General features: G+C 71.4%; 53 protein-coding genes, 7 tRNA genes and 1 pseudogene (1 of these 61 cut by a window edge). 45 read left to right on the plus strand and 16 right to left on the minus strand.

The genetic code is table 11. The annotated features are described in order from the left end of the window. The first annotated feature begins 131 nt into the window (after window positions 1-131). The 9 genes from ACFWYM_RS28415 to ACFWYM_RS28455 all read left to right on the plus strand — a co-directional run bounded on the left by ACFWYM_RS28415 (window position 132) and on the right by ACFWYM_RS28455 (window position 12512). Entirely contained in the window at window positions 132-1190 is a 1059-nt protein-coding gene (locus ACFWYM_RS28415; RefSeq protein ID WP_384843258.1) for a methionine ABC transporter ATP-binding protein, read from the plus strand. Next, window positions 1187-1921: a methionine ABC transporter permease gene (locus ACFWYM_RS28420; RefSeq protein ID WP_384843261.1), complete on the plus strand. Its 735-nt coding sequence runs from the start codon at window positions 1187-1189 to the stop codon at window positions 1919-1921. The genes ACFWYM_RS28415 and ACFWYM_RS28420 overlap by 4 nt, the downstream gene beginning before the upstream one ends. A 76-nt stretch (window positions 1922-1997) precedes the next feature. Further along, window positions 1998-2816 carry a MetQ/NlpA family ABC transporter substrate-binding protein gene (locus ACFWYM_RS28425; RefSeq protein WP_384843263.1) on the plus strand — a complete coding sequence of 273 codons (819 nt, stop codon included), beginning with the start codon at window positions 1998-2000 and terminating at the stop codon, window positions 2814-2816. Beyond that, on the plus strand, window positions 2816-3634 hold the full coding sequence (locus tag ACFWYM_RS28430) for a MetQ/NlpA family ABC transporter substrate-binding protein (RefSeq protein ID WP_384843265.1): 819 nt from the start codon (window positions 2816-2818) through the stop codon (window positions 3632-3634). Before ACFWYM_RS28425 ends, ACFWYM_RS28430 begins: the two co-directional genes overlap by 1 nt. A 153-nt stretch (window positions 3635-3787) precedes the next feature. Further along, window positions 3788-4441 carry a GNAT family N-acetyltransferase gene (locus ACFWYM_RS28435; protein ID WP_384843268.1) on the plus strand — a complete coding sequence of 218 codons (654 nt, stop codon included), beginning with the start codon at window positions 3788-3790 and terminating at the stop codon, window positions 4439-4441. A gap of 210 nt (window positions 4442-4651) precedes the next feature. Beyond that, the gene (cbiE, locus tag ACFWYM_RS28440) at window positions 4652-5863 is read left to right on the plus strand and encodes a precorrin-6y C5,15-methyltransferase (decarboxylating) subunit CbiE (protein ID WP_384843271.1); all 1212 of its coding nucleotides are present in this window, start codon (window positions 4652-4654) and stop codon (window positions 5861-5863) included. A gap of 360 nt (window positions 5864-6223) precedes the next feature. Continuing rightward, complete coding sequence (cobT, locus tag ACFWYM_RS28445) at window positions 6224-9952, plus strand: nicotinate-nucleotide--dimethylbenzimidazole phosphoribosyltransferase (RefSeq protein WP_384843274.1); 3729 nt, start codon at window positions 6224-6226, stop codon at window positions 9950-9952. A 375-nt stretch (window positions 9953-10327) separates the two neighbouring features. After that, window positions 10328-11572, plus strand: a complete 1245-nt coding sequence (cobA, locus tag ACFWYM_RS28450; RefSeq protein WP_384843277.1) for a uroporphyrinogen-III C-methyltransferase — start codon at window positions 10328-10330, stop codon at window positions 11570-11572. Window positions 11573-11684: 112 nt separating this feature from the next. Further along, window positions 11685-12512: a TrmH family RNA methyltransferase gene (locus tag ACFWYM_RS28455; RefSeq protein ID WP_384843280.1), complete on the plus strand. Its 828-nt coding sequence runs from the start codon at window positions 11685-11687 to the stop codon at window positions 12510-12512. Here the strand turns inward: ACFWYM_RS28455 and ACFWYM_RS28460 are convergent. After that, window positions 12503-13864 carry a serine/threonine-protein kinase gene (locus ACFWYM_RS28460; protein ID WP_384843453.1) on the minus strand — a complete coding sequence of 454 codons (1362 nt, stop codon included), beginning with the start codon at window positions 13862-13864 and terminating at the stop codon, window positions 12503-12505. The genes ACFWYM_RS28455 and ACFWYM_RS28460 overlap by 10 nt on opposite strands. A gap of 196 nt (window positions 13865-14060) precedes the next feature. Between ACFWYM_RS28460 and ACFWYM_RS28465 the strand changes: the two genes are divergently transcribed. From ACFWYM_RS28465 to ACFWYM_RS28480, 4 genes are all read left to right on the plus strand, one after another. Beyond that, complete coding sequence (locus tag ACFWYM_RS28465) at window positions 14061-14351, plus strand: hypothetical protein (RefSeq protein ID WP_384843283.1); 291 nt, start codon at window positions 14061-14063, stop codon at window positions 14349-14351. A 211-nt stretch (window positions 14352-14562) separates the two neighbouring features. Continuing rightward, window positions 14563-14766, plus strand: a complete 204-nt coding sequence (locus ACFWYM_RS28470; protein ID WP_384843286.1) for a hypothetical protein — start codon at window positions 14563-14565, stop codon at window positions 14764-14766. Window positions 14767-15065: 299 nt separating this feature from the next. Further along, window positions 15066-16034 carry a phosphotransferase family protein gene (locus ACFWYM_RS28475; RefSeq protein ID WP_384843290.1) on the plus strand — a complete coding sequence of 323 codons (969 nt, stop codon included), beginning with the start codon at window positions 15066-15068 and terminating at the stop codon, window positions 16032-16034. A 69-nt stretch (window positions 16035-16103) separates the two neighbouring features. Next, window positions 16104-16403: a zf-TFIIB domain-containing protein gene (locus ACFWYM_RS28480; protein WP_384843293.1), complete on the plus strand. Its 300-nt coding sequence runs from the start codon at window positions 16104-16106 to the stop codon at window positions 16401-16403. A gap of 56 nt (window positions 16404-16459) precedes the next feature. Here the strand turns inward: ACFWYM_RS28480 and ACFWYM_RS28485 are convergent. The 5 genes from ACFWYM_RS28485 to ACFWYM_RS28505 all read right to left on the minus strand — a co-directional run bounded on the left by ACFWYM_RS28485 (window position 16460) and on the right by ACFWYM_RS28505 (window position 16931). Then, a tRNA-Val gene (locus ACFWYM_RS28485) sits at window positions 16460-16531 on the minus strand. Between the two features lie 30 nt (window positions 16532-16561). Then, a tRNA-Val gene (locus ACFWYM_RS28490) sits at window positions 16562-16633 on the minus strand. Window positions 16634-16671: 38 nt separating this feature from the next. Continuing rightward, window positions 16672-16743: transfer RNA gene (locus tag ACFWYM_RS28495), tRNA-Val, on the minus strand. A gap of 1 nt (window position 16744) precedes the next feature. Then, window positions 16745-16818 (minus strand) — tRNA-Cys (locus tag ACFWYM_RS28500). A 40-nt stretch (window positions 16819-16858) separates the two neighbouring features. Then, window positions 16859-16931 (minus strand) — tRNA-Gly (locus ACFWYM_RS28505). Window positions 16932-17087: 156 nt separating this feature from the next. Here ACFWYM_RS28505 and ACFWYM_RS28510 point away from each other — a divergent pair. From ACFWYM_RS28510 to ACFWYM_RS28520, 3 genes are read left to right on the plus strand one after another with little or no spacing between them, the layout of a single operon-like run. Continuing rightward, window positions 17088-18125, plus strand: a complete 1038-nt coding sequence (locus tag ACFWYM_RS28510) for a chorismate-binding protein (RefSeq protein WP_384843296.1) — start codon at window positions 17088-17090, stop codon at window positions 18123-18125. A 19-nt stretch (window positions 18126-18144) separates the two neighbouring features. Next, a complete protein-coding gene (locus ACFWYM_RS28515; RefSeq protein ID WP_384843298.1) occupies window positions 18145-18966 on the plus strand; it encodes an aminotransferase class IV in 822 nt (273 codons plus the stop codon). Between the two features lie 41 nt (window positions 18967-19007). Next, a complete protein-coding gene (locus ACFWYM_RS28520; RefSeq protein ID WP_384843301.1) occupies window positions 19008-19832 on the plus strand; it encodes a GNAT family N-acetyltransferase in 825 nt (274 codons plus the stop codon). On the opposite strand, the gene ACFWYM_RS28525 is transcribed toward ACFWYM_RS28520, so the two are convergent. Further along, a complete protein-coding gene (locus ACFWYM_RS28525; protein WP_384843304.1) occupies window positions 19829-20362 on the minus strand; it encodes a DsbA family protein in 534 nt (177 codons plus the stop codon). The genes ACFWYM_RS28520 and ACFWYM_RS28525 overlap by 4 nt on opposite strands. Before the next feature lie 175 nt (window positions 20363-20537). Between ACFWYM_RS28525 and ACFWYM_RS28530 the strand changes: the two genes are divergently transcribed. Next, window positions 20538-20984: a hypothetical protein gene (locus ACFWYM_RS28530; RefSeq protein WP_384843307.1), complete on the plus strand. Its 447-nt coding sequence runs from the start codon at window positions 20538-20540 to the stop codon at window positions 20982-20984. A 237-nt stretch (window positions 20985-21221) separates the two neighbouring features. After that, on the plus strand, window positions 21222-21377 hold the full coding sequence (locus tag ACFWYM_RS28535; protein WP_384843309.1) for a hypothetical protein: 156 nt from the start codon (window positions 21222-21224) through the stop codon (window positions 21375-21377). Window positions 21378-21399: 22 nt separating this feature from the next. Here the strand turns inward: ACFWYM_RS28535 and ACFWYM_RS28540 are convergent, their stop codons facing one another. Continuing rightward, window positions 21400-21957, minus strand: a complete 558-nt coding sequence (locus ACFWYM_RS28540; RefSeq protein ID WP_384843312.1) for a CGNR zinc finger domain-containing protein — start codon at window positions 21955-21957, stop codon at window positions 21400-21402. Window positions 21958-22195: 238 nt separating this feature from the next. Beyond that, window positions 22196-22609 carry an SsgA family sporulation/cell division regulator gene (locus ACFWYM_RS28545; protein WP_003959770.1) on the minus strand — a complete coding sequence of 138 codons (414 nt, stop codon included), beginning with the start codon at window positions 22607-22609 and terminating at the stop codon, window positions 22196-22198. 191 nt (window positions 22610-22800) lie between these two features. Between ACFWYM_RS28545 and ACFWYM_RS28550 the strand changes: the two genes are divergently transcribed. The 4 genes from ACFWYM_RS28550 (at window position 22801) to ACFWYM_RS28565 (ending at window position 24077) form a co-directional block, all read left to right on the plus strand. Beyond that, entirely contained in the window at window positions 22801-23244 is a 444-nt protein-coding gene (locus ACFWYM_RS28550; protein ID WP_384843315.1) for a TIGR02611 family protein, read from the plus strand. Between the two features lie 63 nt (window positions 23245-23307). Next, window positions 23308-23379, plus strand: a tRNA-Val gene (locus tag ACFWYM_RS28555). Window positions 23380-23519: 140 nt separating this feature from the next. Further along, window positions 23520-23966 carry an SRPBCC family protein gene (locus ACFWYM_RS28560; RefSeq protein ID WP_384843317.1) on the plus strand — a complete coding sequence of 149 codons (447 nt, stop codon included), beginning with the start codon at window positions 23520-23522 and terminating at the stop codon, window positions 23964-23966. 39 nt (window positions 23967-24005) lie between these two features. Continuing rightward, a tRNA-Val gene (locus ACFWYM_RS28565) sits at window positions 24006-24077 on the plus strand. A 73-nt stretch (window positions 24078-24150) separates the two neighbouring features. Here ACFWYM_RS28565 and ACFWYM_RS28570 read toward each other — a convergent pair. Then, window positions 24151-24876, minus strand: a complete 726-nt coding sequence (locus ACFWYM_RS28570) for a 3'-5' exonuclease (RefSeq protein ID WP_384843320.1) — start codon at window positions 24874-24876, stop codon at window positions 24151-24153. A gap of 168 nt (window positions 24877-25044) precedes the next feature. Here ACFWYM_RS28570 and ACFWYM_RS28575 point away from each other — a divergent pair, with 168 nt between their 5' ends. The 4 genes and pseudogenes from ACFWYM_RS28575 (at window position 25045) to ACFWYM_RS28590 (ending at window position 29602) form a co-directional block, all read left to right on the plus strand. Further along, window positions 25045-25611 (plus strand): DUF4365 domain-containing protein, encoded by a 567-nt coding sequence (locus ACFWYM_RS28575; RefSeq protein WP_384843323.1) that lies wholly within the window; start codon window positions 25045-25047, stop codon window positions 25609-25611. Beyond that, a pseudogene (locus ACFWYM_RS28580) lies at window positions 25608-26830 on the plus strand (hypothetical protein). The gene ACFWYM_RS28575 and the pseudogene ACFWYM_RS28580 overlap by 4 nt, the downstream one beginning before the upstream one ends. Before the next feature lie 127 nt (window positions 26831-26957). Next, window positions 26958-28937 (plus strand): threonine--tRNA ligase, encoded by a 1980-nt coding sequence (gene thrS, locus ACFWYM_RS28585; protein WP_384843326.1) that lies wholly within the window; start codon window positions 26958-26960, stop codon window positions 28935-28937. A gap of 101 nt (window positions 28938-29038) precedes the next feature. Beyond that, a complete protein-coding gene (locus ACFWYM_RS28590) occupies window positions 29039-29602 on the plus strand; it encodes an HIT family protein (RefSeq protein WP_384843329.1) in 564 nt (187 codons plus the stop codon). 61 nt (window positions 29603-29663) lie between these two features. Here the strand turns inward: ACFWYM_RS28590 and ACFWYM_RS28595 are convergent, their stop codons facing one another. Further along, window positions 29664-31334: a hypothetical protein gene (locus ACFWYM_RS28595; protein ID WP_384843332.1), complete on the minus strand. Its 1671-nt coding sequence runs from the start codon at window positions 31332-31334 to the stop codon at window positions 29664-29666. A 185-nt stretch (window positions 31335-31519) separates the two neighbouring features. Beyond that, window positions 31520-33718: an elongation factor G-like protein EF-G2 gene (locus tag ACFWYM_RS28600; RefSeq protein ID WP_384843335.1), complete on the minus strand. Its 2199-nt coding sequence runs from the start codon at window positions 33716-33718 to the stop codon at window positions 31520-31522. A gap of 259 nt (window positions 33719-33977) precedes the next feature. Between ACFWYM_RS28600 and pgsA the strand changes: the two genes are divergently transcribed. The 16 genes from pgsA (at window position 33978) to ACFWYM_RS28680 (ending at window position 49716) form a co-directional block, all read left to right on the plus strand. Next, window positions 33978-34646: a phosphatidylinositol phosphate synthase gene (pgsA, locus tag ACFWYM_RS28605; protein WP_384843338.1), complete on the plus strand. Its 669-nt coding sequence runs from the start codon at window positions 33978-33980 to the stop codon at window positions 34644-34646. Further along, window positions 34643-35617: a phosphatidylinositol mannoside acyltransferase gene (locus ACFWYM_RS28610; protein ID WP_384843340.1), complete on the plus strand. Its 975-nt coding sequence runs from the start codon at window positions 34643-34645 to the stop codon at window positions 35615-35617. Before pgsA ends, ACFWYM_RS28610 begins: the two co-directional genes overlap by 4 nt. Further along, window positions 35614-36774 carry a glycosyltransferase family 4 protein gene (locus tag ACFWYM_RS28615; RefSeq protein WP_384843343.1) on the plus strand — a complete coding sequence of 387 codons (1161 nt, stop codon included), beginning with the start codon at window positions 35614-35616 and terminating at the stop codon, window positions 36772-36774. Before ACFWYM_RS28610 ends, ACFWYM_RS28615 begins: the two co-directional genes overlap by 4 nt. A 187-nt stretch (window positions 36775-36961) precedes the next feature. Continuing rightward, window positions 36962-37507, plus strand: a complete 546-nt coding sequence (locus ACFWYM_RS28620) for a hypothetical protein (RefSeq protein WP_384843346.1) — start codon at window positions 36962-36964, stop codon at window positions 37505-37507. 227 nt (window positions 37508-37734) lie between these two features. Continuing rightward, window positions 37735-38649, plus strand: coding sequence for a pyridoxal 5'-phosphate synthase lyase subunit PdxS (pdxS, locus tag ACFWYM_RS28625; protein ID WP_384843349.1), 915 nt, complete (start codon window positions 37735-37737; stop codon window positions 38647-38649). 12 nt (window positions 38650-38661) lie between these two features. Continuing rightward, window positions 38662-39270, plus strand: coding sequence for a pyridoxal 5'-phosphate synthase glutaminase subunit PdxT (gene pdxT / locus ACFWYM_RS28630; RefSeq protein WP_384843352.1), 609 nt, complete (start codon window positions 38662-38664; stop codon window positions 39268-39270). Between the two features lie 48 nt (window positions 39271-39318). Continuing rightward, window positions 39319-40071 (plus strand): YebC/PmpR family DNA-binding transcriptional regulator, encoded by a 753-nt coding sequence (locus tag ACFWYM_RS28635; RefSeq protein ID WP_384843355.1) that lies wholly within the window; start codon window positions 39319-39321, stop codon window positions 40069-40071. 104 nt (window positions 40072-40175) lie between these two features. Next, complete coding sequence (gene ruvC / locus ACFWYM_RS28640) at window positions 40176-40733, plus strand: crossover junction endodeoxyribonuclease RuvC (protein ID WP_384843357.1); 558 nt, start codon at window positions 40176-40178, stop codon at window positions 40731-40733. Then, window positions 40730-41341 (plus strand): Holliday junction branch migration protein RuvA, encoded by a 612-nt coding sequence (ruvA, locus tag ACFWYM_RS28645; protein WP_384843360.1) that lies wholly within the window; start codon window positions 40730-40732, stop codon window positions 41339-41341. The genes ruvC and ruvA overlap by 4 nt, the downstream gene beginning before the upstream one ends. 86 nt (window positions 41342-41427) lie before the next feature. After that, entirely contained in the window at window positions 41428-42513 is a 1086-nt protein-coding gene (gene ruvB / locus ACFWYM_RS28650) for a Holliday junction branch migration DNA helicase RuvB (RefSeq protein ID WP_384843363.1), read from the plus strand. Window positions 42514-42732: 219 nt separating this feature from the next. After that, the gene (yajC, locus tag ACFWYM_RS28655) at window positions 42733-43197 is read left to right on the plus strand and encodes a preprotein translocase subunit YajC (protein WP_384843366.1); all 465 of its coding nucleotides are present in this window, start codon (window positions 42733-42735) and stop codon (window positions 43195-43197) included. A gap of 162 nt (window positions 43198-43359) precedes the next feature. Then, window positions 43360-45123 (plus strand): protein translocase subunit SecD, encoded by a 1764-nt coding sequence (gene secD, locus ACFWYM_RS28660; protein WP_384843369.1) that lies wholly within the window; start codon window positions 43360-43362, stop codon window positions 45121-45123. Window position 45124: 1 nt separating this feature from the next. After that, on the plus strand, window positions 45125-46240 hold the full coding sequence (secF, locus tag ACFWYM_RS28665; RefSeq protein ID WP_384843371.1) for a protein translocase subunit SecF: 1116 nt from the start codon (window positions 45125-45127) through the stop codon (window positions 46238-46240). Then, complete coding sequence (locus tag ACFWYM_RS28670) at window positions 46237-46776, plus strand: adenine phosphoribosyltransferase (RefSeq protein WP_384843374.1); 540 nt, start codon at window positions 46237-46239, stop codon at window positions 46774-46776. Before secF ends, ACFWYM_RS28670 begins: the two co-directional genes overlap by 4 nt. A gap of 170 nt (window positions 46777-46946) precedes the next feature. Then, window positions 46947-49508 (plus strand): RelA/SpoT family protein, encoded by a 2562-nt coding sequence (locus ACFWYM_RS28675; RefSeq protein WP_384843377.1) that lies wholly within the window; start codon window positions 46947-46949, stop codon window positions 49506-49508. Window positions 49509-49557: 49 nt separating this feature from the next. Beyond that, window positions 49558-49716 carry a hypothetical protein gene (locus tag ACFWYM_RS28680; RefSeq protein ID WP_384843380.1) on the plus strand — a complete coding sequence of 53 codons (159 nt, stop codon included), beginning with the start codon at window positions 49558-49560 and terminating at the stop codon, window positions 49714-49716. A gap of 78 nt (window positions 49717-49794) precedes the next feature. Here ACFWYM_RS28680 and ACFWYM_RS28685 read toward each other — a convergent pair whose 3' ends face one another. Then, complete coding sequence (locus tag ACFWYM_RS28685) at window positions 49795-51027, minus strand: DUF349 domain-containing protein (protein ID WP_384843383.1); 1233 nt, start codon at window positions 51025-51027, stop codon at window positions 49795-49797. Window positions 51028-51160: 133 nt separating this feature from the next. Next, on the minus strand, window positions 51161-51970 hold the full coding sequence (locus ACFWYM_RS28690; RefSeq protein ID WP_384843386.1) for a peptidylprolyl isomerase: 810 nt from the start codon (window positions 51968-51970) through the stop codon (window positions 51161-51163). 181 nt (window positions 51971-52151) lie between these two features. Here ACFWYM_RS28690 and ACFWYM_RS28695 point away from each other — a divergent pair, with 181 nt between their 5' ends. Together ACFWYM_RS28695 and hisS are read left to right on the plus strand one after the other, a co-directional pair. Beyond that, the gene (locus ACFWYM_RS28695) at window positions 52152-52865 is read left to right on the plus strand and encodes an MBL fold metallo-hydrolase (protein WP_384843389.1); all 714 of its coding nucleotides are present in this window, start codon (window positions 52152-52154) and stop codon (window positions 52863-52865) included. 13 nt (window positions 52866-52878) lie between these two features. Further along, the gene (gene hisS, locus ACFWYM_RS28700) at window positions 52879-54141 is read left to right on the plus strand and encodes a histidine--tRNA ligase (protein WP_384843392.1); all 1263 of its coding nucleotides are present in this window, start codon (window positions 52879-52881) and stop codon (window positions 54139-54141) included. 114 nt (window positions 54142-54255) lie between these two features. Here hisS and ACFWYM_RS28705 read toward each other — a convergent pair whose 3' ends face one another. Both ACFWYM_RS28705 and ACFWYM_RS28710 read right to left on the minus strand, forming a co-directional pair. Then, window positions 54256-55119, minus strand: coding sequence for an ABC transporter permease (locus ACFWYM_RS28705; protein ID WP_384843395.1), 864 nt, complete (start codon window positions 55117-55119; stop codon window positions 54256-54258). Next, window positions 55116-56003 (minus strand): ABC transporter ATP-binding protein, encoded by an 888-nt coding sequence (locus tag ACFWYM_RS28710; protein WP_384843398.1) that lies wholly within the window; start codon window positions 56001-56003, stop codon window positions 55116-55118. The genes ACFWYM_RS28705 and ACFWYM_RS28710 overlap by 4 nt, the downstream gene beginning before the upstream one ends. A 154-nt stretch (window positions 56004-56157) precedes the next feature. On the opposite strand from ACFWYM_RS28710, the gene ACFWYM_RS28715 reads away from it, so the two are divergent. Further along, window positions 56158-56225: the 5' portion of a vitamin K epoxide reductase family protein gene (locus ACFWYM_RS28715; protein WP_384843401.1), read on the plus strand. 574 nt of this gene lie beyond the right edge of the window; only the first 68 of its 642 coding nucleotides appear in the window; it begins with the start codon at window positions 56158-56160; the stop codon falls past the right edge of the window.

Genomic DNA, 56225 nt, shown 5'->3' on the forward strand with positions numbered 1-56225 from the left:
AGCGAGCCCGCCCCGCGCACACGTTTTCCGGTTCCACCGCACCATCACCGCGAGAACCGTGCCGCGTTCCGAACGAATGCCCCGTGCCCGGCGCACACCGCGCCGCGCACTCGACAGTGACGGAAACCCCTGTGATCACCACTTCCGGCCTGACCAAGGTCTACCGCTCACGCGGTCGTGAAGTAACCGCGCTCGACGGCGTCGATCTGCACGTGCGCGAAGGGGAGGTGTACGGCGTCATCGGCCAGTCCGGCGCCGGCAAGTCCTCCCTGATCCGCTGCGTCAACCTCCTGGAGCGCCCCACCTCCGGCACCGTGACCGTCGCCGGCCAGGACCTCACCGCCCTCGCCGGGCGCGGCCCGCGCGCGGGCAAGGAGCTGCGCCGGGCCCGCAACCGCATCGGCATGGTCTTCCAGCACTTCAACCTGCTGTCCTCGCGCACCGTCCAGGACAACGTCGAGCTGCCCCTGGAGATCCTCGGCCTCAGCGGCCGCGAGCGCTCCCGCAAGGCCCTCGAACTCCTCGACCTGGTCGGCCTCGCCGACAAGGCCAAGTCCCACCCGGCCCAGCTCTCCGGCGGCCAGAAGCAGCGCGTCGGCATCGCCCGCGCCCTGGCCGGCGACCCGAAGGTGCTGCTCTCCGACGAGGCGACGTCCGCCCTCGACCCGGAGACCACCCGCTCCATCCTCCAGCTGCTGCGCGACCTGAACGAGCAGCTGGGCCTGACCGTCCTGCTCATCACGCACGAGATGGACGTCGTCAAGTCCGTCTGTGACTCCGCCGCCCTCATGGAGCGCGGCCGGATCGTCGAGTCGGGCACGGTCAGCGAGCTGCTCGCCACCCCCGGCTCCGAACTGGCCGCTGCGCTCTTCCCGGTGAGCGGCGACGCGACCGGCGCCGACCGCACCGTCGTGGACGTCACCTTCCACGGCGAGGCCGCGACCCAGCCCGTCATCTCGCAGCTGTCGCGCACGTACAACATCGACATCTCGATCCTGGGCGCCGCGATGGACACCGTCGCGGGCAAGCAGGTCGGCCGGATGCGCATCGAACTGCCCGGCCGCTTCGAGGAGAACGTCGTGCCGATCGGCTTCCTGCGCGAGCAGGGCCTGCAGGTCGACATCGCGGGCGACGCCGCCCCCGCCGCCCCCGCGGGTTCCCCGCTGCTGGTCAAGGAAGGTGCCAAGTGACCTGGTCGGAGATGCAGCCGCTGCTTGAGCAGGCGTGTTGGGACACGCTCTACATGGTCGGCTGGGCCACGTTCATCGCCGTCGTCGGCGGTCTGCCGCTCGGCATCCTGCTCGTCCTCACGGACAAGGGCGGAATGCTGCAGAACGCCTTTGTGAACAAGGTGATCGGGCAGATCGTGAACATCGCGCGGTCGATGCCCTTCATCATCCTGATGGTCGCCCTGATGGGCTTCACGCGCTCCATCGTCGGCACGTCCATCGGCCGTGACGCCGCGATCGTGCCGCTCGCCGTCGGCGCCATCCCGTTCTTCGCGCGGCTCGTCGAGACGGCGGTGCGCGAGGTGGACCACGGACTCGTGGAGGCCGTGCAGTCGATGGGCGGCAACACCTGGACCGTCGTACGCAAGGTCCTCGTGCCCGAGTCGCTGCCGTCACTGATCTCCAGCGTCACCACGACCATCGTCGTGATCATCGGCTACTCGGCCATCACCGGCGCCGTCGGCGCGGGCGGCCTCGGCGACATCGCCATCCGCTACGGCTACCAGCGCTTCGAGACCGACCTGATGTGGATCACCGTCGGCATCCTCGCCGTGGTGATCTCGATCATCCAGTTCGCCGGCGACTGGGCCGCGCGCTCCCTGCACCGCCGCGGCGGCCGCTCGGGCGCCGCACCGAAGCTGCGCTTCCTGCGCGCCGCCGCCCCCAAGAACGACCCGGTCAAGGTCTCGTAGAGCCCGTCCGACCGGTTCAGCACCGCTCCCCGCACACCGCTCGCGGGGATCGCGCCACCTAGGAAAGGCACTTTTCGTGCGTAACACCGCCAAGATCACCACCGCTGCCCTCGCCGTCGGCGCCCTCACCCTCGGCCTCACCGCCTGTGGCGGCTCCGACGACGACAAGGCGCTCACCGTCGCCGCGACCCCGACCCCGCAGGGCGAGATCCTCCAGTACGTGAAGGACAACCTCGCCAAGAAGGCCGGACTCGACCTCAAGGTCCAGGAGTACACGGACTACGTGACTCCCAACACCGCCGTCCAGCAGGGCGAGGTCGACGCCAACTACTTCCAGCACAAGCCGTACCTGGACGACTTCAACAAGAAGAAGGGCACGGACATCGTGCCGGTCCCGGGCTCCACCGTGCACCTGGAGCCGCTCGGCGTGTACTCGAAGAAGATCAAGAAGCTCGACGAGCTGAAGAACGGCAACACGGTCGCGCTCCCCAACGACACGACGAACGAGGCCCGCGCCCTCAAGCTCCTCGCCGACAACGGCCTGATCGAGCTCAAGGACGGCGTCGGCTTCACGGCGACGCCCAAGGACATCGTCAAGAACCCCAAGGACCTCAAGTTCAAGGAGCTGGAGGCCGCCCAGGTGCCCCGCTCCCTCGCCGATGTCGACGCCGCGGTGATCAACGGCAACTACGCCATCGAGGCCGACCTCAGCCCGAAGAAGAACGCCATCGTGGCCGAGGCCGTCAAGGGCAACCCCTTCGGCAACTTCCTCGCCGTCAAGAAGGGCGAGGAGAACAAGCCGGAGGTGAAGAAGCTCGCCAAGCTCCTCACCTCGCCCGAGGTCAAGAAGTTCATCGAGGACAAGTACGACGGCGCCGTCGTCCCGGCGTTCTGATGCGCACGCCAGCGATCCCTGCCGTCGCCGGCGTCCTCGCCCTCGCGCTGTCCCTGACGGCGTGCGGCTCCGGTTCGGGTGGCGACGGCGACGAACTCGTCGTCGGCGCCACCCCGACCCCGGCCGGCGAGGTCCTCACGTACGTCAAGGACCACCTCGCGAAGAAGGCCGGACTCGACCTGAAGATCACGGAGTTCACGGACTACGTCACGCCGAACACCGCGCTCCAGGAAGGCTCCCTCGACGCCAACCTGTACCAGCACACGCCGTACCTGAAGGACTTCAACCAGTCCAAGAAGACGGACCTGGTACCGGTGACCGAGGTGTACCTGCCGCCCATGGGCGTGTACTCGAAGAAGGTCAAGGACGTCGCGGACCTCGACCCGGGAGCCACCGTCCTGGTCCCGAACGACACCACCAACGAGGGCCGGGCGCTCCAACTCCTCGCCTCCAAGGGCGTGATCGGGCTCAAGAAGGGCGTCGGGGGAGAGGCCACCCCCGAGGACATCACGTCCAACCCGAAGAAGCTCACCATCAAGCCCCTGGAGCCCGCTCAGCTCCCGCGCTCCTACACGGACGCGGGCGCCGCGGTCATCAACAACAACTACGCGCTCGACGCGGGGCTCAGCCCCAAGAAGAACGCCATCCTCCTGGAGTCCGCGAAGGGCAACCCGTACAACAACGTCCTCGCCGTCAAGAAGGGCGACGAGGACGACCCGAGGGTCAGGAAACTGGCCAGGCTGCTGACTTCGCCCGAGGTCAAGCAGTTCATCGAGGACACGTACAAGGGGTCCGTCCTGCCCGTCGAGGCGAGCTGACGCACACCTGCTCGACGTCCGCACCACGGGGTCCACTCCTGAGACAGGAGTGGACCCCGTGGTGCGTCTGAGCGCCACCATGCTGCATGCTGGGCAGTTCAGCTGGCCCTCGGACGACGGTACTTGAGGGCCATGAGGGTTACGGAGCGCCGCATGACCACAGCTTTCTCGGGGTTCCCCGACATCTCCATCAGCACGGAGCGGTTGGTGCTGCGCCCGTTCGAGGAAGCCGACGTCCCCGCGTACGCGGAGATGATGAGCGACGAGCACGTGACCGCCTGGACCGACGCTCCCCAGCCCTACACCGAGGCCCACGCCCGCGCCTGGATCACCGAACTCGCCCCGGCGGAACGGGCGGAGGGCCGCGGCATCGCCTTCGCCGTCACGGAGTTCCTCACCCAGCGCCTGGTCGGCATCGTCCGCCTGCGCAACACCGACTGGCGGGTGAGATCCAGCGAGCTGAGCTACGTCGTCGCCCCCTGGGCCCGCGGCGAGGGCTACGCCTCCGAGGCGGCGCTCGCCACCGCCCAATGGCTCTTCCACGACCAGCAGTTCGAGCGCCTGGAGCTGCGCACCGCCGCCGACAACACCGCCTCCCAGCAGGTCGCCCAGAAGATCGGCTGCATCAGCGAGGGCGTCCTGCGCGGCGCCTGGATAGCGCGCGTGAAGGACGGCGGCGACCCCCTCGGCGGCTGGCTCGACACCCGCACCGACCTCATCGTGTGGAGCCTGCTCCCCGAGGACCTCGAGGGCGCGGGCGACCAGCTCGCCGAGAGCGGCTTCACCGCCTTCTCCGACTGGAACTGACCTCGGGCCCGGCCCAAGGTCCCGCCCGCCACCTCGCGGGCACCATCCGCATCCAGCAGGTACTCTCGCCGTGGCCGCGTGCGCGGGCTGCCAGGCCGTGTCGTCACATCCCCCGCCTGCCTGGCGGGCGGACGACGGGGGATGTGACGACACGGCCTCAGCCCCCTTGCCGCACCTGACGACCCGCGAACACCCAGGAGAGAGACGACGATGGCGGACCGGGTCACGGTGATCGGCTGGGACGGCACGCCGCTGACCGCCGCGGCACGCTCCGCGCTCGGCGCCGCGACGCTGGTCGCGGGCGCCGCCCACCACCTGGCACTGCCCGAGGTGCCCGAGGCCGCCGAGCGCATCCGGCTGGGCAGCGTGAGCCTCGCCGCCCGCCGCATCGCCGCCCACCGGGGCACCGCGGTCGTCCTCGCCGACGGCGACCCGGGTTTCTTCGGCGTCGTCCGCACGCTGCGCGCCCCCGAGTTCGGCCTCGAGGTCGAGGTCGTGCCCGCCGTCTCCTCCGTCGCCCAGGCGTTCGCCCGGGCCGGGATGCCCTGGGACGACGCCCAGGTCGTCGTCGCCCACCGGCGCACCCTGCGCCGCGCGGTGAACGTCTGCCGCGCGCACACCAAGGTCGCCGTCCTCACCTCGCCCGGCGCCGGACCCGCCGAGCTCGGGCTGCTCCTGGAGGGCGTCCACCGCACCTTCGTGATCTGCGAGGAGCTCGGCACCGACCGCGAGCAGGTCACCGTCGTCACGTCCGACAAGGCCGCCGACCACTCCTGGCGCGACCCGAACGTGGTCATCGTCATCGGCGGCCCGGTCGCCGGCGACAGCGGCTGGATCGCGGGCCGCGACCCCGCGTCCGAGGGCCGCGGCTGGGCCCTGCCCGCCGCCGCGTACGGCGGCGACGTACGGCTCGGCGAGGGCGAGTCCGACCAACTGCGCGCCGCTCAACTCGCCCGCCTGGGCCCTCGCGTCGGCGACCTCGTCTGGGACATCGGCAGCGGCAGCGGCGCGTTCACCGCCGAGTGCGCCCGGTTCGGCGCCGCCGTCATCGCCGTCGACCAGGACCCCGAGGCGTGCGCCCGCACCACGGCCCTGGCCCGCCGCCTCGGCGTCGAGGCCCAGGTCGTCCAGGGCGCCGCCCCGCACGTCCTGGAGAACCTGCCCGAGCCCGATGTCGTACGGGTCGGGGGCGGGGGAGCGGCCGTGGTCTCCGCCGTCGCCGACCGCCGCCCCGCGCGCATCGTCACGCACGCCGGGACACGCGACGCCGCCGAACTCATCGGCAGGGACCTGACGGAGCACGGCTACGCGGTCGACTGCGCCCTCCTGCAATCCGTCGAGCTGGACACACGCGCCTGGACGGAGAAGAAACGGACCGTTGTGTTCCTGCTGTCGGCGAGCCTGGCCGACCGGTCCCCGTGACCTCGCCGCCGTGTGGTGCGGGGTAGGCTGGCCGATCGTTGTACTGCACCCGGGTGTCCGTCAGTTCGTCGGTCAATGCCTGGAAAGCCCGCCCGTTTTGAGGGTGCGTGTGGTACAGCAGGACCGGAGGACGCGCGAAGTGGCGCAGTCCACAGCGGACTGTGGCGGATCCAGCGCCATGGCGGCGGGTCGACCGGAACAATGCCTGTTGACGGCGTTGTCGTCAGTCCGTACGTGCCGCGCGGCTCACACGCTCGTTGAGAAAGACGGGCGGTTGGTGCGCCGCTCCGGTCAAGGGGTCACCCGGGCCGAGGGGTCGCGGGGGGCGAAGGAGCACTAACCGATGGGCGAGGGGTTCGCATGACCGACACCGGCCAGGTCCCGGCCGAGGGACTGCCGGAGAACGCAGGAGGCGCCGCTCCCGGGCCCGTTGAAGGCCCCGGGGCTCAGCAGCCGGGCGTCCCCGCCCCGGGTGCGTACACCTTCCTCGACCCCTCCGAGACCGCCGCTGACGACGATGACCTGCTGCTGATGCCGGGCGCCCAGGGCGCCTGGAGCGAGGCGCAGGCCCAGGCGGTCCAGGCCCAGACGGCCCCGGCTCACGCAGCCCCGGCCCACGCAGCCCCGGCCCCGCAGGGCCTGCAGCCGCAGCCCGCGCACCAGCCGGGCCCGCACGAGACGGCGGGCCGGGACAGCGGCTCGGTCGACCTGAACGGTGTGCAGATGCCCGGCACCCAGGCCACCCCGCCCGCCGGTCACGGCGGCCCCGCCCGCCGCCCGCTGCACCGCGGCCCCGCCACTCCGGGCCCGGGTGTGCCGGACGGCGCGGGCAGCCCCGTGCGCTCCCTCGCCGACCGCGGCCCCGCCGCCGGCACGTCTCAGCACGCCGTTCCCGTACGTCAGGCGGGGCCCCCGACCACCGGCCCCGAGTACTTCGACATCCCGCGCGACGAGGCGGCGCCGCTGCCCGGCCCGCAGCTCGGCGAGATCCCGCCGCAGGGCCTGACGCCGTGGGCGGCGCAGCCGCAGACCCCGGCCGGGCAGCCGCAGAGTCACGCCGAACCACAGGTCCAGTTCGCCCTGCAGGAGACACCCGCAGAAACGGTCGTCCCAGAGGGCGCACCGGCCCCGGAGGCCCCGGTGGCCCCGATGGCCGCACACGCGACTCCCGTCACACCTTCAACTCCCGCACCGCAGCAGCCGGAACAGCCCGCGATCCCGGAGCCCACGGCCCCCGAGTACGCCCAGGCACAGGCGCACGCCCAGGCACAGGTGCAGCCGCAGCCGCAGCCGCAGGCCCAGACCCCGGCGCAGTCCCCGGAGTTCCAGCCCGTGCCGCCCGCCGAGCCCGCACAGCAGTGGGTGGACGCCCCGCAGGCCCACGCGGCCGCCCCGCTCGGCCAGTTCGTGCCCGTGGAGGGCTCGGTCCCGACCACCCCGCACCTCGCGCCGACGCCGCCGCGTCCCGTCGCCGTACCCCCGGAGTACCTGGAGCCGGAGCAGTCGCAGGAGCCCCAGGACCCTCAGCAGCAACCGGAGCCGCAGCAGCCCCAGGAACTGCAGCAGTTCCAGGAACCGCAGCAGCCCCAGGCCGTCGAGCCCTCGGAGCCGGAGGTGCGCCAGGAAGTGCCCCAGGAGGCGCCCGCTCCTGAGGCACCGGTCGAGGCCGCAGCCCCGGAGGCCACCCCCGAGCCCGCGCCCGCGCCCGAGCCCGAGACGGCGGCCCCCGAGGCCGTAGCCCCGGAAGCACCGCAGCCCGAGCCCCTCGCGCCCGAGCCCGCGTCCGGCGAGCCCGCGCCGACCGTGCCCGCGCCCCGTGACGGCGGCCCGGCAGCGGAGGCAACTCCCGCGCAGAGCGCGCCCGTTGAGGCCGTGGTGGTCGCCGAGGAGCCCGAGCCGACGGCCACCGCGCCCGAGGCCACCACGCCCGAGGCCACCGAGCCCCGGCAGGAAGCGGAACCGGTCGCGGAACCGGTCCAGGAGCTCGCCCAGGAACCCGTACAAGCGGCCGTACAAGAGGCCCCGGCACCCACCGCCCAGCCCGAAGCGGCGGAGGCGGCGGAGGCAACGGAAGCAGTGGAAGCAGTGGAATCCGAGACGGCGGAGCCCCTCCCGGCGGACGCGGCGCCCCCGCTCCCGGAGCCCTCGACGGAGCTGACCGCCCAGGCCCAGGTCCAGGACCAGGACCGGCCGGTGTCCGAGTCCGCGTCGGCCGAGCCCGTCACCGACCAGGCCCCGGCCGCCGGCCCCGCCCCCGAGCCGCCGGCTCCCGAGCAGCAGGCCCCGGAGCACCTGGCTCCCGAGGAGCTCGCCCCCGAGGAGCCCGCCTCCGACCAGCCCACGGCGGAGCCGACCGGCACCCCCGCCCCCGGCTACGACGAGGCCGAGCGCGAGGCGGTGCTGCGCGTCATGCGCGAGCGCCGCGACATCCGCAACGGCTTCCGCAGCGACGCCATCCCGCACGAGGTCCTGCTCCGCGTCCTCGAAGCGGCCCACACGGCCCCGTCCGTCGGCCACTCGCAGCCCTGGGACTTCGTCGTCATCCGCTCCGCCGAGACCCGGCGCACGATGCACGAGCTGGCCATGCGCCAGAAGGACGCATACGCCAAGTCCCTCCCCAAGGGCCGCGCGAAGCAGTTCAAGGAACTGAAGATCGAGGCCATCCTCGACACCCCGGTGAACATCGTCGTCACCGCCGACCCCACCCGCGGCGGCCGCCACACCCTCGGTCGGCACACCCAGCCGCAGATGGCCCCGTACTCCTCGGCCCTCGCCGTCGAGAACCTCTGGCTCGCGGCCCGCGCCGAGGGCCTCGGCGTCGGCTGGGTCAGCTTCTTCGACGAGCGCGAGATGGTCCGCACGCTCGGCCTCCCCGAGCACCTGGAGGTCGTCGCGTACCTGTGCGTGGGTTACGTCGACGAGTTCCCGGACGAGCCGGAGCTGATGCAGGCGGGCTGGTCCAAGCGCCGCCCGCTCTCCTGGGTCGTGCACGAGGAGACGTACGGCCGCCGCGCCCTGCCCGGCGAGGAGCCGCACGACCTGCTCGCCGAGACCGTCGCCAGCATCCGCCCGCTGGACGCGAAGGCGCTCGGCGAGGCGTGGGAGCGGCAGAAGCGCATGACGAAGCCCGCGGGCGCGCTCGGCATGCTCGAGATCATCTCGGCCCAGCTCTCCGGCCTCTCCCGGATGTGCCCGCCCCCGATCCCGGAGCCCGCCGCCGTGGCGATCTTCGCGGGCGACCACGGCGTGCACGCCCAGGGCGTCACCCCCTGGCCGCAGGAGGTGACGGGCCAGATGGTCGCCAACTTCCTCGGCGGCGGCGCGGTCTGCAACGCCTTCGCGAGCCAGGTCGGCGCGGAGGTCTGCGTCATCGACGTCGGCGTGGCCTCCGAACTCCCCGCCACCCCGGGCCTGTTGCCCCGCAAGATCAGGCCCGGCACGGCCGACATGACGACGGGACCGGCCCTGAGCCGCGAGGAGGTCAAGGCGGCCATCGAGGTGGGCATCGAGACGGCCCGCGACCTGGTGGCGGCAGGCAACAAGGCCCTGCTCACCGGCGAGATGGGCATCGCGAACACCACGGCGTCGGCCGCCCTCATCTCGGTCTACACGGACACGGACCCGGCCGAGGTGACGGGCCGCGGCACGGGCATCAACGACGAGACCCACGCCCGCAAGATCGAGGTGGTCCGCCGCGCCCTCGACCTCCACCAGCCGGACCCGGCCGACCCGATCGGCGTGCTCGCGGCGATCGGCGGCCTCGAACACGCGGCGATGGTGGGCCTGTTGCTGGGCGGCGCCTCCCTCCGCACCCCCGTCATCCTGGACGGCGTGAGTGCGGGCGCGGCTGCTCTGGTCGCCCGCGCCATCGCCCCCGAGGTCCTGGCAGCCTCCATCGCGGGCCACCGCAGCGCCGAACCGGGCCACGTGGCGGCCCTCAACAAGCTCGGCCTGCGCCCCCTGATCGACCTGGACCTCCGCCTCGGCGAGGGCACCGGCGCCCTCCTGGCTCTCCCGGTGGTCCAGAGCGCAGCCCGCGCCATGCATGAGGTGGCAACGTTCGACTCGGCGGGAGTAACGGAGAAGTAGCCCGCGCCCGATGCTGGCCGCGGCGCTTGTGCCCACCCGCCCGCCGTCCAGTCGGTTGTGCCCACCCGCCCCGCCGTCCAGTCGGTCGTGGGCACCCGCCCCGCCGTCCAGTCGGTTGTGGGCAGGCGTCCCGCACGGCGGGACGGGTGGGCACAACCGACCTCCGGCCCGCAGCGAACAACGAGACAGTCCCCCCCCGGGGGCCCGGGGCGAAGCCCCGGTTTCGGGAAGGGGCGGGCTCGGGGAAACGAAACAACCCCACCCCCGCCATACTGAACCCGCACGTCAAAGCCTCCGCCCCCAGGCCGCTCCACCGCCGCAGCGGCCCGCTGAAGCACCGCCTCGCCCGAGGACACGCACGAGGAGCCACCCACCATGGCCGACCACCCGGCGACGACCCCCGCCTACCCCGTAGGACTCCGCCTGACCGGCCGCAGGACGGTCGTCCTCGGCGGCGGCCAGGTCGCCCAGCGCCGCCTCCCCGCCCTCATCGCCGCAGGCGCGGCCATCACCCTGGTCTCACCCACCGCCACCCCCTCCGTGGAGGCGATGGCGGACGCGGGCGAGCTCACCTGGGAGCGCCGCCCGTACACCCCGGGCGACCTGGCCACGGCCTGGTACGCCCTGATCGCCACCGACGACCCGGAGGCCAACACGGCCGCGTCGGCCGAGGCCGAGGCACACCGCGTCTGGTGCGTCCGCGCCGACGACGCCGACGCCGCCACCGCCCTCACTCCCGCGACCGGCCGCTCCGAAGGCGTCACCGTCGCCGTCCTCACCACGGACCTCCAGGGCCGCGACCCCCGCCGCACCGCCGCCATCCGCGACGCCGTCGTCGAGGGCCTGCGCGACGGCACCCTGGTGGCGCCCCACCAGCGCACCCGCACTCCAGGCGTCGCCCTCGTCGGCGGCGGCCCCGGCGACCCGGACCTGATCACGGTCCGCGGCCGCCGCCTCCTCGCCGAGGCCGACGTCGTCATCGCCGACCGCCTCGGCCCCCGCGACCTCCTCGACGAACTCCCGCCGCACGTCGAGGTGATCGACGCGGCGAAGATCCCGTACGGCCGCTACATGGCCCAGGAGGCCATCAACAACGCCCTGATCGAGCACGCCAAGCAGGGAAAGTCGGTGGTCCGCCTCAAGGGCGGCGACCCGTTCGTCTTCGGGCGCGGCATGGAGGAGGCGATCGCCCTTGAGGCGGAGGGCATCCCGTACACGGTGGTGCCCGGCATCTCCAGCTCCATCTCGGTCCCCGGCGCGGCCGGCATCCCGGTCACCCACCGCGGCGTCGCCCACGAGTTCACGGTCGTCAGCGGCCACGTCGCCCCCGACGACGAGCGCTCCCTGGTCGACTGGCCCGCCCTCGCCGCCTCGCGCGGCACCCTCGTCGTCCTGATGGGCGTCGACAAGATCGGCGCCATCGCCCGTACGTTGATGGCGCACGGCAAGCCCGCAGAGACCCCCGTCGCCCTCGTCCAGGAGGGCACGACCGCCGCCCAGCGCCGCGTGGACGCGACCCTCGCCACCGTGGCCGAGACCGTCGTGGCCGAATCGGTGAAGCCCCCGGCGGTCATCGTCATCGGCGACGTGGTGAAGGTGGGCCCGGAACACCGCGCCTGACGCGGCCGACCAGCGCACGAGTAACCAGCGGCACCAGCACACGAGTAACCAGCGGTAACGGAACTCCCTCCCAGCCGTTGGCACCGCATCCCGGACAAGGCAGTATCACCCTGTGGCCGATCTCAGCAGCATCGAAACCATCGAAGACCCGGCGGACCCGCGCCTGCGCGACTACACGGGCCTGACCGACGTCGAACTGCGCCGCAAGCGCGAGCCCGCCGAGGGCCTCTTCATCGCCGAGGGCGAGAAGGTCATCCGCCGCGCCAAGCAGGCGGGTTACGAGATGCGCTCGATGCTGCTCTCGGCCAAGTGGGTCGACGTCATGCGCGACGTCATCGACGAGGTCCCCGCCCCGGTGTACGCGGTGAGCCCCGACCTCGCAGAGCAGGTCACCGGCTACCACGTGCACCGCGGCGCTCTCGCCTCCATGCAGCGCAAGCCACTGCCCACCGCCGACGAGCTGCTGCGGACGGCCCGCCGCGTCGTCGTCATGGAGTCGGTCAACGACCACACCAACATCGGTGCCATCTTCCGCTCGGCGGCCGCCCTCGGCATGGACGCGGTCCTGCTGTCCCCGGACTGCGCCGACCCCCTCTACCGCCGCAGCGTCAAGGTCTCGATGGGTGCGGTCTTCTCCGTTCCGTACGCCCGTCTGGAGTCCTGGCCGCGGGGCCTCGAAGGCGTACGCGAGGCGGGCTTCAACCTCCTCGCCCTCACCCCGGACGAGAAGGCCCGCACCCTCGACGAGGCGGCGCCGCACCGCATGGACCGCGTCGCGCTGATGCTCGGCGCGGAGGGTGACGGACTGTCCACCCAGGCGCTGGTCGCGGCCGACGAGTGGGTCCGCATCCCCATGGCCCACGGCGTGGACTCGCTGAACGTGGGAGCGGCGGCCGCCGTCGCCTTCTACGCGGTGGCGACGGGCCGCCCTCAGCTCTGAATCTGCTGGGCCCCGAACCCGGCGTCCGGGCCGAACCGCTCCTGGGCCACGCCCGGCGAGCGATGCCCGTCGTTCCCGCTCCCGCTCCCGAGCCCGCGCGCGGGCCCCTGGCACCCCTGCGCCGCGGCGATCCCGAGGGCCACGAGCAGTGTCACGACCACGAAGACGAAGAGCCGCTGCCGCAGCAGCCGCGGATTGGCGGGCCGCCGCCCCGTGCCCGTCGTGCGCGGCCCCTGCCGCCCCGCACCACTGCGCGGCGCGGGCCTGCCGCCCGAACGGCCCGTGTTCCGGGCCCCGGTGGGCCGGGCACCCGACCGCGCGGAACCCGGCTGCGACCGGGAGGACCCCGGCTGTGACGCGCTCGGCCGGGACGAGCCGGGCCGGGACGAGCTGGGCCGCGGCGGGGGAGTGCCGGGCTGGGTGCGCCGCTGGGTGCGCTGGTCCGCGTAACTCTCGGCGAGGCGCCCGGTCGGCCGGTCCTGCTCCTGCCGGGGCGCGGGGGGCCGCACATCGGCCAGGCCGCCCTGGGCCTCGCGCGCCGCGATCTCCTTGAGCCTGAGCGACAGTTGCAGCGTGCTGGGCCGCTCCTCCGGGTCCTTGGCGAGACAGGCGCTGATCAGCGGGGCGAGCGCGTCCGGCACCCCGCCGAGCTGTGCCTCCTCGTGCACCACGCGGTAGAGCATGACCTCCGAACTGCCGTGCCCGAAGGGTGAGTCGGCCATCCCCGCGTACGCCAGTGTGGCGCCGAGCGCGAACACGTCCGTGGCGGGCGTGACGGCGGCCCCGCGCACCTGCTCGGGCGCGAGGAACCCGGGCGAGCCGACCGCGGTCCCCACATGCGTGAGCGTCGAGGCGCCGGTGGCCCAGGCGATACCGAAGTCGATGATCCGCGGCCCCTTCGGGGACAGCAGGATGTTGGAGGGCTTCAGGTCCCGGTGCACCACGCCCGCCTCGTGCACGGCCACGAGCCCCTCGGAGAGCGCCGCACCGACCGCGGCCACGTCGGCCGCCGACAGCGGCCCCTCGGCGGCGACCTTGTCGTGCAGCGAGGGCCCGGGCACGTACTGGGTGGCGAACCACGGCCGGTCGGCCTCCAGGTCCGCGGCGACGAGCCGGGCGGTGCAGCCGCCACGAATCCGCCGCGCGGCCGACACTTCCCGAGCGAACCGCGACCGGAACTCCTGATCCTCCGCCAGATCGGGCCGGATCACCTTCAGCGCGACCCGCTGCCCCCTCCGGTCGGAGCCCAGGTAGACGACCCCCATGCCGCCGGCGCCCAGGCGCCTGTGCAGCCTGAACGAGCCGACGACACGCGGGTCCTCGCGCCGGAGCCGCATCATCGCCATGTCCATCCCCGCTGCCCGGTCCGTTTGACGAGCCACAGCTTACGTTTCCGCGGCCGGGCACGTGCAGAGGCCGCGCCCTCGCGGTCCGATCGATTGTCAGTGCCGGATGGGAAACTTGAAGAGTGGTCAGGACGCGGCGGAGCGGGGCTCGTTGCCGTCCCACGCACCGCCAACCATCCATCGCTGAAGGGGGATTGATCCCGTGAAGGGTGATCGCGTGGAGATAGTCGTGGACGCCGGTGACACGACCCGGACGTACGAGGTGGTGGCGAGCCGAGCGGGCCGCAGAGTGGAGACTGCGGTCCGCAGGGGAGTCGTGGAAGTGAGCGAAGTCACCCGCAGCGGCTCCGTGGTGCGCACGGCCCGCTTCATGTCGACCCGCGTCCTCGCGCTGGTCGAGCAGCCCGTCCCGAGGGAGGACACCTCCGAGCGCACGCCCGAGCACACGACGGGCCAGAGCGGGCGACCCCTCCGGGAAGACCCCGAGTCCTAGGCCCCGTCCTAGGCCCTCTTCTCCACCCACGGGAGTACGCGATCGTCGCGCGGTCATCCTCCGGGAGGCCCGCCAATCGGTACGAGGGCATGACGTCGTGAACGCACCCCGGCCCTAGATTTGAAGTCAAGCGGCGGGTGCAGCACTCGTCCCCCGAGGTCAGCCACCCGCCGCTTGCCAGAACCAACAGAATCGAGCCGGGAGAGGAACCATGGCGGACACGGCACCGCGGACCATGTTCCGCACGCAGGGGCGCAAGACCTTCGCGTTCGGCGCCCGCCCGTCCGGCACCCGCCATCCCTTGGTGGCGACAGCCATGGTCCTCCCTCTGGCGGCCCTGCTCGTAGTCGTCTTCGGCGGCTGGGACGCAGTGGTCACACAAGCGTCGTCCGTGGGCGTGATGCTGGGGCGCTGAGCGGCGCCCCAGGCCCGGAAGAGCGGTCCGGGCGGGGACATCCGGCCATGAAACCCCGTGGGGACGGGGGTGCGGCGGACGGCATGACGGCCCGCGCAGCTGGGGAGCTGCGCGGGCCGTTGCTCTCTCTTGCGCCTAAACCGGCGCCGCTCTCGCGGACCAAATTCCCGCCGCGGGGGTTCCTCAATTGATGGTTGCGGTGGTCCTGGCTTCGCACTTGTTCAGCCCGCCCGCGTTTGAGGGCGAACTCGCCCGGGGCTGGGGAAACTCCCGCCCGAGCCTCTGCGTACGCTCACCCCGTGCCCCCGCCCGACCCCCTCGTCCCCGCCCTCCAGGCCAAGGCCCACGCCCTGGCACACCCCACCCCGGAGGGCCGCTGCACCTGCGAGAAGGCCACCCTCGCGGACCGCCCCGACGCCACCGTCGTCCGCCACGGCACCCTCGTGGCCAAGGCCCACACCGGCGACACGGACCCCACGGAGCTCTCCGCACGCCTCGCTGCGGCCGCCCACCCCACCCTCGGCACCGTCCTCCTGCCCCCGCTGCACCCCTTTGCGACGACCCTGCACGACCGCCAGGTCACCCTCTGGCCGCCCGGCACCCCCGTGGACCCCGACACCCCCGAAGCCGCCCCCTGGGAGGCCGCGGCCACCCTCCTGGCCCGCCTCCACCGGGTACCGCCCGCCGAACTCCCGCACCCGCTCCCGGACATGAGGGGCCCCGAGAAGTCCGCCCGCGCCCTGGCCCGCCTCCGCGCGGCGGGCCCGCACCCCGCGGCGGCCCCCGTCGAGCGAGCCTGGGGCACCCTGCCCCCCTGGGCCCGCGCCGAGACCCGGGGCCCCGCCCGCGACACCGTCTGCCACGGAGACTTCCACCTGGGCCAGCTGGTCCGAGCCCCCGGGGAGCCGGACCGGGAGAGCGCGTGGCGCCTCATCGACGTCGACGACCTGGGCCTCGGCAACCCGGCCTGGGACCTCGCCCGCCCCGCCGCCTGGTACGCCTGCGGCCTTCTCGCCCCGGAGGAGTGGACCCGCTTCCTCACCGCCTACCAACAGGCGGGCGGCCCCGCCGTCCCGCCGCCCGGCACCGACCCCTGGCCCGCCCTGGACGTCCCGGCCCGCGCCCTCACCATCCAGACCGCGGCCCTCGCCATCGCCAAGGCGGTCACGGAGGGGCGTCTCCTGGACGAGGTCGAACAGGCTGTGATCGACACCTGTGACCGAATGGCCACCCTCCCGCCCGAGTTCGCGACCGAGCAGGCCAAGTAGGGTGCAACGCACCGAAGCCGGGAAGAGATCCGGCCAAGCAGTCACGACCGGCGAGGAGTTGAGCCGTCCATGCAGTGTCCCAAGTGTCACGCACCCATGCACACGTACAACCGCAACGGCGTCCAGATCGAGCAGTGCAGCGGTTGCCGCGGGATATTCCTCGACTACGGCGAGCTGGAGTCCCTGACCCGTCTCGAGGCCCAGTGGGGCCAGCAGGCCCCGCCGCCCCCGGCGGCCCCGCAGGCTTACCCCGCCGCCCCGGCCCCGGCCGCGCCCGCCTGGGGCGCCCAGCACGGCGGTCACTACGGCGGCCACCACGGCGGACACCACCGCCACAAGAGCTTCGGACACATGCTCTTCTCCTCCTGACGGAGGGACGACGAAGCCCCCGGCCGAAGAGACGGCCGGGGGCTTCGTACTGCGCGTGCGCGATACTGGGATTGAACCAGTGACCTCTTCCGTGTCAGGGAAGCGCTCTCCCGCTGAGCTAATCGCGCAGGTCAACCTGCGTTTTACTCGGTACTGCGTGCGCGATACTGGGATTGAACCAGTGACCTCTTCCGTGTCAGGGAAGCGCTCTCCCGCTGAGCTAATCGCGCGGGACGGATCAGTGACGGACCGGAGTCCGAAGATCCAGTGCGCGATACTGGGATTGAACCAGTGACCTCTTCCGTGTCAGGGAAGCGCTCTCCCGCTGAGCTAATCGCGCATGGAGGTGGAGACGGGATTTGAACCCGTGTAGACGGCTTTGCAGGCCGTTGCCTCGCCTCTCGGCCACTCCACCAGGAGTGCGGGGTCTCGGGAAGATCCCCCACTTTCCTGCGAGCGGACGACCAGGTTCGAACTGGCGACCTCAACCTTGGCAAGGTTGCGCTCTACCAACTGAGCTACGTCCGCTTGTCTTTCCCGGTCCGCTTCCGCGTCCCGGCGACGTGTTGAACTCTAGCGGATTCCTGGGGCGATACAAAAACGCGTTTGCGCAGCGTGCTGCGGTGCGACCCCCGCCGGGCACCGTCAGGACAGCCTCAGGACACCGGTCATAGACTCGCAGCCGTGCACAGCCCCTCCTCCACACTCCCTCCCCTCGCCCGCTTCGGCAGCCGCGTGGCCACCGGTCTCCTGGACGTGACCAGCGACCCTTCGGCCCTGGACAGCAGCGGTTTCTGGGCCGTCGCCGCCGACTTCGAGGGGGGTCTGACCTGCGCCCGCTTCGCGGACGTGCGCGAGGCGCCCGTGCCGCTGCCGGTGCCCGGGAAGTGGCGGGGGCCCGCCCCGGCCGACTGGATGTCGTCGCTCGGTCACGACGCGTATACGGAGGGCGTACGGACGATCCGGGCGCACATCGCAGCGGGCGACGTGTACCAGGTGAACCTCTGCCGCGTGCTCTCCGCGCCGATCGCACCCGACGCCGACGTGGACGAGCTGACCGCTCTCCTTGCGCGCGGGAACCCCGCTCCCTATGCCGGAACGATCCGTCTCCCCGAGCACGGCGTCGAGATCGCCACCGCCTCGCCTGAGCTGTTCCTGCGCCGCGAGGGCCGCGTCGTCGAGTCCGGGCCGATCAAGGGCACGGGGCGCACCGAGGCGGAGCTGACCGAGAAGGACCACGCCGAGAACGTCATGATCGTGGATCTCGTCCGCAACGACCTGGGCCGGGTCTGCGTGACCGGATCCGTGACCGTGCCCGAGCTGTGCGTGGTCGAGAAGCACCCCGGCCTCGTCCACCTCGTCTCCACGGTCGCCGGCGAGCTGCGCCCCGGCGCCGGCTGGCCCGAACTGCTCGACGCCGCCTTCCCGCCCGGCTCCGTCACCGGCGCCCCCAAGTCCAGCTCGCTGCGGATCATCGACGCACTGGAGACGGCGCCCCGCGGCCCGTACTGCGGCGGCATCGGCTGGGTCGACGCGGACCGGGGGACCGGTGAGCTCGCCGTCGGCATCCGCAGCTTCTGGATCGACCGCGCCGAGGGCGTGCTGCGGTACGGGGCGGGGGCGGGCATCACCTGGGGCTCGGACCCCGAGGACGAGTGGCGGGAGACCGAGCTGAAGGCCGCACGGCTGCTGGAGGTAGCTTCGGGGACGTACGAAGTGTGAGTGGTGGAAGGACCCCGACGTGAAGATCTGGCTCAATGACGGGCTGCAGGACCTCGACGCGGCCCGCGTCTCCGTGTTCGACCACGGACTCACGGTGGGCGACGGCATCTTCGAGACGGTGAAGGCCGTCGAGGGGCGCCCCTTCGCCCTCACCCGCCACCTGGACCGGCTGGCCCGCTCCGCGCGCGGCCTCGGCCTGCCCGAGCCGGACGCCGACGCGGTGCGCCGGGCCTGCGCCGCCGTCCTGGAGGCCAACCCGATGCCGCTCGGGCGGCTGCGCATCACGTACACCGGAGGGCTCTCGCCGCTCGGCTCCGACCGCGGCGACGAGGGCACCACACTCGTCGTCGCCCTCGGCGCGGCCGCCCGCCGCCCCGACACCACCGCGGCGATCACCGTCCCCTGGACCCGCAACGAACGCGGCGCCCTGGCGGGCCTGAAGACCACCTCGTACGCGGAGAACGTCGTGGCGCTCGCCCGCGCCACCCAACAGGGCGCCTCCGAGGCCCTGTTCGCGAACACGGTGGGGAAGCTGTGCGAGGGCACGGGCACCAACGTCTTCGTGGTGGTCGACGGCGACGTCCACACACCGCCGCTCGCCTCCGGCTGTCTCGGGGGCATCACCCGTGAGCTGGTCGTCGAGTGGACGGGGGCGCGCGAGACCGAGCTGCCCCTCGACGTGCTGAACCGGGCCGACGAGGTCTTCCTGACCTCGACGCTGCGCGACGTGCAGGCCGTGCACCGGATCGACGGGCGCCAACTGCCGGGCGCCCCGGGCCCGGTGACGGCGAAGGCGATGCGGGTCTTCGCGGAGCGCGCCGCCGCCGACATCGACCCGTAAACCTGATGACGACGGCGCCCGTCGCGGGTAGAACACCCGTGATGACCACGACCCTGCGGCCGAGCGGGCCGCTTCAACAGAGCGCCGACGGCGCGAAGTCACGCACGTTCGACGTCTGCGTGAACAGCCGTCCGGTGGGCGCCATCGAGCTCGGCACGCACGCGGTCTTCGGGCCGCGCGTCGGCCAGATCCGCGCGCTGCGGATCGACGAGCGGGACCGCGGGCGCGGCCGTGGCACGGTGGCCGCGCTCGCCGCCGAGGAAGTGGTGCGGGGCTGGGGCTGTACGCGCATCGAGGCGACCGTCCCCGCGACCGCGACGGAGGCCCTGCACCTCGCCACCGCCCTCGGCTACGTGGAGCGCAACCGGCAGCTGGCCAAGCCCCTGCCGACGGTCCCCGAAGCCCTGCCCGAGGGCGTGCGCGGCCGGCCCATGACCGAGGCCGAGTACGGCCCGTGGATCGCCGCAGAGAACGAGAGCTATGTCCGGACGTGGGTCGCGCGCGGCGTGCCCGAGGCGGAGGCCCGCGCCAAGGCCGAGGCGGACCACGCCGCCAGCCTCCCGAACGGCCTCGCGTCGCCCGACACGAACCTGAGCGTCCTGGAGGCGGACGGCACCCCCGTCGGCACGCTCTGGGTCGCCCTGCTCGGCGACACCGCCTTCGTCTACGACGTAAGGGTCGACGAGGCGCACCGCGGCCGCGGCCACGGACGCTCCCTGATGCTCCTCGCCGAACAGCAGGCGCACGCGTCCGGCAGCGCCGCCATGGGCCTCAACGTCTTCGCGGGCAACACCACGGCCCTGCGCCTGTACGAGTCCCTGGGCTACGAGCCGACCTCGTACTACCTCTACAAGCAGCTGCTCTAGCTGCCCTGGGCCTCCTGGCCCGCGGCGGCGAGCAGCCGGTCGGTGAGCTCCTCGACGCGCTCGCGCAGCCCCTCCTGGCTCTGGCCGCCGTCGAGCCGCTCCCCGCCGACGACGTACGTCGGGGTGCCGGTGACGCCGATGGCCTTGCCCTCGGCCTGGTCGGCGTCGACGATCAGGATGTGCCGCCCGTCGATCAGGGCGGTGTCGAACTCCTCGGCGTCCAGGCCCAGTTCACGCGCCGCCTCGACCAGGAGGGGCTCGCCCTTGCGGTCCAGCTCCTCGACCCGGCCGAGCACGGCCTCCACGTACGGCCAGCCCTGCCCCTGGACGAGCGCCTCCTCGGCGGCCTGCGCGGCGGCGAAGGAGTGCTTGTGCTTCTCGAGGGGGAAGTGCCGAAGCCGCAGCTCGACGCGGTCGCCGTAGCGCTCCCGCAGGGCGCGGACGTCATCGAGGGCGGTGCGGCAGTCGGGGCACTGGAGCTCGCACCAGACGTCGACGGTGACGGGGCGGGCGGTGGAGGAGTCGCTCATGGGTCCAGTCTCCCAGCAGCCCGGGGCGCCGCCCACTCCGGTCCCCGCGCGCGGATCCGGCACCTGCGGAGGATCCGGACCCCGATATCTCCCTGAGGTCTGCCCGGTACGTGGCTGACTCACCGGGTGGCGGTGCAGGATGGAGGGGACGAAACAGCCACGCATGGAGGACCGGATGATTGCCGAGACCGTGTGTTCCGCCGTATCCGCGGCCGGCCTGGGCATCGCCGCGGTCACGGCCTATCGCAAGCGCTTCCTCGCCGCCGCCCGCATCGGCGCCTACGCCCTGGTGCCCATCGGCCTGGTGATGACCGGCGTCGTCGGCTGGGCGGCCGACACGGCCTTCAGCGTCAAGGCGTGGGCGGGCATCGGCGTCCTCGGAGTCGCCTGGCTGCTCTTCATGACCACGCGCGCGGTGGAGCGCCGCTCCGGTGGCACCCGCAAGGAGCGCAAGGCCGCCGAGAGGGCCGCCCAGGGTGACGCGGTGGCGCCGACGGCCTCGGCCCCCTCGCTCGGCCAGGGCTCCCGCCCGGCGGCCAGGCCCGCGGCTCAGCCGAAGTCGGCGGCGCCCGCGGAGGACTTCAGCGACATCGAGGCGATCCTGAAGAAGCACGGCATCTGACACCCGTCAAGGACCCACCGCACCAAGGGGGTTGGAGCGCTCGTTCCGGCCCCGCCGTCAACGGCGGTGTGCCCGGCGGAGGATGGCGGCCGCGGCGCCCGCGCGCTCCCGAGCGGCTCCCCCCGGCGCACAGGCGTCACGGGCGCCGCACCAAGGTCACATGATCCGGCGAACTCCCGGGTTCTCCGGGCGTGTTGGACGCACGCCACCCGTCCGCTGCGTCATCATCGCGGCGAGATGCTGGACACGACCCCGCCGCGCGACGCCGCCCCGCCCACCGAAGAGCGAAGAGGCTGCCTCTTCGCGCTCTCCCAGCCACCCCTGATGATCTTCCTGGCGGTGATCGGCTGTCTGCTCCTGATGGCCTCGCTGCACGACCTGTTTCTGCTGTAGGCCGCCGATCCCGTACGAGGTGCTAGCCCGCGGCCTCCTTGCGCCGGGCCCGGTAGGCCGCGACGTGCAGCCGGTTGCCGCAGGTGCGGCTGTCGCAGTAGCGGCGGGAGCGGTTGCGGGAGAGGTCCACGAAGGCGCGCCGGCAGTCCGGGGCCTCGCAGCGCCGCAGCCGCTCCTCCTCCCCGGCCACCACGAAGAAGGCGAGCGCCATCCCGCAGTCGGCCGCGAGATGGTCCGCGACGGACGCCCCCGGCGCGAAGTAGTGCACGTGCCAGTCGTAGCCGTCGTGGTCGGTGAGCCGGGGCGTGGTGCCTGCGGCCGCCACCAGCTCATTGATCAGCGCCGCCGCGGTACGTGGATCGGGGGCGGCGAAGACCTCCGCGAAGCGCCCACGGATGTCACGCACCGTGTTCAGGTCCCGCTCGCCTAGCGTCCCGACATCGCTGATGTCGTGGCTTCGTACGAAATCTCCCAGGGCCGCCACATCGGCGAGGCCATCGGACCCGTTCTCGTCTGGCGCGGTGTTCACCAGATCCACGACGGTGTCGAGCGCGCACCGGGTGTCGTGGGTGATCAGCACGATTCGCTCCCTGGCCTGGAGGTGGTGGGGTCTCCCCTGCTCATGGAGAGCTCGGGGAATGGGGCCCACCGATGCTGGCCGATGCTAGCGGCTCCGCCCACGCGCGCACCGGCGCCGTCGCCACGGAAGGTCCGCGGCGACGGCGCCGGTGTCTGCTGGGTCTGCCTGTGTTCCGTTGTGCAGCGCCCGAGCCGTCTCCCCGAGTGGACGGTGCCGGGCGGTTCTCGACGGAGCCTCGCTAGCTCTCGGCCAGGATGTGCGAGAGCTCGGTGTCGAGGTCGAAGTGGCGGTGTTCGGTGCCGGGCGGCACCGCCGCGTCGGTTCGCTTCAGGAACGATTCCAGGGCCCGCGCCGGGGCCTCGAGCAGGGCCTCACCCTCGGGTGAGCTCAGGGCGATGCAGACGACTCCCTGACCGTGACTGCGGGACGGCCAGACTCGGACGTCGCCGGTACCGGTGGGCCGGTGAAGGCCCTCGGCGAGGAGGTCGCGGGCGAACACCCACTCGACGGTCTCCTCGGCTCCGGTGTGGAAGGTGGCGTGCACGGCATAGGGATCGGCCGTGTCATACCGCAGTCCTGCGGGTACAGGCAGTGAGGACTCGCTCGACACAACGAGGCGCAGGTGCAGCTCGCAGCTGACCGTGGTGTTCATAAGCGCCAGGGCCTTTCGCTCAGTGTGCGCTCGGGGATTCGCACGTCGGCGAAATCGACATGCCACCTACGGTGCCGTTGTAAACCCCTCTGAGGGTTTTGCGTGTCTTTAGGTAGCTCGCTTGGCGGGGTCTGTGTTCGGCCGCTTCACCCATTCCGGTGAGGGGTTTCCGTCCGGTAAGGTTTGGCTGCATGAATACGGGGAGTAACGAACCGGCGGGCGCGGTCGCGGCCGACGGGGCCACCGGCGCGGCCTCCGGCGAGCAGCCGCTCGGATCGCGGGCGCCGGAGTTCATCAAGGCCCGCAAGGCCCTGCACCTGAGCTGGCAGGTGGGTGTCTTCATCGTGGGTCTCGCGGTGGTCGTCGCGGGCATCATCATGCTGCCGCTGCCGGGCCCTGGGTGGCTGGTCATCTTCGGCGGCATGGCGATCTGGGCCACCGAGTTCGTCTGGGCCCAACTGGTGCTTCGCTGGACGAAGCGCAAGGTCACAGAGGCGACGCAGCGGGCGCTCGACCCCAAGGTGCGCCGCCGCAACATCATCCTGACCACGATCGGCCTCGTGATCGTCGCGGCTCTGGTCGGCGTCTACGTCTGGAAGTTCGGCCTCGAGATGCCCTGGAAGATCAATGAGTGACGGGGGCCACCCCACGGCGGTCGGAGCACCCGCTGACATGCGGTAATGTTCTCCGTGCGCCCGGGGCGATTAGCTCAGTGGGAGAGCGCTTCGTTCACACCGAAGAGGTCACTGGTTCGAACCCAGTATCGCCCACCCCGGAACTGCGGCCCGGAGGCTTTAAGCCTCCGGGCCGCAGTCGTAATTCCCGCTGTTTTCCCGGCGATTAGTCAACGGGATCAGTCAATTCCGCTTCTTGCGCTCCCCGTTGGCATGCGACCGACGGATACTCAGGTATGGACTGGAGTCATTTCCGCTTCCGCAGCGTGTGGGAGCTCGCCGCCGGGCCCGACGCCGTGTTCGCCGTTCTGGAGCGCGCCGAGGACTATCCGCTGTGGTGGCCCCAGGTGCGCGAGGTGACGTCGACCGGCGAGGACCAGGGGCTCGCGCGCTTCCGGTCCCTGCTCCCGTACGACCTGCTCGTGACCGCTCGGGCGGTGCGCCGTGATCAGGGGGCCGGGGTCCTTGAGGTCGCGATGAGCGGGGATCTCGAGGGATGGGCGCGCTGGACGGTGCGGGCGTGGCCCGGTGGGACGCGTGCGGTCTACGAGCAGGAGGTGGAGGTGCGCAAGCCGCTGATGCGGCGTCTCGCCGTGCCCGGGCGGCCGCTGTTCCTGCTCAACCATGGGCTGATGATGCGGGCCGGACGGCGTGGCCTGGTCCGCTACCTCGAATCGGTTTGAAGGAAACCCGCGAGGACCTGTATGGTTCAACCCGTTCCCGGGCGATTAGCTCAGTGGGAGAGCGCTTCGTTCACACCGAAGAGGTCACTGGTTCGAACCCAGTATCGCCCACCCGGAGAATGCCGGTCCGTCACCGACGGACCGGTTTTTTTCATGCCCTGATGGGGGTCCGGCTCCCCAACGCTCAGGCTGCCGCCGGGAGTTCGGGGCGCACCGGCCAGGCCGGGTCCACCGTCTCCGGGGTGCCGCTGCGCGCGAACCACGCCTGCAGGCCGCGAGCCTGCGCCGCGTGCCAGACCGCCTGCAGCGTGTGCAGCTCGGCCGGGGAGAGGCGCTCGAGCCGGGACGCGAAGCGGCGCCCCACCGCCCGTACGACATCCAGGGCGGCCATCGCGTCGGCCGCCGCGTCATGGGCGGCGTCCAGCTCCACCTCGTAGTGCGCGCACAGGTCGGTGAGGGTGCGGCGGCCCTTGCGGTAGCGGTCCAGGTGCTTGTCCAGGACGCGGGGGTCGAGGACGCACAGCGGGGAGTTCGCCAGGTAGGCGGAGAGCGTGGAGGCGCGGTGCCTGCGCAACTCCCGGTCCAGGAGCGTCAGATCGAAGGGCGCGTTCATCACCACCAGGGGACGGCCCGCCGCGCACTGCTCGCCCAGCTCGCGGGCCATCTCCTCCATGACCGGCGCCGGCCAGCGGCCGTTGTGCTGCAGATGCTCCTCCGTCAGGCCGTGTATCGCCGTGGCGGCCTCGGGGACCGGGACGCCCGGGTTCACCAGCCAGCGGCTGACGCGCGGCCGGGTGCCCGCGCCCTGTTGGACGATGAGCGCCGCCGACACGATCCGGTCGGTCTCGACGTCCACGCCTGTGGTTTCTGTGTCGAATGCGGCCAAGGGCCCCTCGTACCAGCACGTCATGATGGTGCAACTCCTCGTTCAACTCCGGCAGACGGCCTGCCTCCTCTGCCCACGCAGGTGATACCCGGGCCGTTTGCGCCATACGCGGCCCGGAGACAACACAGGTACAGGGCCGGGCAGTTGACCGGCCCGCCGTGACGACTGACCGGTTCGGAAGGCTTGTTGGACATGGCGCTCGCGCAGCCCGAACAGGGCGGGCTGCTGCCCGAGCGGATCGCACCGCCGCGCGGCACTCTCGCCACCACCGCCTGTATGGAGACCCTTCAGGTGGGCTATCTGCATGCCGTGGCGGCCGCCGCGGGGTGCTCGCTCTCGCAGCCCTTTCCGGACAACGGCATCGACTGGCACGTCAGCCACAGCGCCCCCGGGCACACGGTCGACGACGAAGTCACCATCAAGGTGCAGCTCAAGTGCACGTACCAGATACCGCCGAACCCCTGTGGGCCCGCCTTCTCCTTCACGCTCGACAACGCGCACCTGGAGAAGCTCGCCCGCACCCCGGTCTCGGTGCACAAGATCCTGGTCGTGATGCTCGTGCCCCGGTCCCAGGACGACTGGCTGCGGGCCAGTCACGACCGGCTCGACCTGCGGCACTGCTGTTACTGGACCAATCTCGCCGGACACCCGGTGACCGGCCGGCGCAGGACCACCGTGCGCGTCCCGACCTCGCGGATCTTCGACGACCGGGCGCTCTGCGAGATCATGACGCGGGTGGGGACGGGAGGGAGACCCTGATGCACCGTCCGATCGACGAGCCAGGACGACCGGTGAGGCCCCACCCCGTACCGCCCCCGGATCTCTTCTCCGAGCCGCCCGAGCCCGGGCAGGTCGACCCCGCCGTCCTCGGCGCGCTGCTGCGGCGGCACGGTTGGCGGCGGCGCGGGGGAGCGGCGGGGCGGTATGCGCGGTGGACCCCGCCCGGGGCCGGGAGCGGCGGGCTCAGCCTGCTGGTGCCGGAGAGCCGGGCCTTTCCCGACAGCGAGGATCTGCTGGGGGAGGCCCTGACCGCACTGACGCGCAACCCCTCGCCCGCCGCCCGCGAGGTGCTCGTCGCGCTCGCGGTGCCCAGCGACGAGATCCGGTGGTGGCGCGATGTGCCGATGGGTCCTGCGGGCGCGGCCAGCTGGACGGCCGAGGAGCAACTGCGTTCGGCAGCGCGGCAGTTGCTGCTCGCCGGGGCGCTCGCGGCGCGCGGCCGGGCCGGGTACTACGGGGCCCGGCACCGGGGGCCCGCGGCGGCCTCGCTGGAGAGCGTCCTGGTGGGGCCCGCGCCGGGCGGGCGGCAGCTCACCGCGTTCGTGCCCGTCCTGACCGGGCGCCCCCTGGTGGTCCGGCTGCACCAGGCGCTCTACGCCATCCGCGAGGCCGTCGACTACCAGCGGGCCACCGGCGGCATGGACGCCTTCGACGGGGCCGTGGAGGCGGGCGCCAGCCATGAGCTCACGGAGGCGCTGATGGCTCTGGTGCGGGGCACGGAGGGCGCGCGCGTGGCCGTCGAGTGGGCGCCCGCGGCCGGGGTGCCCGAGGGGTGCGCGGCGGCCGCGGAGCCCGTCGAGTTCTCGCCCGGTGACCTGCCGGTGCTGCGGGAGGCGAGCGCCCGGTATCTGCGCGAGGAGCCCTCGGTGCCGGTGCGGATCACGGGGGCCGTGGTGCGGATGCGGCGGTCGGGGCCGCGGGGGAGCGGGGTGGTGCGGCTGCGGGTGCTCGCGGGCGCGGAGGTCCCGCACGTACGGATGACGCTGGACGAGGAGGCGTACCGCATCGCCGGGCACGCGCATCTGGTGGGGCTGCCGGTGCGGGTGCACGGGCGGCTGGAGAGCAGGAGCGGGTTCCGGCGCCTGACCGGGGCCGGTGGTGTGGTGCCGGTGCAGGTCGACGAGGCGGAGCGGGACCGGCTGATGAAGTCGCTGCACGCCTCCTCGACTTCTTCGAGGAGGCGTGCAGCGGGGAGTGAGGGTGTGGGTGCCGGAGGCGGGGCGCCGCCTTAACCGTTTCGCGGTGGGCGGTCAGGGCTCGGTACGATCCCTAGTGCGCGCCCCACGGGAAAGGGCCGCGCATCCACCTTCAGGCAGGAGAGACCGGTGTCAGACGTCCGTGTGATCATCCAACGCGATTCCGAGCGGGAAGAGCGCGTGGTGACGACGGGCACTACCGCCGCCGACCTCTTCTCCGGTGAGCGCACCATCGTGGCCGCGCGCGTGGGCGGCGAGCTGAAGGACCTCGCGTACGAGATCGCCGACGGCGAGACCGTCGAGCCCGTGGAGATCTCCTCCGAGGACGGCCTGAACATCCTGCGCCACTCGACCGCGCACGTCATGGCGCAGGCCGTGCAGGAGCTCTTCCCCGAGGCCAAGCTGGGCATCGGCCCGCCCATCCGGGACGGCTTCTACTACGACTTCGACGTCGCCGAGCCGTTCACCCCCGAGGACCTCAAGCGCGTCGAGAAGAAGATGCAGGAGATCCAGAAGCGGGGGCAGAAGTTCGCGCGCCGTGTCACCAGCGACGACGACGCGCGCGTGGAGCTCGCCGACGAGCCGTACAAGCTGGAGCTCATCGGCCTCAAGGGCAACGCCGCGCAGGCCGCCGACGGGGCCGACGCGGAGGTGGGCGGCGGCGAGCTGACCATCTACGACAACCTCGACGCGAAGACCGGCGAGCTGTGCTGGAAGGACCTCTGCCGGGGTCCGCACCTGCCCACCACCCGGAACATCCCGGCGTTCAAGCTGATGCGCTCCGGCGGCGCCTACTGGCGCGGCAGCGAGAAGAACCCGATGCTGCAGCGCATCTACGGCACCGCCTGGCCCTCCAAGGACGAGCTCAAGGCGCACCTGGAGTTCCTCGCCGAGGCCGAGAAGCGCGACCACCGCAAGCTCGGTGCGGAGCTCGACCTGTTCTCCTTCCCCGAGGAGCTCGGCCCGGGCCTCGCGGTGTTCCACCCCAAGGGCGGCATCATCCGCAAGGAGATGGAGAACTACTCGCGGCGCCGCCACGAGGACGCGGACTACGAGTTCGTGAACACCCCGCACATCTCGAAGGAGAAGCTCTTCGAGATCTCGGGGCACCTGCCGCACTACGGCGAGGCGATGTTCCCCGCCATCGAGTTCGACGAGCAGAACTACCGCCTCAAGGCGATGAACTGCCCGATGCACAACCTGATCTTCAAGTCCCGTGGGCGTTCGTACCGTGAACTGCCGCTGCGGCTCTTCGAGTTCGGGACCGTGTACCGCTACGAGAAGTCGGGCGTCGTGCACGGACTGACCCGCTCGCGCGGCTTCACCCAGGACGACTCGCACATCTACTGCACCAAGGAGCAGATGGCGGAGGAGCTCGACAAGCTCCTCACCTTCGTGCTCGACCTGCTGCGCGACTACGGCCTGACCGAGTTCGAGCTGGAGCTGTCCACCCGCGACGACTCCGACAAGTTCATCGGCTCGGACGAGGACTGGGTGGAGGCCACCGAGGCGCTGCGGCTCGCGGCCGAGAAGCAGGACCTGCCGCTGGTGCCGGACCCGGGCGGCGCCGCCTACTACGGCCCGAAGATCTCAGTCCAGGTCAAGGACGCGATCGGCCGGTCCTGGCAGATGTCGACGATCCAGGTCGACTTCAACCAGCCCAAGCGGTTCAACCTCGAGTACACCGCGGCGGACGGCTCGCGCCAGCAGCCCGTCATGATCCACCGCGCGCTGTTCGGCTCCATCGAGCGGTTCTTCGGTGTTCTTCTTGAGCACTACGCGGGCGCCTTCCCGGCCTGGCTCGCACCGGTGCAGGCGGTCGGCATCCCGATCGGGGACGGCCACGTCGCCTACCTCCAGGAGTTCGCCGCGAAGGCGAAGGCCCAGGGGCTGCGCGTCGAGGTCGACTCCTCCTCGGACCGGATGCAGAAGAAGATCCGCAACCACCAGAAGGCCAAGGTCCCCTTCATGGTCATCGCCGGTGACGAGGACATGAACAACGGCTCCGTGTCCTTCCGTTACCGCGACGGCTCGCAGGAGAACGGCATCCCGGTCGAGGACGCCATCGCGAAGATCGCGAAGGTCGTCGAGGAGCGGGCCCAGGTCTGACCCGAGCGCGATACGCGGCTTGTGACGGGCCCCGGGGTGCTGCGCGCGCCCCGGGGCCCGAGCAGTTGCCCCGGCGGCACGGGCCGACGGGGCGAAGTCATATGCTGCACCCCATGACGAGTGAGCCGGAGCAGCAGATCGGAGTGGGGACGCAGGACGCGTTCCAGCGCCTGTGGACGCCCCACCGGATGGCGTACATCCAGGGCGAGAACAAGCCGACCGGCCCGGGGGCCGACGACGGCTGTCCCTTCTGCGGCATCCCGGCCAAGTCCGACGAGGACGGCCTGATCGTCGCGCGCGGCGAGCAGGTGTACGCGGTGCTCAACCTCTACCCGTACAACGGCGGCCACCTGATGGTCGTGCCGTACCGCCACGTCGCCGACTACACCGAGCTGACCGGCCCGGAGACGGCCGAGCTCGGGGAGCTCACCAAGCAGGCGATGACGGCGCTGCGCACCGCGTCCGGGGCGCACGGCTTCAACATCGGCATGAACCAGGGCACCGTGGCGGGCGCGGGGATCGCCGCGCATCTGCACCAGCACATCGTGCCGCGCTGGGGCGGGGACACCAACTTCATGCCGGTCGTCGGGCACACGAAGGTGCTGCCGCAACTGCTCGCGGACACACGGGCGATGCTGGCCGCCGCCTGGCCGACGGCGAGCTAGGGCCTGTCCGGCGGATCAGGCCCTAGGGGGCGTCCCCCCGAGTGCTCCGCACGCCGGGCCCCTACGCGTCGTACACGTCCGCCTTGCGCGGCGCCGGGTCCTGGACGGCGCCGCTGAGGAAGCCCGAGCGGGCGCCGAAGCGCTCCGTGTTCACCCCGTTCTCCTCGAGGACCTTGATGGCCGCCGCGTGCACCACCCGGAGCACCGGGGTGGCCGCGCGCATCGCGTCGTCCGCCATGAAGCGGTGCCGCCAGGGCTTGTCGGCCCAGGAGTGGCGCAGGCCGAAGGGCTCGGGGAGCACCAGCTTGCCGCCGAGGTAGTCCAGCATCGGCGGGTACCAGCTGAAGGGGGCGCGGACCGAGAGCCGGACGACCTCGCCCGCGGTGGCGAGCGGCAGCTGGACGTCCTTGGTCTCCCAGAACCTGACCGACTTGCTCACCGTCTTCGTCTTCGGGTCCGGCTTGCTGGTGAAGAGGGCGTGCACGGGGCCGAGGGCGTGCCCGGTGACCTCGATGCGCAGGGTCTCGTGCAGCACCGTCACGGTGATCAGCATCGTGATGACCAACTGGCCGTCCCAGAGCACGAATTGGACGCCCAGGTAGTGGCGGTCGCCGCTGCCGAACTGCTGCTCGTTGCAGATCCGCTGGATCTCGTGGCCGCGGATCTGGAACGCCTCCACGTCCGTGCCGCCGGCGGGGCGGGCGACCTTCTTCGCGTTCTCCCCGATGGCGGAGACGATCCAGTGCTTTATGGACGGGGCCGGGAAGCCGTTCGTCTTGAGCGGGCCCTGGTTGAGGCGGTGCAGCTGGTCGTGGATCACCCGGATCACGTCCCAGCTGCGGAACGGGTGGATCTCGCCGCCCTCCTTGAGCGGGACCAGGTCCTCGGCGAGCTGCCAGCTGCCCCAGCGGGTGCCCATGCCCAGGATGCCCTTGGGGCCCGCGTAGAAGACCGAGTTGCTCTGCTCCTCGGCGGCGATGCTGGCCAGGCCCTGGCGCAGCCGCTCGGCGGCGGTCTCGCCGGGGCTGCCGGGCACCGCCTCGGGGATCTTCGCGCCGACGGCGCCGCCCGCGAGGAGGCTGTCCCACTGCTCGCGCAGGACCCTCGCCGAGCGCTCGGCTATCTGCCGGGCCCAGAGCCAGCCGATGACGGGGACGACCGCACACGCGCGTGCGTACCAGGCCCAGAAGCCGTGCAGCGGCGTCTTGATCAGGAAGACCGCGAGCAGCACGCCCACGGCGATCAGCAGGATCGTGCCGATCAGCTTGGTGCGCTTGTCCTTCTGCTTGTCCAGCCACTTCTTGGCGCTGAATCCGATCAGCCAGACCAACAGGCCCGGCAGGAACAGCAGTCCGCAGACGCCCATCACGATCGTGAGCCACTTGTCGCGCTCGCGGCGGATCTTGTTGGCCGCCAGGCAGTGCTCGACGACCGAGGGCGATTCCGTGCCGAACGACTGGATGAGGGGCTTGCGGCCGCCGCCGAGCATCCGCAGCTGCACCGCCCGCGAGAACGCCTCGCCCAGGCTGGGCACGAAGAGCCCGAACAGGCCCGGTTTCACCTCGGACTTGTGCCAGTCGCTGTTGGCCTTGAGTATCTCCGAGACCTCCCCGTCCCGGTACGCCGCCGATGCGAGGGCGTGCGTGGCCGCGGTCTGGCCGTCGGCGCCCGAGAGCGGGACCTGGGCCCCGGGCCTGAAGTCGAATGCATCGTCCGCCACTGCCGCCCCCATCGCCGCAACGCCTTCGGTGCGGGATTTCCCGACTTCCGTGTCCGGCACACCTGTTGAGCCACCTGTTGATCAGGTCATCAGCGTATCGGGGGCCACCGACATCCGTCAGCGGTGCGCCGAATGCCGCCCGCCGGAGGGGTCGGGCGGGCGGCACCGGGGCCCTGGGCGACCCCGTTCCGGCTCAACTACGTGACGTCCTGGGCCTGTTCACGGATCCGTTCGGCCAGCTGGGCGGGCATGGGCTCGTGCCGTGCGTAGCTGCGGCTGAACCGTGCCGTGCCCTGGGAGAGGGAGCGCAGATCCACCGCGTACCGGCCGATCTCGATCTCCGGCACCTCGGCCCGTACGAGCGTGCGGCCGCCGGGCGCCTGCTCGGTGCCGACCACCCGGCCGCGCCGCCCCGACAAGTCGCTCAGGACCGCGCCGACATGGTCGTCCCCGACCAGGACCTGCACCTCGGCCACCGGCTCCAGGAGATGGATCCGCGCGTCCGACGCGGCCTCGCGCAGGGCCAGGGCGCCCGCCGTCTGGAACGCGGCGTCCGAGGAGTCCACCGAGTGCGCCTTGCCGTCGAGCAGCGTGATGCGCACGTCGATGAGGGGGTAGCCCGCGGCGACGCCCTTCGCGGCCTGGGCCCGGGCGCCCTTCTCCACGGAGGGGATGAACTGCCGTGGCACGGCGCCCCCGACGACCTTGTCGACGAACTCGATGCCGCTGCCGCCGGGCAGCGGTTCGACCTCGATCTCGCAGATCGCGAACTGGCCGTGGCCGCCCGACTGCTTCACATGGCGGCCGCGCCCGCCGGACTTGCCCGCGAACGTCTCCCGCAGGGAGACCTTGTGCGTCACGACGTCGACCTGCACCCCGTAACGGCTGCGCAGCCGCTCCAGGGCGACATCGGCGTGCGCCTCGCCCAGGCACCACAGGACCACCTGGTGGGTGTCCTGGTTCTGTTCGAGACGCATGGTCGGGTCCTCGGCGACCAGTCGCGAGAGCCCCTGGGAGAGCTTGTCCTCGTCGGCCTTGCTGTGCGCCTGGATGGCCAGCGGGAGCAGCGGGTCGGGCATGTCCCAGGGCTCCATCAGGAGCGGGTCGTCCTTGGCGGAGAGGGTGTCGCCGGTCTCGGCGCGGCCCAGCTTGGCCACGCACGCCAGGTCCCCGGCGATGCAGTGCGTCAGGGTGCGCTGCTGCTTGCCGAAGGGGGAGGAGAGCGCCCCGACGCGCTCGTCCACGTCGTGGTCCTCGTGGCCGCGGTCGGCGAGGCCGTGGCCGGATACGTGCACCGTCTCGTCCGGGCGCAGGGTGCCCGAGAACACGCGTACGAGGGAGACGCGTCCCACGTACGGGTCGGACGCCGTCTTCACCACCTCGGCCGCCAGCGGGCCCTCCGGGTCGCAGCTGAGCGCGGGGCGACCGGTGCCGTCGGGGCGGGTGACGGCTGGGGGCGGGTGCTCGGAGGGGGTCGGGAAGCCGCCCGTGATGAGCTCCAGGAGCTCGACCGTGCCGATGCCCTGGCGGGCGCCCTCGGCGGCCGGGGCGGCGGCGAGCACGGGGTGGAAGATGCCGCGCGCCACGGCCCGCTCCAGGTCCTCCACCAGCGTTTTCAGGTCGATGTCCTCGCCGCCGAGGTAGCGGTCCATCAAGGACTCGTCCTCGCTCTCGGCGATGATCCCCTCGATCAGCTTGTTGCGCGCCTCTTCGATCAACGGGAGCTGCTCGGCGCCCGGTTCGGACTCCTTGCGCTCACCGGAGGCGTAGTCGTGGACCCGCTGCGAGAGCAGCCCGATCAGGCCGGTCACGGGGGCGTGGCCGTCGGGGCCCTGCTCGCCGTGGAGCGGCAGGTAGAGCGGGAGCACGGCGTCCGGGTCGTCGGCGCCGAACGCCTCCGCGCAGGTGCGGGTCATCTCGGTGAAGTCGGCGCGGGCCGCCTCCAGGTGGGTCACCACGATGGCGCGGGGCATGCCGACCGCGGCGCACTCCTCCCACACCATGCGGGTCGCGCCGTCCACGCCGTCGGCCGCCGAGACCACGAAGAGGGCCGCGTCCGCGGCGCGCAGACCGGCCCTCAACTCCCCGACGAAGTCCGCGTATCCGGGAGTGTCGAGGAGGTTGACCTTGTATCCGTCCCACTGGACGGGAACCAGGGACAGCTGGACCGAGCGCTGCTGCCGGTGCTCGATCTCGTCGTAGTCCGAGACGGCCGTGCCGTCCTCCACCCGGCCCGCCCGGTTCACCGCCCCCGCGGTCAGCGCGAGGGCCTCCACCAGAGTCGTCTTGCCCGATCCGCTGTGGCCGACCAGCACCACATTCCGTACGGACGCGGGGTGGTCGGCCGTCGCTGCCCTGCCGGCGGCTCCGGGGTGTGCGTTCGCCTTGTCGCCCATGCCTTGGCCTCCCGGTTACGTGCACGGCGAGGAGGCACAGCCCCCTCGGGGATGCTGGCTGCATGCGGGCACGCGGGACCCAGGTGCGGGTCGGCTCCGGCGACGCCCGCGGTGCTTTCGAGCTTTCCACTCGTGTCACGGTGCGTCCATACGTCGTACGCGATCGTGAGGGGGCGAGCTGGAGTGTGAAGGGCGTGACTACGATGGGTCGGCCGGTGGCCAACGGGGCCGCGCGGCGCACCTGACCCTCGGGAAGGCCATGCTGAACAAGTACGCGCGTGCATTCTTCACGCGTGTCCTCACGCCGTTCGCCGCATTTCTCATCCGCCGTGGGGTCAGCCCCGACGCGGTCACCCTGATCGGCACGGCCGGTGTGATGGCGGGGGCGCTGGTCTTCTTCCCGCGCGGTGAGTTCTTCTGGGGCACGGTCGTCATCACGCTGTTCGTCTTCTCGGACCTCGTCGACGGCAACATGGCGCGCCAGCTCGGCCGTTCCAGCCGCTGGGGCGCGTTCCTCGACTCCACGCTCGACCGGGTCGCGGACGGGGCCATCTTCGGCGGTCTCGCGCTCTGGTACGCGGGGTCGGGCGACGACAACATCCTGTGCGCCGTCTCCATCTTCTGTCTGGCGAGCGGCCAGGTGGTCTCGTACACGAAGGCCCGCGGTGAGGCGATCGGCCTGCCCGTCGCGGTCAACGGCCTGGTGGAGCGCGCCGAGCGCCTGGTGATCTCGCTGGTCGCCGCGGGCTTCGCGGGGCTGCACAAGTTCGGTGTGCCCGGCATCCAGGTGCTGCTGCCGATCGCGCTGTGGATCGTCGCGGTGGGCAGCCTGGTCACCCTCATCCAGCGCGTGGTGACCGTGCGGCGCGAGTCGGCGGAGGCCGACGCGGTGGCCGCGACCGACCAGCAGAGCGAGACCGCCTCGTGAGCGGCGCCACGGAGAAGCTCACCGACGCCCTCTACGGAGTCGGCTGGTCCACCGTGAAGAAGCTCCCCGAGCCGGTCGCCGTGAAGCTCGGCCGGACCATCGCGGACGCCGCGTGGAAGCGCCGGGGCAAGGGCATCCAGCGCCTCGAGGCCAACTACGCGCGCGTGGTGCCTGACGCGTCTCCGGAGCGGCTCGCCGAGCTCTCCAAGGCGGGCATGCGTTCGTACATGCGCTACTGGATGGAGTCCTTCCGGCTGCCCGCCTGGAGCAAGGAGCGCATCAGGACCGGCTTCGTGCCCAAGGACGTCCACTACCTGACCGACGGCCTCGCCTCCGACAAGGGCGTCATCCTCGCCCTGCCGCACCTCGCCAACTGGGACCTCGCGGGCGCGTGGGTGACGACGAAGCTGGAGACGCCCTTCACGACGGTGCAGGAACGGCTCAAGCCCGAGTCCCTGTACGACCGGTTCGTGGCCTATCGCGGCAGCCTCGGCATGGAGGTCCTGCCGCACACCGGAGGGGCCGCTTTCGGGACGCTGGCGCGGCGGCTGCGCGCGGGCGGGCTCGTCTGTCTGGTGGCGGACCGGGACCTGTCGGCGTCCGGGGTCGAGGTGAAGTTCTTCGGCGACACGGCGCGCATGCCCGCGGGACCCGCCATGCTGGCCCAGCAGACCGGCGCCCTGCTGCTGCCGGTCACGCTCTGGTACGACGAGTCGCCCGTCATGCAGGGGCGTGTGCATCCGCCGATCGACGTCCCCGAGACAGGTACTCGTGCGGAGAAGACGTCTGTCATGACGCAGGCCCTTGCGGACGCCTTCGCCTCGGGCATCGCCGACCACCCGGAGGACTGGCACATGCTGCAGAGACTGTGGCTCGCGGATCTCGACCCGGCCAAGGCGCCCGCGGAGGGGGCCTCGGAGGGGGTCTCGGGCGACGGCCCCGAGGGCGGCCCGGGCAAGGGGCAGGCGTGAAGGTCGGGATCGTCTGCCCGTACTCCTGGGACGTGCCGGGCGGCGTCCAGTTCCACATCCGCGATCTGGCGGAGCACCTCATCCGCCTCGGGCACGACGTCTCCGTGCTTGCCCCGGCCGATGACGAGACCCCGCTGCCGCCGTACGTGGTGTCGGCGGGCCGCGCGGTCCCGGTGCCCTATAACGGCTCGGTGGCCCGGCTCAACTTCGGCTTCCTGTCGGCCGCGCGCGTGCGGCGCTGGCTCCACGAGGGCACGTTCGACGTCATCCACATCCACGAGCCGACCTCCCCGTCGCTCGGCCTGCTCGCCTGCTGGGCCGCGCAGGGCCCGATCGTCGCGACGTTCCACACGTCCAACCCGCGCTCGCGGGCGATGATCGCCGCGTACCCGATCCTGCAGCCCGCCCTGGAGAAGATCAGCGCCCGCATCGCGGTGAGCGAGTACGCGCGGCGCACCCTCGTCGAGCACCTGGGCGGCGACGCGGTCGTCATCCCGAACGGCGTCGACGTCGACTTCTTCGCCGAGGCCGAGCCCAAGTCCGAGTGGCAGGGCGACACCATCGGCTTCATCGGGCGGATCGACGAGCCCCGCAAGGGCCTTCCGGTACTGATGAAGGCGCTGCCCAGGATCCTCGAAGAGCGGCCACAGACACGGCTGTTGGTGGCCGGCCGCGGCGACGAGCAGGAGGCCGTGGCCTCGCTCCCGGCCGACATGCGCGCGCGGGTCGAGTTCCTCGGCATGGTCAGCGACGAGGACAAGGCGCGGCTGCTGCGCAGTGTCGACGTGTACGTCGCCCCGAACACCGGCGGCGAGAGCTTCGGCATCATCCTGGTCGAGGCGATGTCGGCGGGCGCCCCCGTCCTCGCCAGCGACCTCGACGCCTTCGCGCAGGTCCTCGACCAGGGCGCCGCGGGCGACCTGTTCGCCAACGAGGACGCGGACGCCCTCGCGGAGGCGGCGCTGCGGCTCCTGGGCGACCCCGAGCGTCGGCAGGGGCTGCGCGAGCGGGGCAGCAAGCACGTGCGGCGCTTCGACTGGTCGACGGTCGGCGCGGACATCCTCGCGGTGTACGAGACGGTGACGGACGGCGCGGCGTCGGTGGCGGCGGACGAGCGGTCGGGGCTGCGGGCGCGGTTCGGGCTGGCGCGGGACTGAGCGTTGGGCCGGCGCGGGACTGAGGGTCGGTCGGGCCAGGACTGGGTGTCGGGGCCGCCGGGCCAGGACTGGGCGTCGGGGCCGCCGAGGCTCGTGGGGCTGTGGTGTCGCGAGTGCGCGGGGCTGACGGCCGGTCCGTGTCCCCGGCGGCATGGCGTGCGCCCCGGGGCGACTAGCCTTACCGCCCGTGACCTCCACACTGATCTGGATCGCGGCGGCCCTCTTCGCGATCGGCCTCTACCTGAGCTGGACCGCGGGCCGTCTCGACCGGCTGCACGCCCGCATCGACGCCGCGCGGGCCGCCCTCGACGCCCAGTTGCTGCGCCGCGCCTCGGTCGCCCAGGAGCTGGCCACCTCCGGGGTGCTCGATCCGGCGGCCTCGATCGTCCTGTACGAGGCGGCGCACGCGGCCCGGCAGGCCGAGGAGGAACAGCGCGAGGTCGCCGAGAGCGAGCTCAGCCAGGCGTTGCGCGCGATCTTCGGGGAGGCCCAGCAGGTCGAGGCGGTCCGCGAGGCGCCGGGCGGGAGCGAGGCGGCCACCGAACTGGCCGCCGCGGTACGGCGGGTGCCGATGGCCCGGCGGTTCCACAACGACGCCGTGCGCGCCGCCCGTGCGCTGCGCCGGCACCGCAAGGTGCGTTGGTTCCGGCTTGCGGGGCACGCGCCGTTCCCGATGGCCTTCGAGATGGACGACGAGCCGCCGGTGGCTCTGGCGGACCGGGCGGCGGCCTGAACCCGTGGGCGTGGCGGCCTGAGTCTCGTGGGCGCGGCGGCCTGAACCCCGTGGGCGGGGTGGCCTGAGACCCCTGCAAGACGGGTGGTCAACTGCTCGAAGAGGTCGCTGACCAGGTGCGTTGAAGAAAAATGAGCCACCGGTTATCCATTGGCCCTTGTTGTGGCCTGGTCGGTGGGAGTTTCCTCGGGGCTGCAGAAACCTTCTTCGGCGAATGAGGTCAACCCGTGTCCAGCACGCTCTCCACCACCCCCCAGACTCCCGAGACCGGCACCGCGCGCGTGAAGCGCGGCATGGCCGAGCAGCTCAAGGGCGGCGTGATCATGGATGTCGTCACGCCGGAGCAGGCGAAGATCGCCGAGGACGCGGGCGCCGTCGCGGTCATGGCCCTGGAGCGGGTCCCCGCCGACATCCGCAAGGACGGCGGCGTGGCGCGCATGTCCGACCCGGACATGATCGAGGGCATCATCGGCGCCGTCTCCATCCCGGTGATGGCCAAGTCCCGCATCGGCCACTTCGTCGAGGCCCAGGTCCTGCAGTCGCTCGGCGTGGACTACATCGACGAGTCCGAGGTCCTCACCCCGGCCGACGAGGTCAACCACTCGGACAAGTTCGCGTTCACGACCCCCTTCGTCTGCGGCGCCACCAACCTCGGTGAGGCCCTGCGCCGCATCGCCGAGGGCGCGGCCATGATCCGCTCCAAGGGCGAGGCCGGCACCGGCAACGTCGTCGAGGCCGTCCGCCACCTGCGCCAGATCAAGAACGAGATCGCCAAGCTGCGCGGCTTCGACAACAACGAGCTCTACGCCGCCGCCAAGGAGCTGCGCGCCCCGTACGAGCTGGTCAAGGAGGTCTCCGAGCTGGGCAAGCTGCCGGTGGTCCTCTTCTCCGCCGGTGGCGTCGCCACCCCCGCCGATGCCGCCCTGATGCGCCAGCTCGGCGCCGAGGGCGTCTTCGTCGGCTCCGGCATCTTCAAGTCGGGCGACCCGGCCAAGCGTGCCGCCGCCATCGTGAAGGCCACCACCTTCTACGACGACCCCAAGATCATCGCGGACGCGTCCCGCAACCTCGGCGAGGCCATGGTCGGCATCAACTGCGACACCCTGCCCGAGGCCGAGCGCTACGCGAACCGCGGCTGGTAAGGCACTCCGAAGATGACTGACACCCCCGTAGTCGGCGTCCTTGCCCTTCAGGGCGACGTACGGGAGCACCTCATCGCCCTGGCCGCGGCCGACGCCGTGGCCAGGCCGGTGCGGCGCCCCGAAGAGCTCGCCGAGGTGGACGGCCTGGTCATCCCGGGCGGAGAGTCCACCACCATCTTCAAACTGGCCGAGCTCTTCGGCCTGTTGGAGCCCCTCCGCGCGCGCGTGCGGGACGGCCTGCCGGTGTACGGCACCTGCGCGGGCATGATCATGCTCGCCGAGAAGATCCTCGACCCGCGCTCGGGCCAGGAGACCGTCGGCGGCATCGACATGATCGTGCGCCGCAACGCCTTCGGGCGGCAGAACGAATCCTTCGAAGCGGCGGTCGACGTACGAGGCGTCGAGGGCGACCCTGTAGAGGGCGTCTTCATCCGCGCCCCCTGGGTGGAGTCCGTGGGCGCCACGGTGGAGGTGCTCGCCGAGCACGAGGGACACATCGTCGCCGTACGCCAGGGCAACGCCCTCGCCACCTCGTTCCACCCGGAGCTGACCGGTGACCACCGGGTGCACGCGCTGTTCGTGGAGATGGTGCGGAGCAAGGCGGTCGCGGGATCCTTGTAGGATCTCTGACGTTCGTACGGAGATTGGTTACGCGAAGGAGACAGGCAGATGTCCGGCCACTCTAAATGGGCTACGACGAAGCACAAGAAGGCCGTGATCGACGCCAAGCGCGGCAAGCTCTTCGCGAAGATGATCAAGAACATCGAGGTCGCGGCCCGCACCGGTGGCGCCGATGTGTCCGGCAACCCGACCCTCTTCGACGCCATCCAGAAGGCCAAGAAGAGCTCGGTGCCGAACAAGAACATCGACTCCGCGGTCAAGCGCGGCGCCGGCCTCGAGGCGGGTGGCGCCGACTACGAGACGATCATGTACGAGGGCTACGGCCCGAACGGTGTCGCGGTGCTCATCGAGTGCCTCACCGACAACCGCAACCGCGCCGCCTCCGACGTGCGCGTCGCCATGACCCGCAACGGCGGCAACATGGCCGACCCGGGTTCCGTGTCGTACCTGTTCAACCGCAAGGGCGTCGTCGTCGTCCCCAAGGGCGAGCTGTCCGAGGACGACGTCCTGGGCGCGGTCCTGGACGCGGGCGCCGAAGAGGTCAACGACCTGGGCGAGTCCTTCGAGGTCCTCTCCGAGGCCACCGACCTGGTCGCGGTCCGCACCGCCCTCCAGGACGCGGGCATCGACTACGACTCGGCCGACGCCAACTTCGTCCCGACCATGCAGGTCGAGCTGGACGAGGAGGGCGCCCGCAAGATCTTCAAGCTGATCGACGCGCTGGAGGACAGCGACGACGTGCAGAACGTCTTCGCCAACTTCGACGTCTCGGACGAGGTCATGGAGAAGGTCGACGCCTGACCCGGCAGCATCGACGGGCCGACGGGACACACCCGTCGGCCCGTCGTTTTGTCGGTGGCACCCGATAGCCTGCACGAACAGGCGAGGAGAGTTGGGGGCGAGGCGTGCGCGTACTGGGCGTGGACCCGGGTCTGACCCGGTGCGGTGTCGGGGTGGTCGAGGGGGTCGCGGGACGGCCCCTGACCATGCGCGGCGTCGGTGTCGTACGGACGCCCGCGGACGCCGAGTTGGGCCACCGCCTCGTCGCCATCGAGCAGGGCATCGAGCAGTGGCTCGACGAGTACCGGCCCGAAGTCCTCGCCGTGGAGCGGGTGTTCAGCCAGCACAATGTGCGCACGGTGATGGGCACGGCCCAGGCCAGCGCCGTCGCCATGCTGTGCGCCTCCCGCCGCGGCATCCCCGTCGCCCTGCACACCCCCAGCGAGGTCAAGGCCGCCGTCACCGGCAGCGGCCGCGCGGACAAGGCACAGGTGGGCGCCATGGTGACGCGGCTGCTCCGGCTCGACGCACCGCCCAAGCCGGCCGACGCCGCCGACGCGCTGGCCCTCGCCATCTGTCACATCTGGCGCGCCCCCGCGCAGAACAGACTCCAGCAAGCCGTAGCGCTGCACGCGTCTCACACAGCTCGTGCAGCTCACGCATCGAAAGGCCGTACCGCATGATCGCCTTCGTCAGCGGCCCCGTCGCCGCCCTCGCCCCGGACTCAGCGGTGGTCGAGGTCGGCGGCATCGGCATGGCCGTCCAGTGCACGCCGAACACCATCTCCGGCCTGCGCCTCGGCCAGCAGGCCAAGCTCGCCACCTCCCTCGTCGTGCGGGAGGACTCCCTGACGCTGTACGGCTTCGCGGACGACGACGAGCGGCAGACCTTCGAGCTCCTGCAGACCGCCAGCGGTGTCGGCCCGCGCCTGGCCCAGGCCATGCTCGCCGTGCACAGCCCCGACGCCCTGCGCCGCGCGGTCGCCACCGGCGACGAGAAGGCGCTCACGGCCGTGCCCGGCATCGGCAAGAAGGGCGCCCAGAAGCTGCTCCTGGAGTACAAGGACCGCCTCGGCGAGCCCCTCGGCACCGGCGGCCCCGCGATCGGCACGGCGGTCACCTCCGGCTGGCGCGACCAGCTGCACGCCGCGCTCATCGGCCTCGGCTACGCCACCCGCGAGGCCGACGAGGCGGTCGCCGCCGTCGCCCCGCAGGCCGAGGCGGCCGAGACCACGCCCCAGGTGGGCCAGCTCCTCAAGGCCGCGCTCCAGACGCTGAACCGCACGGGCTAGCCGCCGTCCCCGTAAGCCACCCTCCGTAAGAAGCCCCCGTAAGCCACCCGCCAGCTCCACCCCGAACCGCATCGCGAGGCACCCTCATGAACTGGGACGAGACGACCGACGACGCGACCGCCGCCGCCTCCGGCGCGGGTGAGCGGCTCGTCGGCGCCTCAGCCGACGGCGAGGACCAGGCCGTCGAGGCCGCCCTGCGCCCCAAGGACCTGGGCGAGTTCATCGGCCAGGAGAAGGTCCGCGAACAGCTCGACCTGGTGCTGCGCGCCGCCCGCGCGCGCGGTGCCACCGCCGACCACGTCCTGCTCTCCGGCGCCCCCGGCCTCGGCAAGACCACCCTCTCGATGATCATCGCCGCCGAGATGGGCGCCCCCATCCGCATCACCAGCGGCCCGGCCATCCAGCACGCGGGCGACCTCGCCGCGATCCTCTCCTCCCTCCAGGAGGGCGAGGTCCTCTTCCTCGACGAGATCCACCGGATGTCCCGGCCCGCCGAAGAGATGCTCTACATGGCGATGGAGGACTTCCGCGTCGACGTCATCGTCGGCAAGGGCCCCGGCGCCACCGCCATCCCGCTCGAACTCCCGCCGTTCACCCTCGTCGGCGCCACCACGCGCGCGGGACTGCTCCCGCCCCCGCTGCGCGACCGCTTCGGCTTCACCGCGCACATGGAGTTCTACGAGCCGGCCGAGCTGGAGCGCGTCATCCACCGCTCCGCCCACCTGCTCGACGTGGAGATCGACCCGGCCGGCGCCGCCGAGATCGCGGGCCGGTCCCGGGGCACGCCCCGCATCGCCAACCGTCTGCTGCGCCGCGTACGGGACTACGCCCAGGTCAAGGCCGACGGCGCCATCAACCGCGACATCGCGGGCGCCGCCCTGAGCGTCTACGAGGTGGACGGCCGCGGCCTCGACCGCCTCGACCGCGCCGTCCTGGAAGCCCTGCTCAAGCTGTTCGGCGGGGGACCGGTGGGGCTGTCGACGCTCGCGGTCGCGGTGGGGGAGGAGCGCGAGACGGTGGAGGAAGTGGCCGAGCCCTTCCTGGTCCGCGAGGGTCTCCTGGCGCGCACCCCGCGGGGCCGGGTCGGCACGCCCGCCGCCTGGGCCCACCTCGGCCTCACCCCGCCCCAGCAGGGGGGCGGAACCGGACAACAGGACCTGTTCGGGACGTGACGGCGGCGCGGTCGGGGCGGATCCAGGGCACGCTGACGGCACGAGCGCAACGCGACGGCGCGGACACTCGCCGGGTCAGGAACTGCGGTGCCATGCTGAGCGTTGTTCGTTAGGCGCGGACTCGCTTAGACTCCGCCGATGCCGCCTTTGCGGGCGGCGTGCCCACCCCCATCCATCAGGCCGCTTATCCGCGCGGTCGTGCGAAGGAAACTCCGTCCCGTGAATATCGTGACCCTCCTCCCGTTCATCGTGCTCATCGGGGCCATGTTCCTGATGACCCGGTCCGCCAAGAAGAAGCAGCAGGCGGCCGCAACGATGCGTAACGAGATGCAGCCCGGCACCGGCATCCGCACGATCGGGGGCATGTACGCCGTCGTCAAGGAGGTCCACGACGACTCGGTCCTCCTTGAGGTGGCCCCGGGCGTCCACGCCGTGTACGCGAAGAACGCCATCGGCGCCGTCCTGGACGACGACGAGTACAACCGCATCGTTCACGGCGCGGACGACCTGAAGACGGACACGCCCGTCGTCCCCGACGACGCCTCCTCCCTGACCGAGACCGACGAGCCCGCCGCCACCACCGACGACTCGCCCATCGACCTCGGCAAGAAGGACGCGGACGCCGCCGACAAGGCCGACGACGCGGAGCCGAAGAAGACCGACGGCGAGTCCGACGCGAAGTAGTCACGACCGGGGTCCGTGGCAGCGCCCGCTCGCGCGCCGCGGCCCCCGAGCCGTGTTTTCGCGCCGAATCTCGACACCATTCATGGCCGCCCGCCCAGGGCTTTCCCCGCGCAGTGAGGGAAGCCACCGGACGCCGGGCGGTTGGACAGGGAGAACGAGAAGGTGGCAGCACCGAAGAAGGGCCGAAGGCAGGGCGCCCAGGGGAGGCCGGGCCGCTCGCTGGTCTTCATCCTGATCGCACTGGTGGCGCTCACCGGGGGGATGTTCCTTTCCGGGCACACCACGCCGCGCCTCGGCATCGACCTCGCCGGCGGTACGAGCATCACGCTCGAGGCGAAGAACGAGCCGGGCCAGAAGAACGCGATCAACTCGACCAATATGAACACCGCGGTCGACATCATGAACCGCCGTGTCAATGGTCTGGGCGTCTCCGAGGCCGAGGTTCAGACCCAGGGCGACCGGAACATCATCGTCAACATCCCCAAGGGCACGAACTCGCAGCAGGCGCGCGACCAGGTCGGCACGACCGCTCAGCTCTACTTCCGCCCGGTGCTCACGATGGCCGGCGGAAAGCCGACCCCCGAGCCGTCCTCCACCCCGTCCGGCACGGACAAGGGCAAGGACAAGGACAAGAAGGACGACGCCGACAAGTCCGGCAAGGACAAGGCGACTTCACCGTCCGCCACCCCCACCTCCCAGGGCCGCGCCGTCACGGACGCCCTGAAGGCCGACCCGACGCCGAGCGCCTCGGACAAGGCGAAGGACAAGGGCGAGGACAAGAAGAAGGACGGCTCGTCCCCCTCCCCGTCGGCGGACACCAAGAAGCTTCAGGAGCAGTTCACCAAGCTGGACTGCACCGACCCGAAGGCCCGCGCCGCCGTCGGCGAGGGCGTCAAGCCCTCCGACCCGACCGTGGCCTGCGGCCTGGACTCCTCCGGCAAGAACTGGGAGAAGTTCATCCTCGGCCCCGCCGAGATCAACGGCAAGGAAGTCAAGAAGGCCGAGGCCGTCTACGACACCACCGGGTCGCGCGGCTGGATGGTCACCATGTCCTTCAAGGACAAGGGCCAGAAGCAGTTCGCCGACATCACCGGCAAGCTCGCCTCCCAGCAGCCGCCGCAGAACCAGTTCGCGATCGTCATGGACCGCGAGGTCGTCTCGGCCCCGTCCGTCTCGCAGCGGCTCAACAGTGACGCGGAGATCTCCGGCAGCTTCACCCAGGAGTCCGCCAAGGACCTGGCCAACATGCTGTCGTACGGCGCGCTGCCGCTGACCTTCAAGGAAGCGAGTGTCCAGACGGTCAGCCCGGCCCTCGGCGGCGAGCAGCTGCGCGCCGGCCTGATCGCCGGCGCCATCGGTCTCGCCCTCGTCATCCTCTACCTGGTCGTCTACTACCGTGGCCTCTCGCTCATCGCGATCGCGAGCCTCGGGGTCTCCGCCGCGCTGACGTACACGATCATGACGCTGCTCGGCCCGACGATTCACTTCGCGCTGAACCTGCCGGCGGTGTGCGGTGCGATCGTTGCCATCGGCATCACGGCGGACTCGTTCATCGTGTTCTTCGAGCGGGTCCGTGACGAGGTCCGCGAGGGGCGCACGCTGCGGCCCGCCGTGGAGCGGGCCTGGCCCCGCGCGCGGCGCACCATCCTGGTCTCCGACTTCGTGTCGTTCCTCGCCGCCGCGGTGCTCTTCATCGTGACGGTCGGCAAGGTGCAGGGCTTCGCGTTCACGCTCGGTCTGACCACGCTGCTCGACGTCGTCGTGGTCTTCTTCTTCACGAAGCCGCTGATGACGATCATGGCCCGCAAGAAGTTCTTCGCGAACGGCCACAAGTGGTCCGGACTCGACCCCAAGCGGCTCGGCGCCAAGCCCCCGCTGCGGCGCTCCCGCCGCGTCAGCGCCCCCGTCGACACGAAGGAGGCGTGAGATGTCGAAGCTCGGCAATCTCGGCGCCAAGCTGTATCGCGGTGAGGTCGGCTACGACTTCATCGGCAAGCGCAAGATCTGGTACGGCGTCTCGATCCTGATCACCATCACGGCGATCGTCGGTCTCGCGGTGCGCGGCCTGAACATGGGCATCGAGTTCGAGGGCGGTGCCGTCTTCAACACCCCGAAGACGACCGCCTCGGTCTCCCAGGCGCAGGAGTCGGCGGAGAAGGCGTCCGGCCACGAGGCGATCGTCCAGAAGCTGGGCGGGGACAAGCTCCGCATCCAGATCGCGGGCGTGGACATCAAGAAGTCCGACCAGATCAAGGACGCGCTGGCCAAGGATCTGGACATCAAGGGCAAGATCGACGCCGACCTCGTGGGCCCCAGCTGGGGTGAGCAGATCGCCAACAAGGCATGGCAGGGCCTGGCCATCTTCATGGTCCTTGTCGTGATCTATCTGGCGATCGCCTTCGAGTGGCGCATGGCCATCGCGGCCCTGATCGCCCTGATCCACGACATCACGATCACCGTCGGCGTCTACGCCCTGGTGGGCTTCGAGGTCACACCGGGCACGGTGATCGGTCTGCTGACCATTCTCGGTTACTCGCTCTATGACACGGTCGTGGTCTTCGACAGCCTCAAGGAACAGTCGAAGAACATCACCAAGCAGACCAAGTTCACGTACAGCGAGATCGCCAACCGGTCGATCAACGGCACGCTGGTCCGCTCCATCAACACCACGGTGGTCGCGCTCCTGCCGGTCGCGGGCCTGCTGTTCATCGGTGGCGGTGTCCTCGGCGCCGGCATGCTGAACGACATCTCCCTGTCGCTGTTCGTCGGCCTCGCCGCGGGTGCGTACTCCTCGATCTTCATCGCCACGCCGCTCGTCGCCGACCTCAAGGAGACCGAGCCGCAGATGAAGGCCCTCAAGAAGCGCGTGCTCGCCAAGCGCGCCGCGGCTGCCGCCCAGGGCGAGTCCGCCGAGGGCCCCAAGGAGACCGGTGAGCCGGAGGACGCCGAGCCGTCCAAGGGTGCCCCCGCGGTCGTCGGCCCCCGCAACCAGCCCGCGTCGCGCAACCGCGGCCGTGGCCGCCCCTCGGGGAAGCGGCGATGACCGACGTCAAGGAGCTCCTCCTCAGCCGCATCCGCGATGTGCCGGACTATCCGGAGCCGGGCGTGATGTTCAAGGACATCACCCCGCTCCTGGCGGACCCGGCGGCCTTCACGGCGCTCACGGACGCGCTGGCCGAGATCTGCGTGGCCAACGGCGCCACGAAGGTCGTCGGCCTGGAGGCCCGGGGCTTCATCCTCGGCGCCCCGGTCGCCGTCCGCGCCGGGCTCGGCTTCATCCCCGTACGGAAGGCGGGCAAGCTCCCCGGAGCGACGCTCAGCCAGTCGTACGACCTGGAGTACGGCAGCGCCGAGATCGAGGTGCACGCCGAGGACCTGAGCGCCGAGGACCGCGTCATGGTCATCGACGACGTCCTGGCCACCGGCGGCACCGCCGAGGCATCGGTCCAGCTCATCCGCCGTGCCGGGGCCCAGGTCGCGGGCATCGCGGTGCTCATGGAGCTGGCTTTCCTGCCCGGCCGCGAACGACTGGTTCCAGCCCTGGACGGCGCCCCTCTGGAGGCGCTGCTCACGGTCTGAGCCCCTTCAGACGCACCAGGAGGCGGGCCCGGAGGAATCCGGCGCCCGCCTCTGGTGTTCCTCCAGTACAGAGCCGTCTCACCGGCCGAGGGCGAGCCGCGGGCCCAGGATCGATACCATGGGCTCTTCGGGACCTGACCGGGGGACCCGATCGCGCACAGGGAGCGCTCTTGCCAGACGAGTCCCAGCCACTGACCGCCGCCAAGGCCGCCGAGCGGGCCGAGCGGCCCGCTCCGCCCGCCGCCACGCCCGCGAACGGGTCGGAGAGCGCGCAGAGCGGGAAGTCCGCGCAGCAGACGCGGGGCGACGGCGCGCGGGGCGGCACGTCTGCCACACAGCCGCCGCGCCCCAAGCCCGCCACCCCCGAGAACCGTCCGGCCCCGACTCCTCCGGCGCCTCCGGCCGTCCGGCAGGGCGCGGGCAGGACCGAGCGCTCCGGCTCCTCCAACCGCGTGCGGGCCCGCCTCGCCCGCCTCGGCGTCCAGCGCTCCAACCCGTACAACCCGGTCCTGGAGCCGCTCCTTCGGATAGTGCGCAGTAACGATCCGAAGATCGAGACGTCCACGCTCCGCCAGATCGAGCGCGCCTACCAGGTCGCCGAGCGCTGGCACCGTGGCCAGAAGCGCAAGAGCGGCGACCCGTACATCACGCACCCGCTCGCGGTGACGACGATCCTCGCCGAGCTGGGCATGGACCCGGCCACGCTCATGGCGGGGCTCCTGCACGACACCGTGGAGGACACCGAGTACGGCCTGGACACGCTGCGCCGGGACTTCGGCGACCAGGTCGCGCTGCTCGTCGACGGCGTCACCAAGCTGGACAAGGTCAAGTTCGGCGAGGCCGCGCAGGCCGAGACCGTGCGCAAGATGGTCGTCGCCATGGCCAAGGACCCCCGCGTCCTGGTCATCAAGCTCGCCGACCGCCTGCACAACATGCGCACCATGCGGTACCTGAAGCGCGAGAAGCAGGAGAAGAAGGCCCGCGAGACGCTGGAGATCTACGCTCCGCTGGCGCACCGCCTCGGCATGAACACCATCAAGTGGGAGCTGGAGGACCTCGCCTTCGCGATCCTCTACCCCAAGATGTACGACGAGATCGTGCGTCTGGTGGCCGAGCGCGCCCCCAAGCGGGACGAGTACCTCGCCATAGTGACCGACGAGGTCCAGGCCGACCTGCGCGCCGCCCGCATCAAGGCCACCGTCACCGGGCGGCCGAAGCACTACTACAGCGTCTACCAGAAGATGATCGTGCGCGGCCGCGACTTCGCCGAGATCTACGACCTGGTGGGCATCCGGGTCCTGGTCGACACGGTCCGCGACTGTTATGCGGCGCTCGGCACCGTGCACGCGCGATGGAATCCGGTCCCCGGCCGGTTCAAGGACTACATCGCGATGCCCAAGTTCAACATGTACCAGTCGCTGCACACGACGGTGATCGGCCCCAACGGCAAGCCGGTCGAGCTGCAGATCCGTACGTTCGACATGCATCGCCGCGCCGAGTACGGCATCGCCGCGCACTGGAAGTACAAGCAGGAAGCCGTCGCCGGCGCCTCCAAGGTCCGCACCGACGTGCCCAAGAAGGGCGGCGGCAAGGACGACCACCTCAACGACATGGCGTGGCTGCGCCAGTTGCTCGACTGGCAGAAGGAGACCGAGGACCCGAGCGAGTTCCTCGAGTCGCTCCGCTTCGACCTCTCGCGCAACGAGGTCTTCGTCTTCACGCCGAAGGGTGACGTGATAGCGCTCCCGGCGGGCGCCACCCCCGTCGACTTCTCGTACGCCGTGCACACCGAGGTCGGCCACCGCACCATAGGAGCGCGGGTCAACGGACGGCTCGTGCCGCTCGAATCGACCCTGGACAACGGCGACTTGGTGGAGGTCTTCACCTCGAAGGCCGCCGGTGCGGGGCCGTCCCGGGACTGGCTCGGCTTCGTCAAGTCACCGCGGGCGCGCAACAAGATCCGTGCCTGGTTCTCCAAGGAGCGCCGGGACGAGGCCATCGAGCAGGGCAAGGACGCCATCGCGCGCGCCATGCGCAAGCAGAACCTGCCGATCCAGCGCATCCTCACGGGCGACTCGCTCGTGACCCTCGCGCACGAGATGCGCTACCCCGACATCTCGTCCCTGTACGCGGCGATCGGCGAGGGCCACGTCACCGCCCAGTCCGTCGTGCAGAAGCTAGTCCAGGCGCTCGGCGGCGAGGAGGCGGCCAACGAGGACATCGCCGAGAGCGCACCCCCTTCGCGCGGCCGCTCCAAGCGCCGGTCGAACGCCGACCCCGGTGTCGTCGTCAAGGGCGTCGAGGACGTCTGGGTCAAGCTGGCCCGCTGCTGCACGCCCGTGCCCGGCGACCCCATCATCGGCTTCGTCACGCGCGGCAGTGGCGTATCGGTTCACCGCAGCGACTGCGTGAACGTCGACTCGCTGTCCCGCGAGCCCGAGCGGATCCTCGAGGTCGAGTGGGCGCCCACGCAGTCGTCGGTCTTCCTGGTCGCCATCCAGGTGGAGGCCCTCGACCGCTCCCGGCTCCTGTCGGACGTCACGCGCATCCTCTCCGACCAGCACGTGAACATCCTGTCCGCCGCCGTCCAGACCTCCCGCGACCGCGTCGCCACATCCCGCTTCACCTTCGAGATGGGCGACCCGAAGCACCTGGGCCATGTGCTCAAGGCCGTCAGGGGAGTCGAGGGCGTCTACGACGTGTATCGAGTGACGTCGGCGCGCCGCCCATGAGGCCCCTCGTGAACCAGCCTGACTTCAGGGCGAGTTCACGGGGGAGGTCATGGCGCCGGGCGAACCGGTCGACGGGCGCTACCGGTTGGTGGGGCTCCTGGGCCGCGGCGGCATGGGCGAGGTCTACGAGGCCCAGAACACCGCGCAACCGGAGTTGTCCGAGCACGCCCTGGACATCGCCGAGCACGACGGCGCCGCCCCCCGGTAGGCCCCGGGGACGTGAAACGGCCCGGACCGCTCGGCTGCGGTCCGGGCCGTCACCTGCCCGGGGAAACTTCCCGAAGGCTCAGCCGCCGAACTCGTGCAGACCCTTCAGGGCCTGGTCGAGCAGCGCCTGACGGCCGTCGAGCTCCTTCTGGAGCTTGTCGGCCTTCGCGTCGTTGCCCTGCGCACGGGCCTGCTCGATCTGGGCCGCGAGCTTGTCGACCGCGGCCTGGAGCTGGCCGGTGAGGCCCTCGGCACGCGCGCGTGCCTCCGGGTTGGTGCGCCGCCACTCCGCTTCCTCGGAGTCCTGCAGCGCCCGCTCCACCGCGTGCATCCGGCCCTCGACCTTCGGGCGCGCGTCCCGCGGTACGTGGCCGATGGCCTCCCAGCGTTCGTTGATGGAGCGGAAGGCCGCGCGGGCCGCCTTCAGGTCCGTCACCGGGACGAGCTTCTCGGCCTCGTCCGCCAGCTCCTCCTTGAGCTTCAGGTTCTCGCCCTGCTCGGCGTCGCGCTCCGCGAAGACCGCGCTGCGCGCCGCGAAGAAGATGTCCTGGGCGCCGCGGAAGCGGTTCCACAGGTCGTCCTCGTGCTCGCGCTGGGCGCGGCCCGCGGCCTTCCAGTCGGCCATCAGCTCGCGGTACCGGGCGGCCGTCGGGCCCCAGTCCGTCGAGTTCGACAGCGCCTCGGCCTCCGAGACCAGCTTCTCCTTGGCCTTGCGGGCCTCCTCGCGCTGGGCGTCCAGCGAGGCGAAGTGGGCCTTGCGGCGCTTGGAGAACGCCGAGCGGGCGTGCGAGAAGCGGTGCCACAGCTCGTCGTCCGACTTGCGGTCCAGACGCGGCAGACCCTTCCAGGTGTCCACCAGGGCGCGCAGGCGCTCGCCCGCGGCCCGCCACTGCTCGCTCTGCGCGAGCTCCTCGGCCTCGGTGACCAGGGCCTCCTTGGCGTGGCGCGCCTCGTCCGACTGCTTGGCCTTCTGGACCTTGCGCTCCTCGCGGCGCGCCTCGACGGTCTCGACGAGCTTGTCGAGCCGCTTGCCGAGGGCCTCCAGGTCGCCCACCGCGTGTGCCTCGTCGACCTGCTGGCGCAGGTGCTCGATGGCGGTCGTGGCGTCCTTGGCGGACAGGTCGGTGGTCTTCACCCGGCGCTCGAGAAGTCCGATCTCGACGACGAGACCGTCATACTTGCGCTCGAAGTAGGCCAGGGCCTCGTCGGGAGATCCTGCCTGCCACGATCCGACCACTCGCTCGCCGCCGTCGGCCGTACGCACGTACACGGTCCCCGTCTCGTCGACGCGGCCCCACGGGTCGCTGCTCACAGCGCCTCCTCCACATGATGCCTGTGCAGGGCCCCCGGCCCCCGGCATCGTCCACAGTTTCGTCACCGCCAACATAGGCGACCGGCGGGGCGGCTGTCCGCATCCAGCGCGACCGAACTTGGCCTGCTGGTGGTCAGGATTTCCGTACGGTGGCCTTGTTGATGACGACGGTCGCGTTCGGGGCGCCGTCGCCCCGTCCGGAGTTCTCCCCGGCCGCCGCGATCTTGTTGAGCACCTTCATGCCCGATTCGGAAATGGTCCCGAACGGTGTGTAGTCGGGCGGCAGCTTACTGTCCTGGTAGACCAGGAAGAACTGGCTGCCTCCGGTGTTCCGGCCCTGCTTGGTGTCGGCCTTGTACTGGTTGGCCATCGCCACCGTGCCCGCCGGGTACACCCCGCCCTTCAGCTTCTTGTCCTTCAGGTTCTCGTCGGGGATCGAGTAGCCGGGCGTCCCCTCGCCGGTCCCCTTCGGGTCGCCGCACTGCAGGACGTAGATGCCGCCGGTGGTGAGGCGGTGGCACTTCGTGTGGTCGAGGTAGCCCTTGTCGACCAGGAAGTCGAAGGAGTTCACCGTGTGCGGGGCCTTGGCGGCGTCGAGCTTCAGGCCGATGTCCCCGCACGTCGTGGCGAGGTCCATCGTGTAGGCGGCCTTCTTGTCGACCGTCAGGGCGGGCTCCTTCTTGAAGCTCATCGGCTTCACCTGGCCCGGGGCGGCCTTCGCGCAGGGGTCGGTCGGCTTGCCCGCCTCGTCCTTCGGCTTGTCGTCGCCGTCGAAGGCTCCCGCCGCGTACGAGACCGCGCCCGCCGCCACGACCAGGGCGACGGCGCCCGCGAGCACCGCATTGCGCCTGCGCGCCCGGCGCCGGGCGACCTCCCGCCGCTCCTGCTGCCGGACGAGCTTCTCCCGGGCGAGCTGCTTGCGCCGTCTGTCTTGGCTGACCACCGGGTCTTCTCCCCTTCGCCTGCGTACGTACGTCCCGCTGTACGTCTCGTAGTGCCCCGTACCGTATATGGGTTACCTGTGGAATCGGCAGCGCCGGTAGGCTCTGATCTGCAGCAATCTCCGGCCGAAAGGCACCGGGGATGCGCGGCAGCCTCCCGCCGACGACGAATGAAGGACGATCGTGCTCATTGCCGGGTTCCCCGCCGGGGCCTGGGGCACCAACTGCTACTTGGTCGCCCCCGCCGCCGGTGAGGAGTGCGTGATCATCGACCCGGGCCACCAGGCCACCCAGGGAGTCGAGGACGCACTCAAGAAGCATCGGCTCAAGCCCGTCGCGGTCGTCCTCACCCACGGCCACATCGACCACGTCGCCTCGGTCGTCCCGGTGTGCGGGGCCCATGACGTACCGGCCTGGATCCACCCCGCCGACCGGTTCATGATGACCGACCCGGAGAAGGCCCTCGGCCGGTCCCTCGGCACGCAGCTGATGGGCGAGCTGACCGTGGGGGAGCCCGACGACCTGAAGGAGCTGACCGACGGCGCGGAGCTGCAGCTCGCCGGTCTGGACTTCACGGTCGCGCACGCACCGGGCCATACGAAGGGGTCGGTGACCTTCCAGCTGCCCGAGGCCGCGGACATCCCGTCGGTGTTCTTCTCGGGCGACCTGCTGTTCGCCGGCTCCATCGGACGCACCGACTTCCCCGGGGGATCGCACACCGAGATCCTCGAGTCGCTGGGCCGCGTGTGCCTGCCGCTCGACGACTCGACCGTGGTCCTGTCGGGACACGGCCCCCAGACCACCATCGGCCAGGAGCGCGCCACCAACCCGTATCTGCGGCAGGTGGCGGCCGGCCTGGGCGCGGACGAGACGTCCGCCCCTCGACGAGGAATGTGACGAGACTTCTCCAGTGAGCACCTTCAGCGCCCCCAAGGGCACCTACGACCTGCTCCCGCCGGACTCCGCGAAGTACCTCGCGGTGCGCGAGGCCATCGCCGCCCCGCTGCGCAACTCCGGCTACGGCTACATCGAGACGCCCGGCTTCGAGAACGTGGAGCTGTTCGCCCGCGGCGTCGGCGAGTCCACCGACATCGTCACCAAGGAGATGTACGCCTTCGAGACCAAGGGCGGCGACCAGCTCGCGCTGCGCCCCGAGGGCACCGCGTCCGTGCTGCGCGCGGCGCTCCAGGCCAACCTGCACAAGGCGGGCAACCTCCCGGTCAAGCTCTGGTACTCGGGCTCGTACTACCGCTACGAGCGTCCGCAGAAGGGCCGCTACCGCCACTTCTCGCAGGTCGGCGCCGAGGCGATCGGCGCCGAGGACCCGGCTCTCGACGCCGAGTTGATCATCCTCGCGGACCAGTCCTACCGGGCGCTCGGCCTGCGCGGCTTCCGCATCCTGCTCAACTCCCTCGGCGACAAGGAGTGCCGGCCCGTCTACCGCGCCGCCCTCCAGGACTTCCTGCGCGGCCTGGACCTGGACGAGGAGACGCGTCGACGCATCGACATCAACCCGCTGCGGGTCCTCGACGACAAGCGTGACGACGTCCAGAAGCAGCTGGTCGGCGCCCCGCTCCTGCGCGACTACCTGTGCGACGCGTGCAAGGCGTACCACGAGCAGGTCCGCGAGATCCTGACCGCCGAGGGCGTCGCCTACGAGGACGACCCGAAGCTGGTGCGCGGCCTGGACTACTACACGCGCACCACCTTCGAGTTCGTGCACGACGGCCTCGGCTCGCAGTCCGCGGTCGGCGGCGGCGGCCGCTACGACGGCCTGTCCGAGATGCTCGGCGGCCCCGCGCTGCCGTCCGTCGGCTGGGCCCTCGGCGTGGACCGCACGGTGCTCGCCCTGGAGGCGGAGGGCATCGAGCTCGAACTGCCCGCGTCCACCAGCGTGTTCGCGGTCCCGCTCGGGGAGGAGGCGCGCCGGGTGCTGTTCCGCGCGGTGACGGAGCTGCGGCGGGCGGGCATCGCTGCGGACTTCGCCTTCGGCGGCAAGGGCCTCAAGGGCGCGATGAAGAACGCCAACCGCTCCGGCGCCCGCTTCACGATCGTCGCCGGTGAGCGCGACCTCGCCGAGGGCGTCGTACAGCTCAAGGACATGGAGTCCGGCGAGCAGTCGGCGGTCGCGGTCGACGCCGTCGTGGCCGAGCTGAAGGCGAAGCTGGCGTAGGGACGTACACACGTACACAAGGAGGGCCCTGTTTCGCGAAACAGGGCCCTCCTTGTTGCACGGGCTCTCCTTGTCGTACGTACGGAGGTCCGAACTCCCCTTGTCGTACGGAGGTCAGGACTCCCCGCGGTTCTTCCACCGGAACGTCAGCAGGCACAGCACCAGCCCGCCCACGCACCACGCGCCGAGGACCAGCGCCACGCGCCCGTACTCCCAACTCCCCGTCTGTTCAAGGACGGCGGCCGACTCCGGCAGGAACACCCCGCGCAGGCCCTGGCACATCCACTTCAGCGGGAACAGGGCGCCGATGTTCAGCATCCAGTCGGGGATCGTGTTGATGGGGATGTAGACCCCGGAGATGAACTGCAGCACCAGGAAAGGCAGGACGACCACCGAGCTGGCGCTGCTCGCCGACTTCGGGACGCTGCTGATCGCGATGCCGAGCAGGGTGCACGCGGTGAGGCCGAGGACGAAGATCCAGCCGAAGGTCAGCCACTTGCTCGCGCTGCCCGGCAGGTTCACGTCGTAGACGGTGGTGCCGACGGCGAGCAGGATCGTGGTCTCCAGGACACCCGTCACCAGGACGAGCCACACCTTGCCCAGGAAGTACGCGGTCGGCGGCATCGGCGTGCCCCGAAGGCGCCGCAGTACCTTCTGGTCGCGCTCCAGGGCGATGGAGATGCCGAGGGACTGGAAGCTGGTCGACATGATGCCCGCGGCGATCAGCGCGGCCACGTAGAGCTGCGAGGCCGTGACACCGGCACCCTCCACGTCGTCGCTGAAGATCGACGCGAACAGGAAGAGGAAGACGATCGGGAACGCGAAGGTGAAGACGACCTGGCCGCGTTCGCGGAAGAACTCCTTGAGCTCCAGGGCGCCCCGGCCGCGCCCGAGGGACCAGGCACCGGGCAGCGGCGGCCGCGTCGCGGCGGCACCTGTGGGCGTGGTGGCGGGTGTGGGTGTGGCTCCTGTGGTCATCGGGCGTCCTCCCGTTCCGGCCGGCCGGTCAGGCGCAGGTAGACGTCCTCGAGGGTGGGGCGGCTGATCGTGAGGCCGGGGATCTCGCCGCCGAAGCGGTCCATGAGGCCGACCACGGTGCGGGTCGGCGCGGGGGTGCGCTCGCGGCGCGGGGTGCCGTCCCGCTCGCGCCACTCCACGGTCGCCTCGGAGCCGAAGCGGTGACGCAGCTCCTCGGGGGTGCCCTCGGCCACCACGCGGCCCGCCGCGATCACCGCGAGGCGGTGCGCGAGTGCCTCGGCCTCCTCCAGGTAGTGCGTGGTCAGGACGATGGTCGTGCCCTCGTCCGCGAGCAGCCGGATCAGCTCCCAGAACTGCCGCCTGGCCGCCGGGTCGAAGCCCGTCGTCGGCTCGTCGAGCAGCAGCAGCTCCGGGTCCCCGATCACTCCGAGCGCCACGTCGAGCCGGCGCCGCTGTCCGCCCGACAGCGCCTTGACGCGGCTGCCCGCCTTGGCGTCGAGCCCCACCAGGTCGATGACCTCGTCGGGGTCGCGCGGGCTCGGGTAGTAGCGGGCGAAGTGCCGCACGGTCTCCTGGACGGTGAGCTCGGCGGGCGCCGACTCGTCCTGCCACACGATGCCCACCCGGGAGCGCCAGGCCCGGCCGCCGGAGCCCGGGTCCGCCCCGAGCACGGAGACCTCGCCGCCGTCCCGGGTGCGGTGGCCCTGGAGGATCTCCACGGTGGTGCTCTTGCCCGCGCCGTTGGGGCCCAGGATGCCGAAGACCTCGCCGTGGCGGACGGCGAGGTCGATGCCGTCGACGGCGGTCACGTCCCCGTACCGCTTGCGCAGCCCCTGTACGTCGATCGCCAGCTTCTCTGTGCGTTCCGCCCCGTGTTCGCTCATGAGCGTGATCGTCCCGCCGAATCGGGCGTTCCGGGAGCCCTGCCCGTGTCTGGTTATGTTCAAGGAAGGGTCGGCACCCGGGTGGGCACACAGGCGTGTGCGGCAGAATGACCCCTCCCGGAACCCGACCGAACTCGACCGACGGAACGGCGTGATGAGCAAAACGATGTCAGCGAAGGATGGTGTCTCTTCCGACGCGGAGGGCACGGACGCTCCCCGGGC

It is taken from the genome of Streptomyces sp. NPDC059009, assembly GCF_042740175.1.
Classification (GTDB): domain Bacteria; phylum Actinomycetota; class Actinomycetes; order Streptomycetales; family Streptomycetaceae; genus Streptomyces.

Excerpts from the sequence above, each read along its gene's own strand:
- ACFWYM_RS28680 (WP_384843380.1), top strand. The coding sequence starts at position 49,558 with ATGGCGCCGGGCGAACCGGTCGACGGGCGCTACCGGTTGGTGGGGCTC.
- ACFWYM_RS28575 (WP_384843323.1), top strand. The coding sequence starts at position 25,045 with ATGGCGCTCGCGCAGCCCGAACAGGGCGGGCTGCTGCCCGAGCGGATC.
- ruvA (WP_384843360.1), top strand. The coding sequence starts at position 40,730 with ATGATCGCCTTCGTCAGCGGCCCCGTCGCCGCCCTCGCCCCGGACTCA.
- cobT (WP_384843274.1), top strand. The coding sequence starts at position 6,224 with ATGACCGACACCGGCCAGGTCCCGGCCGAGGGACTGCCGGAGAACGCA.
- secF (WP_384843371.1), top strand. The coding sequence starts at position 45,125 with ATGTCGAAGCTCGGCAATCTCGGCGCCAAGCTGTATCGCGGTGAGGTC.
- ACFWYM_RS28525 (WP_384843304.1), bottom strand. The coding sequence starts at position 20,362 with ATGAGCGACTCCTCCACCGCCCGCCCCGTCACCGTCGACGTCTGGTGC.
- cbiE (WP_384843271.1), top strand. The coding sequence starts at position 4,652 with ATGGCGGACCGGGTCACGGTGATCGGCTGGGACGGCACGCCGCTGACC.
- ACFWYM_RS28560 (WP_384843317.1), top strand. The coding sequence starts at position 23,520 with ATGGACTGGAGTCATTTCCGCTTCCGCAGCGTGTGGGAGCTCGCCGCC.
- ACFWYM_RS28600 (WP_384843335.1), bottom strand. The coding sequence starts at position 33,718 with ATGGGCGACAAGGCGAACGCACACCCCGGAGCCGCCGGCAGGGCAGCG.
- ACFWYM_RS28545 (WP_003959770.1), bottom strand. The coding sequence starts at position 22,609 with ATGAACACCACGGTCAGCTGCGAGCTGCACCTGCGCCTCGTTGTGTCG.
- ACFWYM_RS28520 (WP_384843301.1), top strand. The coding sequence starts at position 19,008 with ATGACCACGACCCTGCGGCCGAGCGGGCCGCTTCAACAGAGCGCCGAC.
- ACFWYM_RS28550 (WP_384843315.1), top strand. The coding sequence starts at position 22,801 with ATGAATACGGGGAGTAACGAACCGGCGGGCGCGGTCGCGGCCGACGGG.
- ACFWYM_RS28430 (WP_384843265.1), top strand. The coding sequence starts at position 2,816 with ATGCGCACGCCAGCGATCCCTGCCGTCGCCGGCGTCCTCGCCCTCGCG.
- ACFWYM_RS28670 (WP_384843374.1), top strand. The coding sequence starts at position 46,237 with ATGACCGACGTCAAGGAGCTCCTCCTCAGCCGCATCCGCGATGTGCCG.
- ACFWYM_RS28635 (WP_384843355.1), top strand. The coding sequence starts at position 39,319 with ATGTCCGGCCACTCTAAATGGGCTACGACGAAGCACAAGAAGGCCGTG.
- ACFWYM_RS28595 (WP_384843332.1), bottom strand. The coding sequence starts at position 31,334 with ATGGGGGCGGCAGTGGCGGACGATGCATTCGACTTCAGGCCCGGGGCC.
- pgsA (WP_384843338.1), top strand. The coding sequence starts at position 33,978 with ATGCTGAACAAGTACGCGCGTGCATTCTTCACGCGTGTCCTCACGCCG.
- ACFWYM_RS28460 (WP_384843453.1), bottom strand. The coding sequence starts at position 13,864 with ATGGACATGGCGATGATGCGGCTCCGGCGCGAGGACCCGCGTGTCGTC.
- ACFWYM_RS28435 (WP_384843268.1), top strand. The coding sequence starts at position 3,788 with ATGACCACAGCTTTCTCGGGGTTCCCCGACATCTCCATCAGCACGGAG.
- ACFWYM_RS28590 (WP_384843329.1), top strand. The coding sequence starts at position 29,039 with ATGCTGCACCCCATGACGAGTGAGCCGGAGCAGCAGATCGGAGTGGGG.
- ACFWYM_RS28530 (WP_384843307.1), top strand. The coding sequence starts at position 20,538 with ATGATTGCCGAGACCGTGTGTTCCGCCGTATCCGCGGCCGGCCTGGGC.
- ACFWYM_RS28535 (WP_384843309.1), top strand. The coding sequence starts at position 21,222 with ATGCTGGACACGACCCCGCCGCGCGACGCCGCCCCGCCCACCGAAGAG.
- ACFWYM_RS28570 (WP_384843320.1), bottom strand. The coding sequence starts at position 24,876 with ATGACGTGCTGGTACGAGGGGCCCTTGGCCGCATTCGACACAGAAACC.
- ruvB (WP_384843363.1), top strand. The coding sequence starts at position 41,428 with ATGAACTGGGACGAGACGACCGACGACGCGACCGCCGCCGCCTCCGGC.
- cobA (WP_384843277.1), top strand. The coding sequence starts at position 10,328 with ATGGCCGACCACCCGGCGACGACCCCCGCCTACCCCGTAGGACTCCGC.
- ACFWYM_RS28710 (WP_384843398.1), bottom strand. The coding sequence starts at position 56,003 with ATGAGCGAACACGGGGCGGAACGCACAGAGAAGCTGGCGATCGACGTA.
- pdxT (WP_384843352.1), top strand. The coding sequence starts at position 38,662 with ATGACTGACACCCCCGTAGTCGGCGTCCTTGCCCTTCAGGGCGACGTA.
- ACFWYM_RS28470 (WP_384843286.1), top strand. The coding sequence starts at position 14,563 with ATGGCGGACACGGCACCGCGGACCATGTTCCGCACGCAGGGGCGCAAG.
- ACFWYM_RS28705 (WP_384843395.1), bottom strand. The coding sequence starts at position 55,119 with ATGACCACAGGAGCCACACCCACACCCGCCACCACGCCCACAGGTGCC.
- ACFWYM_RS28480 (WP_384843293.1), top strand. The coding sequence starts at position 16,104 with ATGCAGTGTCCCAAGTGTCACGCACCCATGCACACGTACAACCGCAAC.